This is a genomic window from Pseudomonas sp. CFBP13509 (genome assembly GCF_005233485.1).
GTDB classification, from domain to species: domain Bacteria; phylum Pseudomonadota; class Gammaproteobacteria; order Pseudomonadales; family Pseudomonadaceae; genus Aquipseudomonas; species Aquipseudomonas marginalis.
The window spans coordinates 1-57,671 of the sequence record NZ_QGAA01000029.1; the positions used below are offsets into that span (position 1 = coordinate 1).

At 56.4% G+C, this 57,671-nt stretch carries 52 protein-coding genes and 1 pseudogene (1 of these 53 running past the window's edge); 19 read left to right on the forward strand and 34 right to left on the reverse strand.

What is annotated here, in order from left to right; translation table 11 throughout:
• The 3 genes from PspCFBP13509_RS29365 to PspCFBP13509_RS29375 all read left to right on the forward strand — a co-directional run.
• On the forward strand, positions 1-1,688 hold a 1,688-nt coding region (locus PspCFBP13509_RS29365; RefSeq protein ID WP_178084564.1), incomplete at its 5' end, for an RHS repeat-associated core domain-containing protein.
• 3 nt (positions 1,689-1,691) lie between these two features.
• A complete protein-coding gene (locus PspCFBP13509_RS29370; protein WP_137213064.1) occupies positions 1,692-2,096 on the forward strand; it encodes an Imm50 family immunity protein in 405 nt (134 codons plus the stop codon).
• A 121-nt stretch (positions 2,097-2,217) separates the two neighbouring features.
• A complete protein-coding gene (locus tag PspCFBP13509_RS29375) occupies positions 2,218-2,580 on the forward strand; it encodes an Mpo1-like protein (protein WP_027604139.1) in 363 nt (120 codons plus the stop codon).
• Between the two features lie 3 nt (positions 2,581-2,583).
• Here the strand turns inward: PspCFBP13509_RS29375 and PspCFBP13509_RS29380 are convergent, their stop codons facing one another.
• The 3 genes from PspCFBP13509_RS29380 to PspCFBP13509_RS29390 all read right to left on the reverse strand — a co-directional run bounded on the left by PspCFBP13509_RS29380 (position 2,584) and on the right by PspCFBP13509_RS29390 (position 4,556).
• A complete protein-coding gene (locus PspCFBP13509_RS29380; RefSeq protein WP_137213065.1) occupies positions 2,584-3,381 on the reverse strand; it encodes an acyl-CoA thioesterase in 798 nt (265 codons plus the stop codon).
• Positions 3,382-3,471: 90 nt separating this feature from the next.
• Positions 3,472-4,233 carry a CHAD domain-containing protein gene (locus PspCFBP13509_RS29385; RefSeq protein ID WP_065947441.1) on the reverse strand — a complete coding sequence of 254 codons (762 nt, stop codon included), beginning with the start codon at positions 4,231-4,233 and terminating at the stop codon, positions 3,472-3,474.
• 44 nt (positions 4,234-4,277) lie between these two features.
• On the reverse strand, positions 4,278-4,556 hold the full coding sequence (locus tag PspCFBP13509_RS29390; protein ID WP_003172685.1) for a hypothetical protein: 279 nt from the start codon (positions 4,554-4,556) through the stop codon (positions 4,278-4,280).
• 216 nt (positions 4,557-4,772) lie between these two features.
• On the opposite strand from PspCFBP13509_RS29390, the gene PspCFBP13509_RS29395 reads away from it, so the two are divergent.
• A complete protein-coding gene (locus PspCFBP13509_RS29395) occupies positions 4,773-5,810 on the forward strand; it encodes a patatin-like phospholipase family protein (protein WP_065947440.1) in 1,038 nt (345 codons plus the stop codon).
• A 294-nt stretch (positions 5,811-6,104) separates the two neighbouring features.
• On the opposite strand, the gene PspCFBP13509_RS29400 is transcribed toward PspCFBP13509_RS29395, so the two are convergent.
• The 6 genes from PspCFBP13509_RS29400 to kdpF form a co-directional block, all read right to left on the reverse strand.
• Complete coding sequence (locus PspCFBP13509_RS29400) at positions 6,105-6,794, reverse strand: response regulator (protein WP_027604142.1); 690 nt, start codon at positions 6,792-6,794, stop codon at positions 6,105-6,107.
• A 37-nt stretch (positions 6,795-6,831) separates the two neighbouring features.
• Positions 6,832-9,483: a sensor histidine kinase gene (locus PspCFBP13509_RS29405; protein ID WP_137213066.1), complete on the reverse strand. Its 2,652-nt coding sequence runs from the start codon at positions 9,481-9,483 to the stop codon at positions 6,832-6,834.
• A gap of 30 nt (positions 9,484-9,513) precedes the next feature.
• Positions 9,514-10,059, reverse strand: a complete 546-nt coding sequence (gene kdpC, locus PspCFBP13509_RS29410; RefSeq protein ID WP_065928287.1) for a potassium-transporting ATPase subunit KdpC — start codon at positions 10,057-10,059, stop codon at positions 9,514-9,516.
• 64 nt (positions 10,060-10,123) lie between these two features.
• Positions 10,124-12,181 (reverse strand): potassium-transporting ATPase subunit KdpB, encoded by a 2,058-nt coding sequence (kdpB, locus tag PspCFBP13509_RS29415; RefSeq protein ID WP_371921653.1) that lies wholly within the window; start codon positions 12,179-12,181, stop codon positions 10,124-10,126.
• A 15-nt stretch (positions 12,182-12,196) separates the two neighbouring features.
• On the reverse strand, positions 12,197-13,891 hold the full coding sequence (gene kdpA, locus PspCFBP13509_RS29420; protein WP_065928096.1) for a potassium-transporting ATPase subunit KdpA: 1,695 nt from the start codon (positions 13,889-13,891) through the stop codon (positions 12,197-12,199).
• 9 nt (positions 13,892-13,900) lie between these two features.
• Positions 13,901-13,990: a K(+)-transporting ATPase subunit F gene (kdpF, locus tag PspCFBP13509_RS29425; protein ID WP_137213067.1), complete on the reverse strand. Its 90-nt coding sequence runs from the start codon at positions 13,988-13,990 to the stop codon at positions 13,901-13,903.
• A gap of 412 nt (positions 13,991-14,402) precedes the next feature.
• On the opposite strand from kdpF, the gene eat reads away from it, so the two are divergent.
• Together eat and PspCFBP13509_RS29435 are read left to right on the forward strand one after the other, a co-directional pair.
• Positions 14,403-15,767 (forward strand): ethanolamine permease, encoded by a 1,365-nt coding sequence (eat, locus tag PspCFBP13509_RS29430; protein WP_065928097.1) that lies wholly within the window; start codon positions 14,403-14,405, stop codon positions 15,765-15,767.
• 110 nt (positions 15,768-15,877) lie between these two features.
• Entirely contained in the window at positions 15,878-16,045 is a 168-nt protein-coding gene (locus PspCFBP13509_RS29435; RefSeq protein WP_003172675.1) for a DUF2897 family protein, read from the forward strand.
• A 6-nt stretch (positions 16,046-16,051) separates the two neighbouring features.
• Here the strand turns inward: PspCFBP13509_RS29435 and PspCFBP13509_RS29440 are convergent, their stop codons facing one another.
• Positions 16,052-16,900 carry an urea carboxylase-associated family protein gene (locus PspCFBP13509_RS29440; RefSeq protein ID WP_027604148.1) on the reverse strand — a complete coding sequence of 283 codons (849 nt, stop codon included), beginning with the start codon at positions 16,898-16,900 and terminating at the stop codon, positions 16,052-16,054.
• Between the two features lie 15 nt (positions 16,901-16,915).
• Positions 16,916-17,560, reverse strand: coding sequence for a GntR family transcriptional regulator (locus tag PspCFBP13509_RS29445; RefSeq protein ID WP_065947449.1), 645 nt, complete (start codon positions 17,558-17,560; stop codon positions 16,916-16,918).
• 132 nt (positions 17,561-17,692) lie between these two features.
• Here PspCFBP13509_RS29445 and PspCFBP13509_RS29450 point away from each other — a divergent pair, with 132 nt between their 5' ends.
• Positions 17,693-18,271: a TetR/AcrR family transcriptional regulator gene (locus PspCFBP13509_RS29450; RefSeq protein ID WP_137213068.1), complete on the forward strand. Its 579-nt coding sequence runs from the start codon at positions 17,693-17,695 to the stop codon at positions 18,269-18,271.
• Positions 18,272-18,288: 17 nt separating this feature from the next.
• Here the strand turns inward: PspCFBP13509_RS29450 and PspCFBP13509_RS29455 are convergent, their stop codons facing one another.
• Positions 18,289-18,621: a ComEA family DNA-binding protein gene (locus PspCFBP13509_RS29455; RefSeq protein WP_027604151.1), complete on the reverse strand. Its 333-nt coding sequence runs from the start codon at positions 18,619-18,621 to the stop codon at positions 18,289-18,291.
• Between the two features lie 311 nt (positions 18,622-18,932).
• Here PspCFBP13509_RS29455 and PspCFBP13509_RS29460 point away from each other — a divergent pair, with 311 nt between their 5' ends.
• From PspCFBP13509_RS29460 to PspCFBP13509_RS29495, 8 genes are all read left to right on the forward strand, one after another.
• Complete coding sequence (locus PspCFBP13509_RS29460) at positions 18,933-19,898, forward strand: NAD-dependent epimerase/dehydratase family protein (protein ID WP_065928099.1); 966 nt, start codon at positions 18,933-18,935, stop codon at positions 19,896-19,898.
• A gap of 564 nt (positions 19,899-20,462) precedes the next feature.
• Complete coding sequence (locus PspCFBP13509_RS29465) at positions 20,463-20,873, forward strand: sugar 3,4-ketoisomerase (protein ID WP_065928100.1); 411 nt, start codon at positions 20,463-20,465, stop codon at positions 20,871-20,873.
• The gene (locus tag PspCFBP13509_RS29470) at positions 20,866-21,330 is read left to right on the forward strand and encodes an acyltransferase (RefSeq protein WP_083244956.1); all 465 of its coding nucleotides are present in this window, start codon (positions 20,866-20,868) and stop codon (positions 21,328-21,330) included. The genes PspCFBP13509_RS29465 and PspCFBP13509_RS29470 overlap by 8 nt, the downstream gene beginning before the upstream one ends.
• A complete protein-coding gene (locus PspCFBP13509_RS29475; RefSeq protein ID WP_065928101.1) occupies positions 21,327-22,451 on the forward strand; it encodes a DegT/DnrJ/EryC1/StrS family aminotransferase in 1,125 nt (374 codons plus the stop codon). The genes PspCFBP13509_RS29470 and PspCFBP13509_RS29475 overlap by 4 nt, the downstream gene beginning before the upstream one ends.
• 4 nt (positions 22,452-22,455) lie before the next feature.
• The gene (locus PspCFBP13509_RS29480) at positions 22,456-24,216 is read left to right on the forward strand and encodes an ABC transporter ATP-binding protein (RefSeq protein ID WP_065928102.1); all 1,761 of its coding nucleotides are present in this window, start codon (positions 22,456-22,458) and stop codon (positions 24,214-24,216) included.
• A gap of 39 nt (positions 24,217-24,255) precedes the next feature.
• Entirely contained in the window at positions 24,256-25,134 is an 879-nt protein-coding gene (locus tag PspCFBP13509_RS29485; protein WP_065928103.1) for a hypothetical protein, read from the forward strand.
• Positions 25,127-26,170: a glycosyltransferase family A protein gene (locus PspCFBP13509_RS29490; protein ID WP_137213069.1), complete on the forward strand. Its 1,044-nt coding sequence runs from the start codon at positions 25,127-25,129 to the stop codon at positions 26,168-26,170. The genes PspCFBP13509_RS29485 and PspCFBP13509_RS29490 overlap by 8 nt, the downstream gene beginning before the upstream one ends.
• A 52-nt stretch (positions 26,171-26,222) precedes the next feature.
• On the forward strand, positions 26,223-27,572 hold the full coding sequence (locus PspCFBP13509_RS29495) for a hypothetical protein (protein ID WP_137213070.1): 1,350 nt from the start codon (positions 26,223-26,225) through the stop codon (positions 27,570-27,572).
• A gap of 188 nt (positions 27,573-27,760) precedes the next feature.
• Here the strand turns inward: PspCFBP13509_RS29495 and PspCFBP13509_RS29500 are convergent, their stop codons facing one another.
• The 19 genes and pseudogenes from PspCFBP13509_RS29500 to mtnA form a co-directional block, all read right to left on the reverse strand.
• On the reverse strand, positions 27,761-28,717 hold the full coding sequence (locus tag PspCFBP13509_RS29500) for a reverse transcriptase domain-containing protein (protein WP_275113177.1): 957 nt from the start codon (positions 28,715-28,717) through the stop codon (positions 27,761-27,763).
• Between the two features lie 110 nt (positions 28,718-28,827).
• Positions 28,828-28,965, reverse strand: a pseudogene (locus tag PspCFBP13509_RS29510) (IS66 family transposase); the annotation flags it as partial.
• A 129-nt stretch (positions 28,966-29,094) separates the two neighbouring features.
• Entirely contained in the window at positions 29,095-31,116 is a 2,022-nt protein-coding gene (locus PspCFBP13509_RS29515; protein ID WP_065928107.1) for a polysaccharide biosynthesis protein, read from the reverse strand.
• 85 nt (positions 31,117-31,201) lie between these two features.
• The gene (locus PspCFBP13509_RS29520; protein ID WP_065928108.1) at positions 31,202-32,218 is read right to left on the reverse strand and encodes an MraY family glycosyltransferase; all 1,017 of its coding nucleotides are present in this window, start codon (positions 32,216-32,218) and stop codon (positions 31,202-31,204) included.
• Positions 32,219-32,458: 240 nt separating this feature from the next.
• A complete protein-coding gene (locus PspCFBP13509_RS29525; protein ID WP_083244962.1) occupies positions 32,459-33,655 on the reverse strand; it encodes a glycosyltransferase family 4 protein in 1,197 nt (398 codons plus the stop codon).
• A gap of 69 nt (positions 33,656-33,724) precedes the next feature.
• Complete coding sequence (gene wecB / locus PspCFBP13509_RS29530) at positions 33,725-34,855, reverse strand: non-hydrolyzing UDP-N-acetylglucosamine 2-epimerase (RefSeq protein WP_065928110.1); 1,131 nt, start codon at positions 34,853-34,855, stop codon at positions 33,725-33,727.
• A 51-nt stretch (positions 34,856-34,906) separates the two neighbouring features.
• Complete coding sequence (gene wbjC / locus PspCFBP13509_RS29535) at positions 34,907-36,025, reverse strand: UDP-2-acetamido-2,6-beta-L-arabino-hexul-4-ose reductase (RefSeq protein ID WP_065928111.1); 1,119 nt, start codon at positions 36,023-36,025, stop codon at positions 34,907-34,909.
• A 3-nt stretch (positions 36,026-36,028) separates the two neighbouring features.
• A complete protein-coding gene (locus PspCFBP13509_RS29540; protein ID WP_065928112.1) occupies positions 36,029-37,063 on the reverse strand; it encodes a polysaccharide biosynthesis protein in 1,035 nt (344 codons plus the stop codon).
• Between the two features lie 336 nt (positions 37,064-37,399).
• Positions 37,400-37,630 (reverse strand): DUF1049 domain-containing protein, encoded by a 231-nt coding sequence (locus tag PspCFBP13509_RS29545; protein ID WP_137213071.1) that lies wholly within the window; start codon positions 37,628-37,630, stop codon positions 37,400-37,402.
• 26 nt (positions 37,631-37,656) lie between these two features.
• Entirely contained in the window at positions 37,657-37,953 is a 297-nt protein-coding gene (gene ihfB, locus PspCFBP13509_RS29550; protein WP_003218804.1) for an integration host factor subunit beta, read from the reverse strand.
• A gap of 130 nt (positions 37,954-38,083) precedes the next feature.
• Entirely contained in the window at positions 38,084-38,368 is a 285-nt protein-coding gene (locus PspCFBP13509_RS29555; protein ID WP_027604176.1) for a hypothetical protein, read from the reverse strand.
• 151 nt (positions 38,369-38,519) lie between these two features.
• Entirely contained in the window at positions 38,520-40,205 is a 1,686-nt protein-coding gene (gene rpsA / locus PspCFBP13509_RS29560; protein WP_027604177.1) for a 30S ribosomal protein S1, read from the reverse strand.
• Positions 40,206-40,325: 120 nt separating this feature from the next.
• Complete coding sequence (gene cmk, locus PspCFBP13509_RS29565) at positions 40,326-41,015, reverse strand: (d)CMP kinase (protein WP_003172653.1); 690 nt, start codon at positions 41,013-41,015, stop codon at positions 40,326-40,328.
• On the reverse strand, positions 41,012-43,222 hold the full coding sequence (locus tag PspCFBP13509_RS29570) for a bifunctional prephenate dehydrogenase/3-phosphoshikimate 1-carboxyvinyltransferase (protein WP_065947448.1): 2,211 nt from the start codon (positions 43,220-43,222) through the stop codon (positions 41,012-41,014). The genes cmk and PspCFBP13509_RS29570 overlap by 4 nt, the downstream gene beginning before the upstream one ends.
• Positions 43,223-43,250: 28 nt before the next feature.
• On the reverse strand, positions 43,251-44,363 hold the full coding sequence (hisC, locus tag PspCFBP13509_RS29575) for a histidinol-phosphate transaminase (protein WP_137213072.1): 1,113 nt from the start codon (positions 44,361-44,363) through the stop codon (positions 43,251-43,253).
• 9 nt (positions 44,364-44,372) lie between these two features.
• On the reverse strand, positions 44,373-45,467 hold the full coding sequence (gene pheA, locus PspCFBP13509_RS29580) for a prephenate dehydratase (protein ID WP_003172650.1): 1,095 nt from the start codon (positions 45,465-45,467) through the stop codon (positions 44,373-44,375).
• Positions 45,467-46,552, reverse strand: coding sequence for a 3-phosphoserine/phosphohydroxythreonine transaminase (gene serC / locus PspCFBP13509_RS29585; protein ID WP_065939348.1), 1,086 nt, complete (start codon positions 46,550-46,552; stop codon positions 45,467-45,469). The genes pheA and serC overlap by 1 nt, the downstream gene beginning before the upstream one ends.
• A gap of 212 nt (positions 46,553-46,764) precedes the next feature.
• Positions 46,765-49,419 (reverse strand): DNA gyrase subunit A, encoded by a 2,655-nt coding sequence (gene gyrA / locus PspCFBP13509_RS29590; protein WP_137213073.1) that lies wholly within the window; start codon positions 49,417-49,419, stop codon positions 46,765-46,767.
• Between the two features lie 422 nt (positions 49,420-49,841).
• Positions 49,842-50,912 (reverse strand): S-methyl-5-thioribose-1-phosphate isomerase, encoded by a 1,071-nt coding sequence (gene mtnA, locus PspCFBP13509_RS29595; protein ID WP_137213074.1) that lies wholly within the window; start codon positions 50,910-50,912, stop codon positions 49,842-49,844.
• A 109-nt stretch (positions 50,913-51,021) separates the two neighbouring features.
• On the opposite strand from mtnA, the gene PspCFBP13509_RS29600 reads away from it, so the two are divergent.
• The 4 genes from PspCFBP13509_RS29600 (at position 51,022) to PspCFBP13509_RS29615 (ending at position 54,637) form a co-directional block, all read left to right on the forward strand.
• On the forward strand, positions 51,022-52,353 hold the full coding sequence (locus PspCFBP13509_RS29600; RefSeq protein ID WP_137213075.1) for a TRZ/ATZ family hydrolase: 1,332 nt from the start codon (positions 51,022-51,024) through the stop codon (positions 52,351-52,353).
• A gap of 64 nt (positions 52,354-52,417) precedes the next feature.
• Positions 52,418-53,116 (forward strand): bifunctional 2-polyprenyl-6-hydroxyphenol methylase/3-demethylubiquinol 3-O-methyltransferase UbiG, encoded by a 699-nt coding sequence (gene ubiG / locus PspCFBP13509_RS29605; RefSeq protein WP_003172645.1) that lies wholly within the window; start codon positions 52,418-52,420, stop codon positions 53,114-53,116.
• 4 nt (positions 53,117-53,120) lie between these two features.
• The gene (gene mupP, locus PspCFBP13509_RS29610; protein WP_065928119.1) at positions 53,121-53,792 is read left to right on the forward strand and encodes an N-acetylmuramic acid 6-phosphate phosphatase MupP; all 672 of its coding nucleotides are present in this window, start codon (positions 53,121-53,123) and stop codon (positions 53,790-53,792) included.
• Between the two features lie 104 nt (positions 53,793-53,896).
• Positions 53,897-54,637, forward strand: a complete 741-nt coding sequence (locus PspCFBP13509_RS29615) for a YciK family oxidoreductase (RefSeq protein WP_074844546.1) — start codon at positions 53,897-53,899, stop codon at positions 54,635-54,637.
• A gap of 199 nt (positions 54,638-54,836) precedes the next feature.
• Here PspCFBP13509_RS29615 and PspCFBP13509_RS29620 read toward each other — a convergent pair whose 3' ends face one another.
• The 3 genes in view from PspCFBP13509_RS29620 to PspCFBP13509_RS29630 are tightly spaced (each overlapping or abutting the next) and all read right to left on the reverse strand, a layout consistent with a single transcriptional unit that may run on beyond the window.
• The gene (locus PspCFBP13509_RS29620; RefSeq protein WP_074844543.1) at positions 54,837-56,351 is read right to left on the reverse strand and encodes an ABC transporter substrate-binding protein; all 1,515 of its coding nucleotides are present in this window, start codon (positions 56,349-56,351) and stop codon (positions 54,837-54,839) included.
• Positions 56,333-57,352, reverse strand: a complete 1,020-nt coding sequence (locus PspCFBP13509_RS29625) for an ABC transporter ATP-binding protein (protein WP_065947417.1) — start codon at positions 57,350-57,352, stop codon at positions 56,333-56,335. The genes PspCFBP13509_RS29620 and PspCFBP13509_RS29625 overlap by 19 nt, the downstream gene beginning before the upstream one ends.
• Positions 57,349-57,671 carry the end of an ABC transporter ATP-binding protein gene (locus PspCFBP13509_RS29630; RefSeq protein WP_065947416.1) on the reverse strand. 634 nt of this gene lie beyond the right edge of the window, so the window shows 323 of its 957 coding nt (coding positions 635-957); the start codon falls outside the window, past its right edge; the stop codon is at positions 57,349-57,351. Before PspCFBP13509_RS29630 ends, PspCFBP13509_RS29625 begins: the two co-directional genes overlap by 4 nt.

The following is a 57,671-nucleotide window of genomic DNA, read 5'->3' on the forward strand; positions in this document are numbered from 1 at the left end:
TGCCCGACGGTAGCCTTGTTGAATATGCCTACGACCGCCAGGGCAACCTCCTCAGCGTCGATGACGGCCACTGGGCGCTGGCCTACGAATACGACCGCCAAAACCGCCTCACCGCCGAACACCAGGGCTGGGGCACCTTGCGCTACGGCTACGACGCCTGCGGCCAGCTTCAACACCTGCGCCTGCCGGACAACAACCGCTTGATGTTCAACCACGGCAAAGGCGGCCACCTCGCCACCGTCGAACTCAATGGCTCGACGCTCACGTCACACCTGTTTAAAGCCGGCCAGGAACACCAACGCCAACAAGGTCAACTCCTCAGCCACTACCACTACGACGACCAACACCGCCTGCACGCCCACGCAATCACCCAGCAACAGGACCACCTCTATCAACGTCAATACGACTACGACAAAACCGGCAACCTCACCCGCCTGCTCGACACGCGCAAAGGCGAACACCACTACCACTACGACCCACTAGGCCGCCTCACCCGCGCCGACCACTCCCAAGACCTGCAGGAACGCTTCGGCCACACACGCGCCGGCAACCTGCTGATGCAAGACCGCCCCGGCCCCGACATCGTCGCCGGCAACCGCCTGATGATCCAGGGCGACCGCCACTACGACTATGACGCCTTCGGCAACCTCATCCGCGAGCGACGCGGCAAAGGCCATCAACTCGTCACCGAATACCGCTACGACTGCCAGCATCGGCTGATAGGCCTCACCCAACCCAACGGCCAAACCGCCAGCTACCGCTACGACCCGTTTGGGCGACGCATCAGCAAAACCGTTGACGGCCTAACCACGGAGTTTTTCTGGCAAGGCGACAGACTGATTGCCGAACACCATGCGGATCGCCATCGCAGCTATCTCTATGAACCGGACAGCTTTCGCCCGCTGGCCCTACTGGATGGCTTTGGTCCACAAGACACCAAAGCCTTTCACTACCAACTCGACCACCTCGGCACACCGCAGGAACTCACCGACCCCGACGGCGAAATCGTCTGGTCCGCGCATTACCGCGCCTACGGCCAGATCAGCCGACTCGACAAAGGCACAATCGACAACCCGCTGCGTTTTCAGGGTCAGTACTTTGATCAGGAAAGCGGACTGCACTACAACCGTCATCGCTACTACAATCCGGATATTGGGTGTTACCTGACGCCAGATCCGGTGAAGCTAGCGGGTGGAATTAATGCCTACCAGTACGTGCCCAATCCGACAGGTTGGGTTGATCCATTAGGACTGAGCACTGACTGCCCTGGTTCAGGAAAGAAAAAACCAGCCTGCACCTCGCCCGCTGAACCGGATATACCTGATTTATCTCGTAAAGGGGCGTTTAGAGAAGCAAAAAGAGACGCAAATATACCGATGATGCAAAACCCAGATGTTATGACACACCCGAAGTCAGGAAGAACGACACAATACAAAACAGAAAAAATGACTGATTTGAATGATGACAATATTTTGGATGAGAATGGCAGGACCATAAATACGCGGGTTTATCAATTTACAAGAGCAGATGGTTCAAAGGTTCTTATCCAAGACCACTCTGCCGGGCATAAATTTGGCAGGGCAGACGGGATCGGTGATCAAAAAGCGCACTTCAATTTACGGCCAATAGAAAAGCCTAGGAACGGAAACGTATCTGGAGCCAAGGAACATTACAATTTTCAGGAGTAATCGATGAAGTACTGGAACGACTTGGATCAAAATATATTTTTTGAAAAAATCTTTAGCGAACCTGTAGAAATTGGGCGAATTGCTCTTTTTTCTTTGCAAATAGAAAATGATCGACCGTCTGTGGGACTGGGATTCGACATACCGGACTTTCCTGATCGATTGCCCGGAAAATGGGAAGACAAAGGCTACAACACTTGCAGAATGGGGATCGACTGTCATGGCATTCAAGACTTGAAAATACAAAACATTCCTGTTCGGGAGGTGTTTTTTGTCAAAATCTCCAAGAAAAATAACCAGTTCTATTTTCAGGCGACTAATAAGAACGCTTTAATTGAATTCAAAGCTAAATTCATTTCACTTGTGGACCCGAATGTTTACATAAATGGGCCAGATGACTACTTTTTCTAGACAGTAATAACTTTTGAATACGTGCCCCCTATGGCCCCCATAGCCAACCCCAATTCGCCCACCCGCCCACCCCCACCTAAACTCTCCCCATGTTATTTCAACGGACAGAGGGTTCACCATCATGGGCAAACGTCATCCCAATCTCCCCGCCTGGCAATGGCGTAACTACCCGCAAAACCATCAGCACCCGACCAACCTGGCGTTGCACCTGATTGCCGTGCCGCTGTTTATCATCGGGTTTCTGTTGATTGTGTCCGGAGTGTTCAGCCTGAGCCTGGCCAGTTTCGCCATTGGCGTAGTCGGCATCCTCGCTGGCCTGGCGTTGCAGCGTCATGGCCATAGCCTGGAAGCCGAGGCCGGTGAGCCGTTCAGTGATCGTAAAGACGCAGTACAGCGCCTGGTGGTCGAGCAGTTCCTGACGTTCCCGCGCTTTGTGTTGAGCGGTGGCTGGTGGCGTGCCTGGCGGCTGCGCCACCGCCACTGACGATCAGGCGAAGACCACCACGGTCTGGCGGCTAAGGGCGATCAACGCACCGGTTGGGCTCCACAGCGCGGCGGCGGCGTGACCGTAGCCGTCGCGCGCATGTTCGATGCTGACGTGGTACTGGCACCAGTCCAGGGTCGTCAACTCCTGCAACGGTTGGATGAATTCGATGGTCCAGGTCAGTGTGCTGCCCGGAGCGGGCTTTTTCAGGTGCGGCAGCAACGCCGGGGGCCAGGCGTCGACCAGGGCGAGGATATGCGCTTCGGTCAGCGGTTCCTCCTTCACATCCCCGCGCAAGCGAACCCAACCGCCCATCTCGCGGGATTTATTACCGGTAAACGGCAAACCGCCAACGCTCCAGCGCATCGCCAGGTGGCGCATGAATTCAGGCGTGACGCCTTTGATATAGGGCAGTTCCTGGCACTCATCCCAGTGCTTGAACGTCGGCGGCGGCTCGCTGGCCACATCGATTTCCGACTCGCGGGATGCGCCAAAACTGGCCTGTACCAGGGTCGCGACCTCACCGTTCTGCACGACACGGCCGAGCAACTGGCTGACCGCCTTGCCTTCACGCAACACTTCGACTTGATAGCTGGCGGGTACATCGGGCGCGACCGGGCCAACGAAGGTGATCGCGAGCGAGCGCAATGGGCGGTCCGTCGGCACCTGGGCGCGCAAGGCTTCGTATTGCAACGCAGCAACCAGGCCACCAAAGGACGCACGGCCCTGGGCCCACTCGGCGGGAATGGTGACATCCAGCGGGTTGCTTCGGGCGGCGTCGAGCAAATCACTAAAGCGCATGGCGACCTCACATCAAAAAAAACGGATGTGCGATCTTAACCAGCGCGCAGCCAAGGTACAGCGCTTATTCCGGCCAAAAGCCGGACCGATTTAGAAACAATCCGCGCTGAGTTTGTCCAGCACGCGATCCGCCTGCCCTTCGGCCTTGGCCATGGTGCGATGCCATATCGCAACACAGGGCTGCAGATCGGCTTGATGTTCGGCCTGGGCCAACCATTGCCAGCAGTCATGCCAATCACCCAGTGCCGCTTGGGCTTTCTTCAGGCGTGGCAGGGCATTGGCGGGCAACTTATCCAGCTGGGGGTAAGCCTCGGCGGCATAGCGCACACGCTTGATCAACAAGCGCAAACGGTGGCGATCATGGTCTGGATCTTTCAGCGCTTGATCGAGTTTCTGCCATTGCTTGGCCAGGCGCTTCTCAATGCGCGGTCGCAAACCCTTGAGCAATTTCTGGTGCTCCGAGGCGCGGATAAAGCGCGGGAATGCATCAAGGATCAGCAGCAGATGCGCAACTTCCGGGCCTTGCGCCACCTGGCGATAGGCGTCGGGTTGCAGGCGCAGGCGTCGATCTGCGGCCTCGTGATAACCATGCTGATGCAAATACGCCGCCAGCACCTCTCGGTCGCGCAGCGGCGTCGTCAACTGGCCGACCGTGCCGGCGGCCAATTCAAGCTGTTCCACACCCGGCAGCCCGCGCAAAGGACGCAACAGACTGCGCAGGCGGCGCACGGTGGTGCGCAGATCATGCAGGGCTTCATCATCGGTAACGGCAGCGAGGCGAGCCTGGCAGCTCAGTAACCCTACTTCCAGGCCAATGACCTGAGCGACTAACTGATCGACCAAAGCTGACATCCTGCCCTCACTCTCAGATGAAAAATCCCACTCTGCGCTGCACGTTAACGCCCGGCGCGCGACTCACGAATATAGAACCGAGCTTTTTCGGCCTTGTTGGAGCAGCCTTCAAACGCCTCGAATTGCTGCTGGGTCTTGGCGCCCGTCAGTAACGACAAAGCCTTGGAGTAGCTGACGGTGCCGGCAAAACCTTCGGCCTTGGCCAGGTCGAGTTCTTTCCAGGCGGCATCCAATTGCGAGCCACAGCTGTCGCGGTATGCGGTTTTCCCGGCACAACCCGCCAGGGCCAACATGATCACAGGCACACACATCCAGGCTTTCATCGATGACACCTCAAAATAAAGAAAAACAGTCGTACGCTGTAGACGTTGCCTACAAGAAAAAGTGCCTTGTCCTTAGCCTGAAATCGGTAGTACCTATTGCCAGAGCATACCCGAGCCTGGGCGCTATTCTTGAAAAATATTGCCAGGCGCAACGAAGATTGAAGCGGCCCCCAAAATAGGCGCATTGTGGGCCCCCGTTTATGAAGGACATCGACCATGAAGAAACGTGTTGCCTTGGTGTTGGGTTCCGGCGGGGCCCGGGGCTACGCCCATATCGGGGTGATCGAGGAAATCGAACGGCGCGGCTACGACATCGCCTGTATCGCCGGTTGCTCCATGGGTGCCGTGGTGGGCGGGATCTACGCCGCCGGCAAACTGGACGAGTATCGAAACTGGATTGAAAGCCTCGACTACCTCGACGTGCTGCGCCTGGTGGACGTGAGTTTCCGCCTTGGGGCGATTCGTGGCGAAAAGGTCTTCGGGCAGATCCGAAAGATCGTCGGCGAGATCAATATCGAAGAGCTGCGCATCCCCTACACCGCCGTTGCCACCGACCTGACCAACCAACAGGAAATCTGGTTCCAGGAAGGCTGCCTGCACCAGGCCATGCGCGCCTCGGCAGCGATTCCCAGCCTGTTCACCCCGGTGATGCAAGGCAACCGCATGCTGGTGGACGGCGGCCTGCTCAACCCGCTGCCGATCGTGCCGGTGGTGTCGAGCCATTGTGACTTGATCATCGCGGTCAACCTCAACGCCACCAACCAGAAACACTACCAGTTGCCTGTGATCCAGCGCCCGCCGGCGTTCAAGAGCCGCTTCAACAGCCTGGCGAAATCACTGGGTTCGCACCTGCCGTTTCGCCGCAAGCAGGCCGAGCAGTTGATGAAACTTGAGCAGGAAGCCTTGCAGGCCCAGGCGGCCGAGATCAATCCGTGGCTGGAGTCGGCCGAACCCGAATCCCAGCAACCTGCCGCCGCACCGGAAAAGCCGGGGGCGCCGAAGTCGGCCACCGGTTCATTCATCATCGATAACGTCGGGCCGGCGTCATTGCTGGATCTGATCAACCAGAGTTTCGAGGTGATGCAGACTTCGCTGGCGCAATACAAGATCGCCGGCTACCCGCCGGATGTACTGATCAACGTGCCGAAGCGGGTGTGCCGGTTTTTCGAGTTCTACAAGGCGCCGGAGTTGATCGCACTTGGGCGGGAAATTGCCAGTGATACCCTGGATCGCTATGAGAGTGAGCAGCGCTGAGACAGCCGTGTCGCTAGAGCCGTGGTGAGCGGGCTTGCCCCGCGTTGGGCTGCGCAGCGGCCCCACTCAATGAGGAACGCGCAGTGTCAGGTACTCCTTTGGGCCTGGTTTTGGGGCTGCTACGCAGCCCAGCGCGGGGCAAGCCCGCTCACCACAGAATCCACATAACCACAGAACCACAGAACCCACAGAACCACAGAACCCACAGAACCCACAGAACCCACAGAACCACAGAACCCACAGAACCCACAGAACCACAGAACCACAGAACCACAGAGAGGCTGACAGATCGCCTCAGGCGCTCAACAACCGATACCCCACTCCCGCCTCGGTCACGATAAACCTCGGCTGGGTCGGATCATCCGCCAGCTTCTGGCGCAGATGCCCCACCACAATCCGCAGGTAGTGACTGTCGTCGGTGTGGGTCGGCCCCCAGATGTCCTTCAGCAGTTGCTGTTGGGTAATCACCCGTCCCGGATGCCGCGCCAGTTGTGCCAGCACCGCGTATTCCTTGCGGGTCAGTGCCACCTCGGCGCCGTCCAGCAGCACGCGGCGATAGGCCAGGTCCACCGTCAACGGGCCAAACTGCAACGCCGCTTCCTGGGTCTCGCCCACCGGCGCCTGGCGCAACAAGGCGCGCACGCGGGCCAGGAACTCCTGGATGCCGAAGGGCTTGGTGACATAATCATTGGCGCCACCGTCAAGGGCTTCAACCTTCTGCCCTTCGCTGGCCCGCACCGACAGCACCAGTACCGGCACCGTCGACCACTCACGAAACTCGCGCAACACCTGCTGGCCGTCCATGTCCGGCAGGCCCAGGTCGAGCACCAGCAAGTCGGGTTTGCTCAACGCAGCCTGGGCCAGGCCTTCGTTGCCGGTACCGGCCTCGATCACTTTGTAGCCCTGGGAGGCCAGGCTGATGCGCAGGAATTTGCGGATCTGCGGTTCGTCATCAATGACTAAAATCGTCGCGGTCTGGCTCATGGCGTCCAATCAACATCCGTAGAGAAAACAGGGTAGCTCACGCCTCGCCTTCCAGGCCAGGCTGTGTCGGCAATGGCAGGAACAGCGTGATACAGGTACCGCGCCCCTCAATGCCATCGGCCACGCTGATATGCCCACCATGGGCGCCGACCATGCCCTGGCAGATCGCCAGGCCGAGGCCGGTGCCCTGCCCGCCTCGATCACCGCGTGCGGCGGTGTAGAACATGTCGAAGATCTTCGCCCGCTCATCCTCAGGAATACCGGGCCCCTCATCCGCCACGGCGAAAAACAATCGGTTATCCGAGACGCCGGCGCTCAGTTGCAATCGACCGTGGGGCGGTGAAAAGCGCGCGGCATTTTCCAGCACATTGACCAGTGCCTGTTCGATCAACGCAGCATGGACATAGAGCAACGGCAACTCCGCCGGCACATCGGTGCTCACCTGCAGCGGTGCCAACACCGCGCGCAAACGCCCGAGCGCACTGCCGACAATATCGCCGGGCGACACCCAGTCCCGCGCCAGCTTCAGCGCGCCATGGCCCAGTCGCGTCATGTCCAGCAGGTTCTGGATATAGCGGTCCAGGCGCTCGGCCTCATCGCGGGTGCCTTCGAGCAGCTCGCGACGATCCTCCAGGGGGATGGCTTCGCCGAGCGCCAGCAGGCTGTCGATACTGCCGCGCATGGAGGTCAACGGTGTGCGCAAATCGTGGGACACCGACGCCAGCAAGGCGCTGCGCAGTTGCTCGGTTTCGCCATGCAAACGGGCGGATTCCAGCTCCTGGGCCAACTGTGCCCGCGCCAGGGCCTGGGCCAGGGGCTGGCTCAAGGCGGTCAGCAAGCGACGGCGCTGGCCGCTCAATTCCAGGCCCGGCTTGGCACTGACGCCGAGCAACCCGAGCGGGCCTTCTTCGCCCGACAACGGCCACCACCACCAGCGCCCGAACGGCAAGGTGCCGGTGCCCATGCCTGCCGGCTGGTCATGCTGCCAGGCCCAATCGGCCGCAGCACGCTCGGCTTCGGTGAAGGTCAGCGGGCCGCCGGTCTCGACCTTCCAGCCACCCTGGCCGTCGCGATTGACCAGGCACAGATCCAGGTCGCTCCAACCTTCCAGATGGTGGGCGGCGGCACTGATCACCGCCTGGCGGTCGGTGGCGGCGGTGAGTTTGCGCGACAGGTCGAGCAGTTCGCCGGTTTCTTCCTGGGTGTCGCGCAATGCCTGCAACTGCCGGCGCTGGCGCGCAGCAAGGTTGCCGGTCAGCGCCGCCATCAGCAGGAAGAACAACAGCGTCAGCACGTCCTCCTCGCGCTGGATGGCGAAGGAAAAATTCGGCGGGATAAACAGGAAGTCATAGGTCAGGAACGACAACGCCGCACACACCAGGGACGGCCCCAGGCTGCTGCGCACCGCCACCAGCAACACGGCGGCAAGAAACACCAGCGAGATATTGGGCAACGGCAGCGCGCTTGCCACTGCCCAGGCCACAGCGGCGGCGACGATGGTCGCAACCACGGCCAAGGCGTAATCGAACCACACCAGGCCGCGCACATCCGGCAGGCGTGGGGCTGCGGGCACATCGTCACTGTCGAGGACGTTGATTTCCAAGCCCCGGGCATTACGCAACAGGCGCGCCGCCAAACCGCCACCGAACAGGCGACGCCGCCAACGCATTCGCGACTGCCCCACCAACAGCAGGCTGGCACGGCGTTCGGCGGCATGCTGGATCAAGGTCTTGGCCACCTCCCCCGCCCGCAGCAGCACCACTTCGCCGCCAAGGCGCTCGGCCAGTTGCTGGGCGTTTTGCAGGCGCAGGCGGGCCTGCTCATCCCGCGCACGGCCGTTGTCGATATGCACCAGGCTCCACGGCAAATGCCGACGCTGGGCGACGCGACTGGCATGGCGCACCAGGCGTTCGGCCTGCGCATCGCCATCCACGCCCACCAACAAACGCCCACGCACCGCCGGCGCCGCCTGGCCGAGCTGGCGATAACCCTGGGCCAAATCGTCGTCGACATGGGCGGCGGCGGTCTGCATCGCCAGCTCGCGCAGGGCCATCAGGTTGGTCTGGGTAAAGAACGCATCGATGGCGGCGCGGGCCTGCTCCGGCACATACACCTTGCCGTCGCGCAGACGCTCGAGCAGTTCGCGGGACGGCAGGTCGATCAACAGCAGTTCGTCGGCCTCCTGCAACACCCAATCCGGCAAGGTTTCGCGAACCTGCACACCGGTGATGCCGCGGACCTGGTCATTCAGGCTTTCCAGGTGCTGGACGTTGACCGTGGTAAACACGTCGATGCCGGCGGCGAGCAGTTCCTGAATGTCTTGCCAACGCTTTTCATGGCGGCTGCCGGGGGCGTTGCTGTGGGCCAGTTCGTCCACCAGCACCAGCTTGGGCTTGGCGGCGAGCAGGCCGTCGAGGTCCATTTCTTCGAGCATCACGCCACGGTATTCGCTGCGCAACAGCGGTTGTTGCGGCAGGCCGCTGAGCAAGGCTTCGGTCTCGGCTCGGCCGTGGGTTTCAACCACGCCGGCGATCAGTTTGACGCCCTGGCGCAGTTGGGTGTGGGCAGCCTGGAGCATGGCGTAGGTCTTGCCCACACCCGGCGCAGCGCCGAGGAAAACTTTGAGCCGGCCACGGCCGTCCCGGGGTAGATCGGCTAGCAGGGCATCGGCGCGGCCGGAGTCGCTCATGCGGGCAGTGTCCTTCAGGTATTGATCGGGTTACAGCTTTTCCAACGCCATGTTCAGCGCCAGCACATTCACCACTGGCGGCCCCACCAGCGGGCTTTCGATATGTTCATCCATCAACCGTTGCAGGGTCGATACCGGCACATTTCGCGCGGCAGCCACCCGTGCCAGTTGATAGGCAATCGCCTGGGGTGGCAAGTGTGGATCAAGACCGCTGCCGGAGGTAGTCAGCGACACCAAAGGCACCGGGCCCTGGCCGGGCACCAACTGTTTGTTCGCGTCATCGAACACGCGGGTGGCCAAGGCCGGGTTGCTGGGGCCGAGGTTACTGGCGCTGCTGGAAACCGTCGCAAAGGCACCCGCCGAAGGGCGCGGATGGAACCAGCTGTCACCGGTAAAGTCCTGGGCGATCAGGCTGGAGCCACGCACTTTGCCGCCGGCATCGCGCACCAGGCTGCCGTTGGCCTGGTCCGGGAAGGCGACTTGGGCGACACCGGTCACCACCAGTGGGTAGGCCACGCCGGTGATCAGGGTCATGAGCACCAGCAGGCTCAGGGCCGGGCGGATTATGTTGGACATTTCAAATTCCTCAATTCGGTCTTTGCAACCTGTGGGCACCGGGGTGGCGCCCACAGGCATCGGGTCACACCAGGTGCAGCGCGGTCAGCAGCATGTCGATCGCCTTGATGCCCACGAACGGCACCAGCAACCCGCCCAGGCCATAGATCAGCAGGTTGCGCCGCAGCAACGCCGCCGCACTCGCGGCCTGCACACGCACACCGCGCAGCGCCAGGGGAATCAGCACCACGATGATCAGCGCGTTGAACACGATGGCCGAGAGAATCGCGCTCTGGGGGCTCTGCAAGTGCATCACGTTGAGCACGCCCAGCTGCGGGTAGATCGAGGCGAACAACGCCGGCAGGATCGCGAAGTACTTGGCCACGTCGTTGGCGATGGAAAAGGTGGTCAACGCGCCACGGGTCACCAGCAACTCCTTGCCAATCTGCACCACGTCCAGCAGCTTGGTGGGGTCGCTGTCGAGGTCGACCATGTTGGCGGCCTCGCGGGCGGCCTGGGTGCCGTCGTTCATCGCCATGCCGACGTCCGCCTGGGCCAGTGCCGGGGCGTCGTTGGCACCGTCGCCGCACATCGCCACCAGGCGGCCGTCGTTTTGCTCGTGACGGATGCGCGCGAGTTTTTTCTCCGGGGTCGCTTCGGCCAGCACGTCATCCACACCGGCTTCGGCAGCAATCGCAGCGGCCGTCAGCGGGTTGTCACCGGTGACCATCACCGTGCGAATCCCCAGCTTGCGCAGCTCGGCGAAACGTTCGCGGATACCGGGCTTGACCACGTCCTTGAGGTGGATCGCACCGAGCAATTTGCCGTCGGCACACACCAGCAAGGGCGTGCCGCCGCTCTGGGCGATCTTGTCGATTTCCCGCGCCAATGCCGGTTGCAGGTCGCCGCGTGGCTGGCCGATAAACGCCAGCAACGAATCCACTGCGCCTTTGCGGAACACGCGGCCCTGGTAGTCGACACCGGACAAGCGGGTCTCGGCGCTGAACGGTACCGCGGTCAGTTCATCCAGGGATGGCTCGGCCTGCGGGTGCAGAGCCCGCAGGTATTCGACGATGGATTTGCCTTCTGCCGTGTCATCGGCCAAAGAAGCAAACAACGCACCTTCGGCCACTTCCTTGCCGCTGACGCCAGGCGCCGCAACCACCGCCGCACACCGACGGTTACCAAAAGTGATGGTGCCGGTCTTGTCCAGCAGCAACACATGCACGTCACCGGCCGCCTCCACGGCACGACCAGACTTCGCGATCACATTAAGGCGCACCAGACGGTCCATACCGGCAATACCGATGGCCGACAACAAGCCGCCGATGGTGGTAGGAATCAGCGTCACCAGCAGTGCGACCAAAAACACCAGCGGCAAGCTGCCGTTGGCGAAGTGGGCGAAGGGCTGCAAGGTCACGACCACCAGCAGGAAGATCAGGGTCAGGCCGATCAGCAGGATATCCAGCGCGACTTCGTTGGGAGTTTTCTGACGCTTGGCGCCTTCGACCAGGGCGATCATGCGGTCCAGGGTCGACTCGCCGGGGTTGGCGGTGATGCGGATCAGCAGCCAGTCCGACACCAGCCGCGTGTTGCCGGTGACGGCCGAGCGATCGCCGCCGGACTCGCGGATCACCGGCGCGGACTCACCGGTGATCGCCGCTTCGTTGACCGCTGCGATGCCTTCGACGACCTCGCCGTCGCCGGGAATCATTTCCCCGGCGGCCACACGCACCACATCACCTTTACGCAGACTGGTGGCCGGCACGACCTTGAAGCTGCCATCGGCTTCCTTACGCCGCGCGCTCAGGCCTTCGCTGCCGGCCTTGAGGCTGTCGGCACGGGCCTTGCCGCGTCCTTCGGCCAAGGCTTCGGCGAAGTTGGCGAACAGCACGGTGAACCACAGCCACACGGCGATTTGCACGGCCACATACGTCGGTACGGCGGTGTCGGGCACAAAGCACAGCACGGTGGTGAGGATGGCGGTCAGCTCGACCACCAGCATCACCGGCGAGCGTTGCAGCTGGCGCGGGTCCAGCTTGACGAACGCCTGGACCAGCGCCGGGCGCCACAGGGCAGAGACGGCGGTTTTGGCGGGTTCCTGGGTGTTGACCGGGGCCGCGTTTTTTGCAGGCATATTCATGTTCATATCCCCTTTTTAGAAGCCCATGCTCAAGTGTTCAGCGATGGGCCCCAGCGCCAGCGTCGGCAGGAAAGTCAGGCCGCCCACCAGCAAAATAGTCACGGTCAACAGGGTCACGAACAGCGGACCATGGGTCGGGAAGCTGTTCTGGCCAATCGGTGCGGTCTTCTTCATCGCCAGGCTGCCGGCCAGGGCCAGTACCGGGAGGATGTAGCCGAAGCGGCCGATCAACATGCCCAGGCCCAGCATCAGGTTGTGGAACGGCGTGTTGGCACTGAAACCGCCGAACGCCGAGCCGTTGTTGGCGCTGGCCGAGGTGTAGGCGTACAGCAACTGGCTGAAACCATGAGGGCCAGGGTTACTGATCGCGCCGGCTGGGCCGGGCAGGCTCGCGGCGATGGCACCCAGTACCAGCACGCCCACCGGCATCACCAACAGGGTCACGACCAGCAGCTGCACTTCCTTGGCCTGGAGTTTCTTGCCCAGGTATTCCGGGGTGCGCCCGATCATCAGGCCGGCCAGGAACACCGCGATCAACACGTTGAGCAACATGCCGTACATACCGGCGCCGACGCCGCCGAAGATCACTTCGCCGACCATCATGTTGACCAGCGCCACCATCCCACTGAGGGGGTTGAGGCTGTCTTGCATGCCGTTGACCGAACCGTTGGACGCCGCCGTGGTGGTCACCGACCACAACACCGTGCCGGTGGTGCCGAAGCGCGCTTCCTTGCCTTCCAGCGGTGCGGTCTGCTCGACGGCCGGGTTGTTCAAGGTCGGGTTGGGCTGGTATTCGGACCACAGGGAAGTGGCGCCGCCGATCAGGAACAGCGCCAGCATGCAGCCAAGGATCGCGCGGCTCTGGCGCAGGTCTTTCACGTAGTGGCCGAAGGTGAATACCAACGCCACCGGGATCAGGATGATCGAAGCCACTTCGAACAGGTTGGCCCAGGCGGTCGGGTCTTCAAACGGGTGCGCCGAGTTGACGCCGAAGAAGCCGCCGCCGTTGGTGCCCAGTTGCTTGATCGCAATCTGGCTGGCTGCCGGGCCCAAGGGGATCACTTGATCCACGCCTTGCAGGGTCACGGCATCCACATAGTGCGCGAAGGTTTGCGGTACGCCCTGCCACACCAGGAACAGCGCCAGCACCAGGCACAACGGCAGCAGGCCGTAGAGCGTGGCGCGGGTCATGTCGACCCAGAAGTTACCCAGGGTCCTGGCGGATTTGCGCCCGATCCCACGGCACAGCGCGACCAGGACGGCCAGGCCGGTGGCCGCACTGACGAAGTTCTGCACGGTCAGGCCAGCCATCTGGCTGAGGTAGCTCAGGGACGCCTCACCGCTGTAGGACTGCCAGTTGGTGTTGGTCATGAAACTGACCGCGGTATTGAAGGCCAGGGTCCATTCCTGGCCCGGCAATTTCTGCGGGTTCAGTGGGAGATAGTCCTGGAACAGCAGGATCGCGAACAACAGCAAAAAACCCGCGAGGTTGAACGCGAGCAAGGCCAGCATGTATTTCTGCCAGCTTTGTTCCTGATGTTCATCCACCCCCGACAGGCGATAACAGGCTTTTTCGACAGGCCCCAGCACCGGGCTGAGCCAGGTGCGCTGGCCTTCCATCACCTTGTAGTAGAACCGCCCCAGGAACGGCGCCGGCACCAGTACCACGGCAAAGAAGGCAATGATCAGCCAATAGTCATAACTGTGCATGGCCAGCTCCTAGTTCCGATCCGCGCGTAACAGCGCAACCAGCAGATAAATGAACAGCACCACGGCCAATAGCAGTGACACCCCGTCCAGAACGCTCATGGAAGTCTCTCCGTTTAGCGGCGAGTGCCGCGTGTGGGGCAATTGTCCGCAGGAGTGGCGTAAAGGAACGAGAGCGAGGGGGTGGACGGGGCGTAAAGATGGCGTAAAGAGTGGGTTTATGCGGGGTTTACACGGGGGTATTCGGCGTCTGGGCGGGCGCTATCGGGAGCAAGCCCCCTCCCACACTTGACCGCGTTGTCATGCCGAGCGCCAGTCAACCTGTGGGAGGGGGCTTGCTCCCGATAGCGCCGGCACCGTGACCGCCGCACCTATCTGGTGCGACACCGGCAAATTTCAAACGCCAAACCATCCCCCACACGACAGTTGCGCCGCTTTACGACAATGATTCTCAGGCTGGCATGGCCGCTGCAACACCTTGAATCATTCCAAACCGTTCAGGGAGCGCAGCACAATGAACACACAACTCAAACCCACCTTGGGCACCCTGCATTTATGGGGCATTGCCGTCGGGCTGGTGATTTCCGGGGAATACTTCGGCTGGAGCTACGGCTGGGGCGTGGCCGGGACCTTGGGCTTCCTGGTGACCTCGCTGATGGTCGCCGCGATGTACACCTGCTTTATCTTCAGTTTCACCGAGCTGACTACCGCCATTCCTCACGCAGGCGGGCCGTTTGCCTACAGTCGTCGCGCCTTTGGGGAGAAAGGCGGCTTGATCGCAGGCCTCGCCACCCTGATCGAATTTGTCTTCGCCCCGCCTGCCATCGCCCTGGCGATCGGCGCGTATCTGAATGTGCAGTTCCCGGCCCTGGACCCCAAGCATGCGGCCGTCGGTGCCTACATCGTATTCATGGGGCTGAATATTCTCGGCGTGAAACTGGCCGCGACCTTCGAGCTGGTGGTGTGCGTGCTCGCCGTCGCCGAGCTGCTGGTGTTCATGGGCGTGGTCGCGCCCGCGTTCAGCTTCAGCAACTTTGCCCTGAACGGTTGGGCCGGTTCCGATACCTTCGGCGCCCCGGCGGTTGCCGGGATGTTTGCGGCGATTCCGTTTGCCATCTGGTTTTTCCTGGCCATCGAAGGCGCAGCCATGGCGGCCGAGGAAGCAAAAGATCCGAAGCGCACCATTCCAAAGGCCTACATCAGCGGCATCCTGACCCTGGTGATCCTGGCCATGGGCGTGATGTTCTTCGCCGGCGGCGTGGGCGACTGGCGCACCCTGTCGAACATCAACGATCCACTGCCGCAGGCGATGAAAACCGTGGTGGGCGACAACTCCGGCTGGCTGCACATGCTGGTCTGGATCGGCCTGTTCGGCCTGGTGGCGAGCTTCCACGGCATTATCCTGGGCTACTCGCGCCAGTTCTTTGCCCTGGCCCGCGCCGGTTACCTGCCCTCCTTCCTCGCCAAATTATCGCGCTTTCAGACACCACACCGGGCAATCATCGCCGGTGGCGTGGTCGGCATCGCCGCCATCTACAGCGATGGCCTGATCAACCTGGGTGGCATGACATTGACCGCGGCGATGATCACCATGGCGGTGTTCGGTGCCATTGTGATGTACATCATGAGCATGCTCAGCCTGTTCAAACTGCGTAAGACCGAGCCGCTGCTGGAACGTACCTTCCGCGCGCCGGGTTATCCGATCGTGCCCGGCATTGCGCTGGCGCTGGCCGTGGTGTGCCTGGTGGCCATGGCGTGGTTCAACACGCTGATCGGGCTGATCTTCCTCGGCTTTATGGCCGTGGGTTTCATCTACTTCCAGATGACCGCACAGGACCGTGCCGATGCACCGGCAGATGCAATGTTGACCGGGCTCTAAGGTTTCGAGGCAGAACGGGCCTACACTGAACTACTCAGAAAGCCCGTCACTCAAAGTAGTTATTGCCGTGGGAAAATTCTCCGACGGTAATCTGCCTCAAGGAGAGCCTTATGCCGTGGTATGCGTGGTTGATTATGGTGGTTGCGATTGGGTCGATCGTCGGAGGGCTGATGATGCTGCGTGACAGCGCCAACAAGGTGGAACTCACCGACGAACAACGCAAGCGCGTGGCCGAGCGCAATGCCCAGGCGGACGCCAAGGACGCGCAGGACCGCTAGGACCGTTTACTCCCAATCCGCCTTGGCAATCTGCAACCCGTGCTGCCCTTTATAGGCAGCACGCTCCGGCTGGCTCCAGCCGTCCAGCAACTCGTCCTCCAGCCGATAGATCTCAACCCCCAACGGACGGCACACCGTCAGCGGATCCTGCGCATCCGGCCCCCACATCGGCAGCGACAAATCCCCGCCCGGGCACGTCGACAGCGCGCAGAGCAAATCAATCTCGGCAAAGAACTCCAGGTAATCGCCCTTCTGCGCCGGGCAGGCTTTCATGAAATACATGTCGTCGTGATTGAGGCCCGTGCACTGGAAAATATTCAGCACGTCATGCACGTCGAATTCCGTCAGACCGTGGGGTAATACCGCGCGGGTCAGGTTGGAGTGGCAATGGTGATGGAAGTCCTCGCCGGTGAGCATGCGGTTCACATAGGGATCGCACCGTGTCCCCAGCAAGTCATGCAGACGCCCGCCGTGCTCATCGATGCCGTAACTGGCCAGGCTGTCATCGGTGATGGTCACCAGTGGCCTTAGAAATGGCAGATTCGACCATAGCCGGTCATGAGTGCTCACATGCGCCCCCTGCAACTGACGGGTACGTGCTGCCCAAAGACGTTCGCGGGGGTCATTGGCGTTCCACACATTGAAGTCCCCCACCTGCGGGCCCACGGGCGTGGTAACACGAAACACATGCCCGGCGGGCACCTTCCACGCCCTGCCCGTGCGAATCGGTACCTCGAACTGCTCGATCAAGCTGCGCTGATCTTTTCGGTCACGAATGCGCTCGTAAAATGCCGCGTCGACCTGCAACGCCGAACCCTTGCTGACCTGATAAGCGGCCGGATAGTCTTTGTACATGATGCAGATCCTCGATCAGGGGTGGGTAAACAGGGCCAAGGACAGGCGTTCCGAATCATCCAGGTACAGGCTCATCGCCTCCCCTGCCGCCGGTTTGTCCTGCTCGACCAGCCATTGATAAATCTCACGGTCACGCTCCAGCCAGGGCGACTGGAAACGTTGCTCATCAGGCGCGGCGCAAAACACCAGGCGCAACTGGGCGATGACCTGGGCAAAAAACTCATCGAACAACGGGCTGCCCATCAACCCGACGATGTGCTGATGGAACAGCAAACTGTGGGTGGCCACCGCACGCCAATCCTCGCGCTCACGGGCCAGGGTGGTGGCGTCAATGGCGTTTTGCAGGCGTTCGGATTGCTCGTGCGTCAAGGCATCGCTTCCGGCGATGGCCTGCAACTCCAGGGTACGGCGGACGACAAACAGATCGCGGACTTCCTCCCGCTCCAACCGCCGCACCATGACGCCCTTGTTACGCACATAACGGGTCAACCCCTCCTGCCCCAGACGGTGCAAGGCTTCGCGAATCGTATTGCGCGACGCACTGTAGGCCTTGACCAGATCCACCTCGACCAATGCCATGCCTGGCAATAACCGCCCCGCAATGATGTCGGCACGCAGCTCCAGGGCAATCTGGTCGGCTAAAGACAAACTGAGCGTCATGACCACCTCACGATTGTTGAACAATCCTCCGTCTAGATGTAATCACATTTCATGCCAACGCCTTGCATGCCGACGAGTGTGTAAAAAAGGTCAAGTTGGTTAAAATGCCCGCCTGTAACCGAGGCATGCCCCATGCGTTATTCACAAAACCACAAAGCCCAGACCCACCAACGCATCATCACGGAAGCCTCTGCGCGCTTTCGCCGCGATGGCATCGACGCCACCGGCCTACAGCCACTGATGAAAGCGTTGAACCTGAACCATGGCGGCTTTTACGCGCATTTCAAATCCAAGGACGAACTGGTGGAGACAGCCCTGCAGGCGGCCGCCGCAGACCTGGACGCCCATTGCGACATGCTGTTCAGCCAGGAGCAGCCGCTGGGCGCGTTTATCGACAGTTACCTGTCGGAATGGCACCTGGCCTCCCCGGACCAAGGCTGCCCGCTGCCAACGATGTGTTCAGAACTGGGGCTCCGAGGCCAGCCCAGTGCGACTACAGACCAGGTACTCAACGCAAGGCTCAAGCAAATAGAAACGGCATTGGGAGATGAGCGTTGCGATGCAAAGAGCCTGGTGATGATGTCGACACTGGTGGGCGCATTGGTACTGGCCAGGAGTGTTGAAGCCCCTCAATTGGCAAGACAGATCATGGCCGTGGTGCGCGAACGCCTGAAAACGCAGAACCCGGAGGGCAAAAAGGCCGATCAATGACCGGCCTCCTGGATGAATCAGTTGATGGCCAGCCTATCGCGATTCTTCTCCAGCAGCGCCTTGCCAATCCCCTTCACTTCCAACAACTCATCCACCGCCGTGAACGGACCATTGCTTTCGCGATAGGCGATGATCGCCTGGGCTTTAGCGGCACCGATACCGAAGAGGTCACGACGCAGGGTTTCGGCGTCGGCGGTGTTCAGGTTGACCTTGGTGGACTGCTCGACCTTGGTCATCTGGGCGGTGATAGGGGTTGGAGCTTCGGGTTTGATGGACGGGGCTGCGGTGGTGGTGACTGAGAGGGTCGTGAGGAAGGCGAAGATTAGGGAGGTGAGGTAGGTGTTTTGCATTGGTGACGCTCCATGACAGTGTAAGAGAAAAGCAGCTTTTCCGAGGCTGCTTTTTCACGCTAGATGAAATTGGAACCACGTCAAAAAAAGCCACGTTACAAGGTATGAATTTCTCGAGCATTGCCGTCTCCGTGAGACCAGCGACTCGCCAAAATATGGCAGTATGTATCACATGGTGAAGTCACCTCAAAAACGTAAACAACTTACGAAATAAAGATCAATTAGCCAGAATAACGACGAGGCACGTTCCGGTAAGGGGCACAAACGCCTATATCCATAATGCTCGCGTCACAGGTAGAGACTCTTTACAGATGAAAAAAGTTTTACTCACCGGCGCTACGGGTTTTGTCGGTTCAGAACTCCTAGATCAGCTCGCCCAACGTGCAAATCATCGGATTGCCGTAGCGACTCGATCAGAAAATACGGCACTCGAAACCGCTTACCAAGTATTCAACCTTGGCGATTTCAACTCGCAAACAGTGTGGCATGAGGCGTTGCTTGATGTTGACTGCGTGGTTCACACGGCAGGCCGCGCCCACGTGTTAAAACAAGAGAGCAATGCACTTGAGCTATTCAGAGAGGCCAATACCCATGCGACACTGAACTTGGCTAGGCAGGCCGCAGCGCAGGGCGTAAAGCGCTTCGTCTTTATCAGCTCTATTGGGGTAAATGGCGCTTCTACTTCAACCTTCCCTTTTTCAGAATCGTCAGAGCCCGTCCCTCACGCGGATTACGCCACTTCAAAACTGGAGGCTGAGATCGGGCTCTTACAAATTGCCGAGCAATCTGAAATGAATGTTGTGATCATTAGACCTCCTTTGGTGTATGCCGCACATGCCCCCGGAAATTTCAGAAGGTTGCTCAAGCTCGTACAATCCGGTATTCCATTACCGTTCAAACGGATTAAAAATAGCAGAAGCATGGTCGCACTAGAAAACCTGGTTGATTTCATCTGTGTGTGCATAGACCACCCGGCGGCAGCTAATCAGATATTTCTCGTATCAGACGGTACGGATTTCTCTACAGGCCAATTGGTCAGTTACTTAGCCGAGGGCATGGGGCACAAAGCACTATTATTTCCCATACCTTCTATTTTTTTGAAAACCTTTGCACGCTTGATCGGCAAACAGAACACCTATACGCAACTATACGGTTCATTACAGATAGACTCATCGAAATCGAGGACACTGCTTGGGTGGGCTCCGCCGATTTCAGCTGACACCGCAATTATAAATTCTGGAAGAATATTCATGACTCTTCGTCAAACCGACAGCTGAATTAACCCCAACTATTAAAACAATTTTTAATTCAGCTCTTCACTAAAAAATTATGATCCATAACGAATGTAACTGTTCGCCATTTTTCGCCCCCTTAATACCCAACTCAGTCTTGATCACGATTAGTTGAGCATCTGCCCTTGGCTAACGAGACCGATGACCAGCTGGTAGCTATGCGAGCGTCGAACTCGACGGCCGGGCTTGATCCGAGAAATCGGCGGTGTGTTAGGGACGCATTTTCGCCGAGAGAAACACATGTCATCAGTTGGCTACGTACACTAGCTGCCAAGTCGTCGGGTAAGCGATTCGCAGTTTTGCAGGTAACCTCCGGACCGCCTGGCCTCCCTCCTTCGCTGTTCCAGACACTAGGCTGCTGACGACGCCTTTAAACACTTGATAGAGGGGGCACGATAAGATGCAGCTGTAGGCTGTGGCAGAAAAATCCCGTGAATATCAACGCTGTTTGGCGTATTCTAGGAGCTTTTCAGCTTAGCTAGAAAATAACCGAATAACCGTTAGATGCATCTTTAAGATTTTTTCAAAGAAATATGAGGTTGGAAAAAGATGAGCTTGATCAAGTGGATTGATTTTCCCGGCCTGGGTGACGAAAGGGGGGAATTGGTAGCTCTCGAAATCGGCATGGAAAAGGCAATCCCTTTTGACATCAAGCGCGTCTATTATATCTATAGAACTGCTGAAGGTGTCAGCCGAGGATTTCACGCGCATCGCAGCTTGAAGCAAGTTGCCATCTGCGTAAAGGGCCGATTGAGAATGACTCTCGACAATGGCTTGGTTCGCGAAGCATGCTGGATGGATAACGCTACAAAAGGGTTATTGATCGAAAGCATGGTATGGCGGGAAATGTCCGATTTCAGCGATGACTGCATACTGCTAGTGCTGGCTAGTGAGCATTACGATGAGTCGGACTACATCCGGGATTATAATGATTTCGCAGAGAGCATAAAATATGCCTGAAATTCATGCTTTGGCAGATGTTAAAAGCCTCAATATAGGAAGTGATACACGAATATGGCAGTACAGCGTTATTTTCGAAGGCGCGATTATAGGTAGCAACTGTAATATATGCGCACACACGCTGGTAGAAAATGACGTTATTATTGGGAATAATGTCACTGTAAAATCAGGTGTTTTCTTATGGGAGGGTACCCGGATAGAAGACAATGTATTCATTGGCCCCAATGCCACATTTACTAATGACCCTTTTCCTAGATCGAAGTCTTTTCCCCGTATTTTCACGGGGGTCACCATCAAAAAAGGCGCCAGCATTGGAGCTAATGCAACACTGCTTCCTGGTATTACAGTGGGGAGCCAAGCAATGGTCGGCGCGGGCGCTGTTGTAACAAAGGACGTCCCAGACAGGGCCGTTGTGATAGGTAACCCTGCTAAAATTGTCAGGCATATTGATATATGATTAGCTTTCTCGATTTAAAGAAAATAAACGCCACAATGCGCGATGAGTTAGTTGAGTCTTGCACTCGAGTGATAGATTCTGGCTGGTATATTGGCGGTAAGGAACTGTCTGACTTCGAAAATGCATTCTCGGCCTATACCGGTAGTCGCCACTGTATCGGCGTCGCAAATGGTCTGGATGCACTGAATCTTACACTTCGTGCTTGGAAGGAATTGGGCAAACTCAAAGATGGCGATGAAGTTATTGTCCCTGCTAATACCTACATTGCAAGCGTTCTTGCCATAACCGAAAACCGACTGATACCAATTTTGGTGGAGCCGGATGCAGCCACTTTTAATCTGAAGCCCGAGTATGCAGCGGCTGCTATCACAGCTAGAACCCGAGTCATCATGGCGGTCCACTTGTATGGACAGCTTTGTGATATGCCGGCGTTGATGGGGCTGGCACATCGAAATAACCTTCTTGTGCTGGAAGACTCCGCCCAAGCTCACGGTGCTAGCCATGATGGCCGACAGGCCGGGAGTTGGGGACATGCATCGGGATTCAGCTTTTATCCAGGAAAAAACCTTGGTGCCTTAGGCGACGCGGGGGCCATCACTACCGATGATGACGAACTGGCGGATACGCTCAGAGCGTTGCGTAATTATGGCTCCCATGAGAAATACAAAAATCTATACCAAGGGGTAAACAGCCGCTTAGACGAAATTCAAGCGGCCATGCTGAGTGTCAAAATCAAGTATCTGGACGAGCAAACACAACAGCGTAGAAATGTGGCGCAAACTTACATGGATGGAATAAAAAATCCAAACATAGTATTACCGCTGCCGCCAGGTACCCGCGTCCAATCGCTGAAAGATCACGTATGGCATGTCTTTGTCGTCCAGTGTGACCGCCGTGATGAACTACAACGTTATCTGGCGGAGAAAGGAATCCAGACCATAATCCACTATCCTGTACCTGCGCATCAACAGCACGCTTACAGGGATTGGAACAACAAGTGCTACCCCATTACTGAAGCGATACATGCGCGAGTATTGAGCTTGCCAATAAGCCCTGTCATGACTCTATCAGAGACTGAACTTGTCATTGCAGCGGTCAACAATTTTTTGTGTGAAGAGTGAGTTGATGACCGCATCATTAATCCGACTTTGGAAGTGCCTGACGTTCAAGAGAAAGGTGCAACTATGTATAATTCTTTCTCTTATGATAGTGGCATCATTTGCCGAAGTCCTGAGTATCGGAGCGATAGTTCCTTTTCTTGCAGTGTTGATCAATCCAGCAAAAATAATGGATCAGCCACTGGCAAATAGCATGTTTACCGCACTAGGGGTTACCTCAGCGGATGGACTGCTGCTCCCTCTCACTATCATTTTTGCACTGGCCGCAATTTTTTCAGGCGTGAGCCGTTTTATCCTTATGTGGGCGCAGAATAGATTTAGTTCCGCAGTGGGCAGCGACCTGTCGGACGGAATATACAAGGCCGTCATTTATCAGCCCTATAGCATGCACTTGGCGAGAAATAGCAGTGAAGTCATCACGGCCATCTTCAACAAAGTTGACATGGTTGTACGTGAATTTCTATTCCCGGTGTTGACGATCGCCAGCTCAATTTTCATGATGCTGGCGATACTCGTGATTGTATTAGCGATCCAACCGGTAGTGGCCTTTTTGGCATTTTCTAGCTTTGGTGGCGTTTATCTTTCTGTCATTTTTATTACAAAAAAACAGCTTGGAAAAGACAGCCTTGAAGTCAGCTTAAGCTCAGACAAACTGCTGAAATTATTGAGTGAAAGTCTTGAGGGCATTCGCGACGTAATCATTGATTCATCGCAACGCGGCTATCGTAAAGATTTCAATGCTGCCGATTACAAATTACGTCGAGCAAAAGCCAATATTCAAATCATCGCGAACGCTCCACGCTATACGATTGAATCCTTTGGCATGCTAATGGTTGCTGTATTTGCATATTGGCTCTCGCAACAGCCGGGTGGGCTGCTAGCATCCATTCCAATGCTGGGCGCTCTTGCACTTGCTGCACAGCGGTTACTTCCAGTCCTGCAACAATCCTACGCAGCTTGGGCATGCATCAAGGGAGCACATGATTCTTTGCAGGACGTACTGAATCTTCTCCCTGAAGTGGACAACCAAACAGATGTAGAGGTGCCGAGAACTCCGTTACCTTTCGAGCAGTCTATATCACTAGACGCGGTTTCATTTCGCTACGGCCCAGACGCCCCCTGGGTGTTGCAGAACGTAAGGCTGAACATCCTCAAAGGCAGCCGTATCGGCATCATGGGTGCAACGGGTAGTGGCAAAAGCACAATGCTCGATATTTTGATGGGGTTATTGACGCCGAATGAAGGCGCTTTTCTAGTCGATGGTGTGGAAGTGACGGCAGCCAATAGCCGCAACTGGCAGGCCAATATAGCCCATGTACCGCAGCTCATATTTCTATCAGACGCGTCCGTGGCTGAAAATATTGCATTCGGAGTACCTTATTCGGACATCGACTTCGATCGCGTGCGTCGAGCAGCGGAGAAAGCTCAAATGTCGAGTGTTATCGAGTCTTGGACAAATGGTTATAATACTCAGGTGGGAGAACGGGGCGTTTTTCTGTCCGGAGGACAACGTCAGCGTATTGCGATAGCTCGGGCATTTTACAAAGAAGCCAAGGTTATCATTCTAGATGAAGCCACCAGCGCTCTTGATGGAAAAACCGAGTTAGAGGTAATGAAAGCAGTCGAGGGGCTTGGAAAAGAAATAACGCTTATTGTAATTGCTCATCGACTGAACACGCTTAAAGGTTGCGATACCGTGATCGAAGTAGAAAACGGAGTGATCGCAAAATCCGGCTCTTACAATTCGATACGCAGTTCTACCCAATAGCATTACAAATAAATTGCGCATCTAACAGGATATAAGTTCATGATATATAGTGCTCAACCCATCAAAAAAACCGACTGCACTATTATTATAAACTCTTGCGACAACTATGAGGACGTCTGGCCGCCCTTTTTTTATGCATTCAAAGCGATGTGGCCCGATTGCGAATGTAAGATAATTTTAAACACTGAGCACAAGAGTTTCAGATTCGATGGATTACAGATAGTCACTCTGAATCTGAATGTCAAAGAAGGAAAAAAACCATGGGGATGGCGACTCCGCAAAGCATTATCCTTAGTAGATACAGAATTCGTAGTTACTTTATTTGACGATTTCATCCTTGAAGCTCCAGTCAGTAAAAAAAAGCTAGCTGAATGCATATTCGACATGAAAAAAAACCCTGACATTGCAGTATTTTATTTTAATACTATTCCAGGCCCGAATGAGTTCGATGGTCATCATGATGGCTTTGAATTGGTAGGCAAGAGAAATGACTATCGACTGAACTCGGCCCCCGCCATCTGGCGAACTAAACGCCTAATGGACTTTACAGGAGAGTTAGATTCACCCTGGGCTTGGGAGTTTTTTGGCAGCGCAAGGACCTTCAAGGATAGCTGTCGCTTTTACTGCGCTCAAGCGGGCAAGGAAGATACATTTATCTATAATTATACGTTAGGCGGGGCTATACGCAGAGGAAAGTGGGTTTTGAGTGTGATTGCTCCCATTATAGAAAAATACAAGCTTTCTATAGATCTTGATCAAAGAGGCATTGCCAGTGAGTCATTATCAGACGGCAAATACGGCCTCAAATGGAAAATAGATTTCTTTCTGCTCGGTTTCAAAATGATTGGGATGGATGCTTTTATTTTTATCTACAGAACTCTAAACAGAAAGTTTTTAAAAGGTATGTCACGTGATTAAGAGTAAATTTACTTTTGCCATCCTGACGTTCAATCATGAGGCCTACATTATTGAACACCTTGAAAGCATTAGATTTTTGATTGAAAATTTTGGTTCAGCGTATGAATTTAATTTAATTGTAGCTGACGATGGCTCACGGGATCAGACTGTTGCACTGGCCAGTCGTTGGCTTTCTATACACGACAAACTCTTCACAGATATCAAAATTTTGGCTGATGGCACGAACAAAGGCACTTGTCTGAACTACACTAGGATATGGCCACTGATTGAAGGCGAGCGATTTAAAATAACTGCCGGCGATGACGTTTATGCATGCACAAATATATTTGAAGAAGTCGAACAGTTGAAGCATCACGATTTTTTTTCTGGATTACCACTATTGCTGATCGACGGTAAAATCCTTGAATCAAAATCGACCATCTTTCATATTTTAGCAACAGAAGTAATTTACCAAGGAAAGAAGTTTTTCGAACGCCTGAAAGGTGTCAGCAGCATTAACACTCCAAGCTTATTTTACAATAAAAAATTCTTGAAAGATAAGGAGCTTTCCTCCTTTATAAACAGCCACAGTGTCACTGAAGACTTCCCAATGATGGTAAAAATTGCAAACTCTTATCAGGACATTAGCTTCACACAATCAAAAAAAGTATACATATACTATAGACGAACATCTGGCTCAACCTACCTCATTAGAGGCTCAGACTTTGACGTAGACAAACTAAAGGTTTTTAGCTATATGCTTTCTTGCGAAAAGACCTGGCTGGGTAAGTATTTGCTAAGAAACAGGATTTACTGTTACAAAATCGACAATAGTTCTCTTAAAAAATTGCTTAATATTAGCTATTACACCTACCTTTTCAAAATCGCTGCGAACCTGCTTCCTCTTCTTAAAACTTACTCAGCGTCAGTACCGGAGCCAGAACCACATCAGGAGCATTACAACCTGATAGTCAGGCGAGCAAAGATGTTTTATAAAGATTGTATATCTCATGACGGTCATATAGTGGACTCATGCTCACGCACCAAGAACAAATGAGGCTATACACGCCTACATCTTATGTCAACGCATCTTGCCAAGGATCTGGAAAGTGAACAAAATAAAAGTTTATGCGCCGCTTTTTTTAGTTGAAGTATATTTACTACTGGGATTATGGCTGCTTTTCTATGGCCCCATCATATGGCCACTGCAAAACACTAGCGAGTTTTTAGGATTTATTTTTCTATACCATATCTTTTTTATAGGGGGCTATATAGTACAGAGTTTTTATTTCGCCAAAAAAATAAAAGTTAACAAAACGCCCCTAAAAATCCAAACTAAAAAAAACAAATTCACACATTACTTCTGGTTAATATTGGTCTTGGCGCTTGCGGCAAATATAGTTCAGCATAGAAACCTTACCCTTTCGCACTCATATATACCGAACGATTTTTTTTCCAACTTACATAGAGGATTGGTTGCGCCCTGGCAAGCTCGTGCCTTCTATGCATCTGACGCAGCAATGGATGGTTTTATAAATAACCCGCTGATAACTGCCAGCTTATTTTTTACCAGCGCATTCAAGTACATCCTGCTACCGGGCCTAGTATTTTATTGGCACACCTTGAGTACATTCCGTAAAATTGCCGGCGTTTTAATAGCAACCATCCCACTTTTGTCCGGAATCATTGCCAGCCTAAGCGCTATAAATTTTTCCTATTTTTTTATAATATCCATCTGTCTCGGCATCTTAGTAGTCTCGAATAAATCTTCCGGTGTTTTTTCCACGATTAAGCAACGAAAGTTTTTTACAATTTCTCTGGTGGCTATATTTTTCTTTTCTTTCTGGCAATTTTATAGTGTCAAGTCCGGACATTCACCCTATCAGGTCGCATTTGAAAATAGCGTCCCCGAGCGATTTGAGTATCTAAAAGACAAAGGAATTAGATTTAAGAGTGATGAGACAAATACAGAGAGGACTCACGCGACGGATCTTTACGAAAAGCTGACCATTTACATGGTACAGGGTTATTACGGAATGTCGATTGCACTGGATGAGGATTTCACCACATCCTTCGGTATCGGCCACTCTGTTTTCCTACAAAAAGCGTTTGCCGAGTATCTAGGTTTTGACATAAGAGACAGAACATTTCAACATAAAATAAGCGAACAATGGGATGAATTTGTTTACTGGCATTCTTTTTATAGCTACATAGCCAACGACGTGGGTTTTTTTGGCGTTGCCATAATAATGTTAATTCTTGGCGCCTATTTCTCATGGATTTATTTGTCAGCTATCATGTACGAAGATTTTTTCGCCCGTATGCTACTGCCTTTATTTGGCATACTATTTCTCTATATACCAGCAAACAACCAAGTATTTGGTTTCCTAGAAACTATGACTTCTTTTTGGGTCTTAACAGTATTATTTATTTTCTCAAGGCCGCGAGTAAGCCTCTAAGTAACCGTACGGTCAAGTCATCTCCCCAACCCCGCAAAGCCAAGAAATGGTGTGCACTTAAATTTAAGTGGGCACCAGTTCCAGCCTTTTAAACGGGTATTTCATACAGCCAACACGCCGTTCCTATTCCGGTCGCGGTAGGAATGGCAGTCACCTGCCACCCCCCGCACAGATCCGTACGTGCGGAATTACCGCATACGGCTCCTGCCTTGGGTTTTGACGCCGAAGCGGGTTATGGGATGCGGATGCATTGGTAGCTCTCTTGGATAGGGTATGAATAGCCGGGCCAATGTAGCCATGCGCTCCCAGTTCAGACGGTGCCGCTGACTTCGCCGTTTAAGAGCATGCCTCCACGCACCGATCACTTCACGGCGAAAGGCATCCAGTCGCCGTGTGTTACCGGGTACGTGATAGTAGTTGCAGTAACCTTTAAACAGACGGCTCAACCATTGTCCGATTACCGGGACAGGCTCATGCCTGCGCTTGTGTAACTGCGCCCGTATCTCCCTGATTGTCGTTCTCATGCGCTTGGCGATGGTCACGCGTCTAACCACAAACATCCCGTTCTTGGTTTTGTCACAGATATGCGTGAACCCGAGAAAATCGAAAGTTTCCGGTTTTCCTTCCCTGCGCTTCTTGTGATCTTCGATCGCGAACCAGCCAAACCGTAGCAAACGTGTTTTCTCTGGATGCAGTGTCAGGTTGAACTGGGCTAGTCGAGCCTCCAACGCCTGGCGAAAACTCCATGCATCTTCATGCTTTTCAAATCCAAGCACACTGTCGTCTGCGTATCGCACAGCAATCATCTGACCTCGTGCAGTACGCTCGCGCCATTGCCTGATCCACAAGTCCATCACGTAGTGCAGGTAGATGTTGGCAAGCAACGGTGAAATGGGCGCGCCTTGCGGCGTACCCTGCTTCGCAGGAATGCGCTTTCCATTTTCGAGAACACCTGTGCGCAGCCATCGAACTATCAGCGCTAACATTCGCCTATCCGCAATTCGGTGTTGCAGAAAGCACATCATCCATTCGTGATCGATGGTGTCAAAGAACGCTCGAATATCCACGTCCAATATCCAACGAACACGCGAATTCTGTATTCCTACCGATAACGCATCCAATGGAACGCCTGCCAACGGCGACATCGGTTGAAGATTACGAAGCCTTGCTGCCGTGGAACTGCGAACCTCGACTTCACGGCTGAACGCTCTGCCCATCTTTAGCCAGGTGGGGTTTATGGAGCGCTTACGCCGGTTTTTACCCACATCCAGGACTGACTGGTCGGCTCTCGATCAGGCTCTTTCATCACCTGGACGCGCGTTTCGTCGCAGTGGATTACGCGCCTTTCCAGCAGCCAGTCACGCATCGAGTTGAGCAGCGGTTGCAGGTGTTCGCCGGACGTTTACGCCTCTAATTGGGTATTGGTAGGCTTGGAAATGAGGGCGGCGTTCCGACTGGCTCTCAATCCCTGGTAACCTAGGGCACGCCTCCCGATGAGCTGAAGCGATTTGCTTGCTGTTACTCAGTTTTTATCACAGCGTGCCGATATTTTTTTTGAGGATTGTCGCTGAACATACATCCAGTCAACAATTTCGTCCTCAGGGCTGTATCCACTTACGATAGACTTCAGAATTTGTCTGATCAGAACATAATCATGAGCTTCGACGGCAATCAGCAAAACTGACAATTTTTCCTTCAATGCGTCCCATGTCAGAAACTCCTCGCTGGCTCGCATGATCATTGGATGACTGGTAGCGGCGACGTTATCGCCAATCAATAACTCCTCATATAGCTTTTCACCTGGACGCAGTCCGCTGAAATTGATCTTGATATCCCCACGCGGGTTTTTATCCGAGCGAACACTCAACCCCGAGAGGTGAATCATCTTTTCAGCTAGCTCAATAATCTTCACTGGCTCCCCCATGTCGAGGACGAATACATCACCGCCCTGCCCTAAAGAACCCGCTTGGATAACCAACTGTGCGGCCTCAGGAATAGTCATGAAATAACGGGTGATTTTCGGATGTGTAACAGTCAATGGACCACCAGCCTGGATCTGTTTATGAAACAACGGAATAACAGATCCTGAAGAACCCAGCACATTACCAAAACGCACCATCGTGAAGCGAGTTTTGTTTACACTGGATACATTCGAAGCATCTCCAAATAAAACAGGTGCCAGTTCCTTGCTCAATGCCTGCAACACCAACTCAGCCAAGCGCTTGGTACTCCCCATTACGTTAGTCGGTCGTACCGCTTTGTCGGTTGAAATTAGCACAAAGTTCTCAACACCAGCCTGCAATGCCGCCTGGGCTGTGTTGAGGGTGCCCATCAAATTATTGAGGATACCTTCTGCGATATTGTGTTCCACCATGGGAACATGTTTGTAAGCCGCAGCGTGGTAGACAGTATCAACCGACCAGAACTTCATGACGTCTAATAACCTGTTCTGGTTACGCACAGAGCCGAGAATAAACATAAGCCTGACGTTCAACGCCTCCGACTGGACACGCTGTTCGAGCTCTGACTGGATAGAGTAGAGATTGTATTCACTATGATCAAACAGCAGCAGATCGGTAGGGCCCAGCGTCAATATTTGCCGGCAAAGCTCCGATCCAATCGATCCCCCTGCACCGGTAACCATTACTACACGGTTCTTTATACATCTTTCCAATAGATCCTCTTGCGCAGGCACTGAGTCTCGACCTAGTAGATCGGCAATATCGACTTCCTGAATATCATCTACTTTGACACGACCGCTGGCTAAATCCATGAATCCAGGCACACTGCGCACATGCAGCGGATAGCCTTCCAGGTAACCAAGTATTTCTCTGCGTCGTGCCCGCGTAGATGAGGGGATGGCCAAGAGCAGCTCTTCTGCTCCAGTCTCGTCAATCATCCGTTGAATATGTCTGGGCTTGTATACCTGCAGTCCAGAGATGACGCGATCAGCTATGCTACTGTCATCATCAATAAAAGCTACGGGCCGCATCAACTTGCCCATACGCAGTGCTGCTACCAGTTGATTACCAGCAGCACCAGCACCATAGATGACCACCTTTGGCAAACCATCATCGCGGTTTGTAAAAGGTACATGTTGGACGGTAGTAAACCAGTCGCCAAGAAAGTATTGGCGCATTCCCAGACGTAGGCCACCAATGATTACCATGCTCAACCACCAATAGTTGAATACGATCGACCGTGGAACCAATGTCTGATGATTGCTGTACAGGTAAACCACCAGAGACAGTAACAATGATGATAGGCTCACTGCTTTGATAATGGCGATTAACGCATCATTGCCAAAATACCGCATCACGGCACGGTACATGCCAAAGTGAATAAAAAGTGGAATTGCTATAACTGGTGCACTGAGAAAAAGCCACAAATGAACAACGAAAGGGTTATTGAGATCCTCAAAACCCAGGCGTACGACAAACGCCAGCCAGAGCGCAACCCAGACCAGCACAATATCGGTGGCGACTTGCAAAAAGCGTTTTTGCCTACGCGGCAAACCCAATAAACGGGTGCGTAAATTATCCATATACCCTTTTTATACCTCGATCCCTATGACTGCCAGAAAAAACGGTGACGTCTACGTCCCGCGAGCTCCTTGAGCAAAGCAAAAATTATCCAGTTTTTTCCAACTCACCAGCATGAAACTTAATAGCCAGCAATATCAACGGGGCGTAGGCCAACAGAAAGCCCCAAAAGCCATCGAACCCTAATCCGACGCAAACGCCTATCGGTAGCAGCCAGAGTAGGTTAATGGCGGTCACCGCCAAAGTTACTGGCAAATGGCGTCCAGCTAGACGTGATGCATACTGATAGGCATGACTGCGATGCGCTTCGTATATCTTGTCTCCGCGCCACAACCGTCGCCAGAGGGTAAAGGTGGCATCAACAATAAATACCCCCAACAAAATCAGCCACACCCACAAAAACTCACTATCTACCCGAGCGGCTTGCAATGAAAGAGCACCAATCACAATACCTAGAAAGCCACTTCCCGCATCACCCATGAAAATACGCGCGGGAGGGAAATTCCAATACAGGAAACCAAGTACGGACAATGCCAGTAAAATAGGCGGCATGATGAGGTCTTCATGCCCCGTCAACCAGTACACCAAACATGCCCCCAAGCAGACACAAACGGCCTCTGCGCTGGCGATACCATCGATCCCATCCATAAAATTATACAGATTAAGCATCCAAACCAGATATACAGCCGCAAGTAAATGACCAAGCCAGCCAAGATCTACAGTGATACTCATCAGGGTGACAGGAGGCAACCCCCCCATCCAGAAAAGTGACCAAGCTGCCGCAAAAAAATGAGCTAAAAGGCGCCAACGCGCAGCTATATGCCCGTGATCATCGAGAAATCCAACCAACGCAATCAACGCACCGCTACCGAGCAAAGTTACAGTTACAGTCCAATTGACTGACCCGACGAACGCCATCAACACCAATGCCGTCAAATAGGTCAGAACAATCGCGACCCCGCCACCACGCGGTGTCGGCACAGAGTGCGAACTACGCCCGTTAGGTATGTCCATAAGGCTACGCGACAAGGCATAGCGTCGTAGCCCCCCCGTAGATAGAAGAGACCCTATCAGTACCACCGCGAATACTAACCAGATAACCATGTAAAAATAAGTTCCTGAAGCAGAATACGGACAAGTAAGGTCAAGCCCTATGGCTGTGCCTATTCAAGTTTGTAAGGTTATTCGAAGATTGCCTGACTATTTCCACCACTTGTTATTTTTTGGGCATGCCAAGTGTGTATGTAGCAAACTCCAGCAAAACTGGTCATCTCTTCGAAACACCAAAATTCAGCTATACCCCCGTCAAAAAAAACATACATACTGCGGGGCAGCGCTTTTCCATCATTTATCATCTCGTCTTAAAGTGGCAGTTCTGAAAAGAGCCTCAAGACGCTCGAACAACATCGTCTTTGAAAAATGTTCAAGGTAGTAACGCCGACCGGACTGGCCCATCCCCTCAAGCTCTCGCACAGGCAAAGCGCTCATCTTCCGTACGATTTCAGCCAACCCTTGGGCATTTCCGGAGCTACAAGCCATTCCAGCTGCAGACTCGACGACAACTCTGGCAGCCTCACCATCGATCATTGCGATGATGGGCTTACCCGATGCAAGATAGGCCTGAACTTTGCCCGGAATCGTTTTTTCAAAAACCTCATTGGTCTTCAAAGACACCAGCAGCGCGTCTGCTGCGGCAAAAAGCGCGGGCATTTTCTCCAGTGGATGTCTTCCCAGCAGCAGAACATTATCCATCTTGTGTTCTGCTACCTGTTCGATCAGCCACTCGCTGGCGCGGCCGCTCCCCACAATCACCCAGCGCACAGGCAATTCCGCGCGGGTCGCTTTGACCGCTTCTAGAATGGTTGGAAAGTCCTGTGCCTCACCAAGATTGCCAGCGAACAGGATGGTGAAGACTGAGTCATCGCGGGGCAATAGATCAGAAGTGGCTTGAAGATCACCTGAAAAATCATCCTCGGCCCAACTAGGGAAGTACACAAGCCGGTCGATTGAAATTGAACGAGTGCAATAACTTCTGACATTGTCGTCAAATGAGCGCGACTGCAGCAATAGATAATCGGCACGATTATAGATCCAAGACACCATCTTGCCCACCAAACGGAGCAACGTAGGGTTCTTGGTAAACCCCACAGCACTTAAGGACTCAGGCCACAAATCAAGAATCCATACAAACACCGGTGCCTTCTTCAGTCGTCCAAGTAGCAAAGCTGGAATAGTGACCATGATAGGAGAGACCGCAAACACAAAAATTGAGTCGAATGACTGCCCTCTTAGCTTATAGCTTCCGATAGTCGAGGCACTTATAAAAAACGAGAGATAGTTTAGGGCCAGCGTAACACTTCGCTTTCCCCTGGATATTATCGGCACCCGAATAATTCGTGCACCGTTATACGTGGAGAACTGCGCAGGCTCACTCAGAAAATCCGCATAAATTTTTCCTTCCGGATAGTTAGGTAAGCCCGTGAGCACCGTAACCTCATGCCCCTTGGATACAAAACCTTGGACCATATTATTGATGCGCATGTTTTCAGGCCAAAAATACTGGGTAACCACCAATATTTTTAGCGGCTTTTCCTGCCCGAGCCTTTCCAATCAATATTGCTTCCATACAGTACGCATTACATAGTCACGATAGCTATGGATGATCCTAACCACCTTCTCGGCAACATTTGGCATGCTATAGTCCGCCACAAGTCGCAGCGTTCGTTGCTGCCTCGTTGCCTGGCTTTCCAATAACTGCAGACCTTGCATGACACGCTCAACTTCCAGACCAACCATCATGACGGCAGCCTCCTCCATTCCCTCAGGACGCTCATGTGCCTCACGGATATTAAGCGCCGGAAAATCAAGAATAGATGACTCTTCATTAATCGTGCCGCTATCCGACAAAACCGACTTGGAAGTCAGCTGCAACTTGTTGTAATCCTTGAAACCTAATGGTTTGAGAAGCTGTACATTCTTGTGAAATTTTACCCCCATGACATCTACGCGTTTTTGCGTGCGAGGGTGAGTACTCACAATAACCGGAAAGTCATAATGTGCGGCGACGGTATTGAGTACGTCGACCAACTTCAGAAAGTTTTTGTCTGAGTCAATATTCTCTTCGCGATGAGCGCTCACGACAAAAAACTTTCCAGCCTCCAATCCGAGCCTCTTCAGCACATCAGACGCTTCGATACCGTCCCGATAATAATTGAGCACTTCAAACATTGGACTACCGGTCTTGATAACCATGTCTGGCGGCAGGCCTTCACGCAGCAAGTAATCGCGTGCGATGCTGCTGTAGGTAAGATTTATGTCTGCAGTATGATCGACAATGCGACGATTGATCTCTTCCGGAACGCGCATATCGAAACAGCGATTACCAGCCTCCATGTGAAAAGTCGGAATTCTTCGACGTTTTGCCGGAATGACTGCCATACAACTATTGGTATCACCGAGCACTAACAATGCTTCTGGCTTAACGTCCTCCAGCACTCGATCTACTGCAATGATAACGTTACCTATGGTTTGGGCGCCACTGACGCCTGCTGCGTTTAAAAAGTAGTCGGGTGTACGAATACCAAGATCTCGGAAAAAAATCTCGTTCAATTCGTAATCATAATTCTGTCCGGTGTGCACCAGAATGTGATCACAATGCTTGTCCAACTCGGCCATCACGCGCGATAAACGGATGATTTCCGGACGGGTGCCTACAACTGTGACTACTTTCAGTTTTTTCATCTCAACACTCTTTCCAGAATCATTAACATCGGGTTTGTGCCTCTTGGACGCTCAGGCATGAGTTCCTACGGGCCTTGCAAAAGTATCCGGCCGCTCCCGGTCGAAAATCTCATTCGCCCACAACATTACGATCATTTCTTCCTCACCAACATTGGTAATATCGTGAGTCCAACCTGGTACCGTTTCCACGACCTGCGGGCGATCACCATGGGTAACCAATTCGTAAAACTCACCAGAAACTATATGACGAAAGCGGAAGCAGGCATTCCCTTTGATTACCAGAAACTTTTCTGTCTTGCTGTGATGATAATGCCCGCCGCGCGTGATACCAGGATGAGCGGTGAAATAAGAAAATTGACCACTGTCTTTGGTCTTGAGCATTTCTACAAAAACACCACGTGGGTCGCCATGCTTATGCAACTCATAAGTAAACTGCTCAACGGGCAGGTAACTGACATAAGTCGAATAAAGTGCACGTGTTAGTCCCGCACCAACAGCTTCACTGATCAGTGAGTCACGACTTTCGCGAAAGGCGAGCAATTGGTCAGCCAAATCACCCACAGTGATGCTATATATGGGATGTACTTGGGCAACATACTCGACAGATGATCCTGCGTTCATAGCTCTAATGAAGCAATCGACAACATCGTCAATATAAACCAAGTTGACCAGTGCATTCCTGTCATTGACCTGGATTGGCAAGCCTCGAGTGATGTTGTGACAGAACGTTGCGACAGCCGAGTTATAATTCGGGCGTGCCCACTTACCAAATACATTAGGCAAGCGCAAGATCTCAACCTTAGAACCAAGGCTCGCCTGCAACTCTAGCAATGCCTGCTCGGCGGCCAACTTGCTTGCGCCGTAGGGGTTAGCCTGGTCGGCTTGGGTAGACGAGGCATAGAGTACTGGGATGGACCTGCCGCTCGACTTAATTGCTTCGCAAAGCGAAACAGTCAAGTCGGTATTGCCCACCTTAAACTCGTCAGATGACTGCGGTCGATTGACCCCAGCCAAATGGAAAATAAAATCACAATCAGCCACCAAAGCGGGCAACTCAGTGATACTGTTTTCGCGAGAGAAGGAGAGAACTTGAACATCCTTGCGCTCCTCCAAGTGCGAGATAAGGTTCTTACCGACAAAACCGTTGGCGCCAGTGATAAGGACCTTCATCGCTCACTCCTCCGGCGTGGCTTGCTCGCCACGCTGGATTGCCTGCATGAACTCAAGCTTAAGCAAAAGACGCTGCATACCAGCCACATCCAGTCTTTCTGTATTGTGAGAGTTGTAATCTTCTGTACGGGAGATTTTCTCTTCACCAAGCTCCACGAACTTGGAGTAGTTCAGATCCCGCAAGTCTGGCGGCACGCGATAATAGTTACCCTTATCTTCGGCACACGCCATCTCTTCCCGACTCAGCAAAGCCTCAAAAAGCTTCTCGCCATGACGAGTACCAATTATCTGAATAGGGTGCTCAGGTTTACCCATCATTGAGGTCAAAGCCCGAGCCAAGGTTTCAACCGTTGCTGCAGGCGCTTTCTGTACGAAAAGATCACCATTACGACCATGCTCGAAAGCGTACAACACCAGGTCGACGGCATCTGCGAGCGTCATCATAAACCGACTCATATTCGGATCCGTCAACGTCAAGGATTGCCCTGCACGAATTTGTTCGATGAACAGCGGGATCACTGAGCCGCGGGATGCCATGACATTACCGTAGCGGGTGCCGCAGATAACGGTTTTTTCGTCGTCTACATTGCGAGACTTGGCCACCATCACTTTTTCCATCATCGCCTTGGAAATACCCATGGCGTTGATAGGATAGACAGCTTTGTCAGTACTCAAGCAGACCAAGCGCTTGACTGCATTTTGGATTGCGGCCTCAAGCACGTTCTCGGTGCCGATGACGTTTGTCTTGACGGCTTCCATCGGATGAAATTCACAGGAGGGAACCTGCTTCAGCGCTGCGGCGTGAAATATATAGTCGACGCCACGGGTAGCGTTAAGCACGCTCTGATAATCGCGGACGTCGCCGATGTAGAATTTCAGCTTGGCGTTCGTGTAGCGCTTGCGCATATCATCCTGCTTCTTCTCATCACGACTGAAGATGCGAATTTCAGCGATATCAGTATGGAGGAAGCGTTTAAGCACTGCATTCCCGAATGAACCGGTACCACCAGTGATAAGAAGCGTTTTTCCGCTGAACATAATGTGTCCTATGCAACGCGCACCACACGACAAGCTTCTAGCAACCTCAATACGTGCAGTCCATAAGCTTACAAGCCCATAGAAAATGCCTAACGGTGAAAGGCTCAAGGAACACGTCGAAGTTTGCTAGCCTACAGCCTGAAAAATCAGCTATGTGCAGTGCAGTGCAGTTGAAGATGAGGTTATTGAAATTGGGGGCTATTCTAAGCGCTGCACTCCCAAAGTCAAAAGCGAACGCAAATATGAGGGCAAACAGCATGGATCAACTGTTAAAACGGAGCAAACGCCGTCGATTACATAGACTGTAAATCTCCCCCCTACTACGTGAAAGCCAGATTAGGCTTTTCGGCCAAGGCGTCTTGAGCCTATTAACAACCCTAGCGCAGGCCCAACCATCATCCCCACGATTAATGACAGGGTCACAAAAACTGAAATCGGAAGCTCGACTGTAGACCAACCAAAAAACAACAGCGACGCAGCTTGCTGATTTTCCAGCACAAAGGCCAACACAAAAAATACGAAAAATAAGACAACCACAGCCAAAATAATTCGCTTGAATCTGTGCATACTCCGCCCCTCCAAGCTAAATCAATTTAAACCCCTTCTTCCTCATCCTCATTCACCCGATCCCGCAATTCCTTCCCCGGCTTGAAATGAGGCACAAATTTCCCATCCAGGCTCACCGACTGCCCAGTCTTAGGATTCCGCCCTACCCTTGGCGCGCGGTAGTGCAGCGAAAAACTGCCAAACCCACGGATCTCAATTCGATCCCCGGTCGCGAGGCACTGGGACATTTGCTCAAGCATGGTCTTGATAGCCAGCTCCACATCCTTGGATGAAAGCAGCCCTTGATGGGTGACAATTCGTTCGATCAACTCCGACTTCGTCATATTTTTCCCTTCTTTTTCAAGCAGCTAGGAAAAGCGCTTCGAAGGTTTTAGCATGACTTGATGAATTTGAACAGCCCATCTACCAACTTATCTGCCGTTTGAATAACGCCGCCATGAGCGACCCACACTCTCAATTGCAGATCACGAGCATGGTACGAGTGACCGCTCCTGCAGGGTTCCAACCGAACAAGTAATCACCCTCTTCGTCCTTGGCGTCGCTGGACCTGGTGATGACCTTATAGCCCTGCATCCTGCATTCGCGGGCGGCGCGTTTTTCGCACTTATCCCAGTTGTTGCCCAACCCCGAGCAATCGACCTCAATGCCGCTGACACCGCGCCTCGCGTGAGTTTTGGCGCTGGTAACGGAACAGCCTGCAAGCATTACTACTGCGAACACCACGATAAGCCTGTTCATCGAAATTCTTAAAAACACGGGAGCGCCTTTATCAATACTCTATTCAGCTCTGACACCAAGGCGTCTGCCTTGGTTCTTGCGTGTTGATTCAGCGAATTTCAGGCACAAAAAAGGGCGACCGAAGTCGCCCTTTTTTACAGCCTTACAGAACTTAGTTCTGTTTAGCCATTGCTTCGCGCAGCAGGGAGGCCATGGTGGTCTCGCCTGTTGCAGCTTCCGGAGCCGATTTCAGGCTCTGGATGGCTTCTTTCTCTTCCACTTCGTCTTTCGACTTGATGGACAGCTGGATCACGCGGCTCTTGCGATCGACGCTGATGATCTTGGCTTCTACTTCCTGGCCTTCTTTCAGAACGTTGCGCGCGTCTTCAACGCGGTCACGGCTGATTTCGGAGGCTTTCAGAGTCGCTTCGATATCGTCGGCCAGAACGATGATGGCGCCTTTGGCGTCAACTTCTTTCACAGTGCCTTTAACGATTGCGCCTTTGTCGTTCTCTTGAACGTACTCGGAGAACGGATCGCTTTCCAGTTGCTTGATACCCAGGGAGATGCGCTCGCGCTCTGGGTCAACCGACAGGATAACGGTGTCCAGCTCGTCGCCCTTCTTGAAACGACGAACAGCTTCTTCGCCAACTTCGTTCCAGGAGATGTCGGACAGGTGAACCAGGCCGTCGATGCCGCCGTCCAGACCAATGAAGATACCGAAATCGGTGATCGACTTGATGGTGCCGGAGATTTTATCGCCCTTGTTGAACTGGCCAGAGAAATCTTCCCATGGGTTAGATTTGCACTGCTTGATGCCCAGGGAGATACGACGACGCTCTTCGTCGATGTCCAGAACCATGACTTCCACTTCGTCGCCGACTTGTACGACTTTCGAAGGGTGGATGTTCTTGTTGGTCCAGTCCATTTCGGAAACGTGTACCAGGCCTTCAACGCCTTCTTCCAGCTCAGCGAAGCAGCCGTAGTCGGTCAGGTTGGTAACACGCGCGGTGACGCGAGTGCTTTCTGGGTAACGGGCTTTGATAGCAACCCATGGATCTTCACCCAGTTGCTTCAGGCCCAGGGAAACACGGTTGCGCTCGCGATCGTATTTCAGAACCTTGACATCGATCTCGTCGCCAACATTGACGATTTCGGAAGGATGCTTGATACGCTTCCAAGCCATGTCGGTAATGTGCAGCAGGCCATCGACGCCACCCAGATCGACGAATGCGCCGTAATCGGTGAGGTTCTTGACGATACCTTTGACTTGTTGGCCTTCCTGCAGGGATTCCAGCAGAGCTTCACGCTCGGCGGAGTTCTCTGCTTCCAGGACGCTGCGACGGGAAACGACAACGTTGTTGCGCTTCTGGTCGAGCTTGATGACCTTGAATTCGAGTTCCTTGCCTTCCAGGTGCGTGGTGTCGCGCACAGGACGAACGTCGACCAAAGAACCTGGCAGGAACGCACGGATGCCGTTAACGTCGACAGTGAAGCCGCCTTTAACCTTACCGTTGATAACGCCCTTGACCACTTCTTCAGCTGCGAAGGCTGCTTCGAGAACAATCCAGCATTCAGCGCGCTTGGCTTTTTCACGGGACAGCTTGGTTTCACCGAAACCGTCTTCAACCGAGTCCAGAGCAACGTGAACTTCGTCACCGACATTGATTGTCAGATCACCAGCATCGTTGTAGAACTGTTCCAGCGGGATCAGAGCTTCAGACTTCAGACCAGCGTGAACGGTTACCCAGCGAGCTTGGTAATCGATATCAACGATAACACCGGTGATGATGGAGCCTGCCTGAAGGTTCAGGGTTTTTAGGCTTTCTTCAAAGAGTTCCGCAAAGCTTTCGCTCATTTTAATTCCTGTTGATAAGGGCGAAGAATACGCCCATCTCCACACCCCAGACGGTGTGGGTCAGTTTCAGTTAAAAGAAGCCACCGCAGGACTATGACTGGTCCCCTGCGGCCTTCTTGATCACCCGGCGATATCGCGAATGGCGATTTCACTCAAGATGCGTTCCAGCACCTGCTCGATGGACAACTCCGTGGAATCCAGCTGTATGGCATCAGCCGCCGGCTTGAGCGGGGCTACTGCGCGCTGGGTATCACGCTCATCGCGTGCACGGATCTCATCTAGCAGACTCGACAGACTAACACCATCGACTTTGCCCTTCAACTGCAAGTAGCGGCGGCGAGCCCGCTCCTCGGCGCTGGCGGTCAGGAAAATCTTCAGCGGCGCCTCGGGAAACACCACCGTGCCCATGTCGCGGCCATCGGCCACCAGCCCCGGCGGCTCCTGGAAAGCCCGCTGACGCTGCAACAGCGCATCACGCACCGCAGGCAGCGCGGCAACCTGGGAGGCCCAGGAGCCGACCTGCTCGTTACGCAGGTCATCGGTCACATCGTCCCCTTCCAGGATGATGCGCTGGGGATGACCTTCCGTCGCGCCGACGAACTGCACATCGAGGTGCGCGGCCAGCAGCTTCAGGGATTCTTCGTTGGTCAGGTCGACGCCATGGTTGCGTGCGGCAAACGCCAGCAGGCGGTACAACGCGCCGGAATCCAGCAGGCACCAGCCCAGGCGCTTGGCCAGGATGCCGGCGATCGTGCCTTTGCCCGAGCCGCTTGGCCCGTCGATGGTAATCACCGGTGCTTTGATATTCACAATTGAGCCTCTTGGGCAACACGGATGCCGACTTGGGCACACAGTGTAAGAAAGTTCGGAAAAGACGTAGCAACATTGGCGCAGTCATGGATACGAATCGGCGCAGCCGCCCGCAGGGAAGCCACGCTGAAGGCCATGGCAATCCGGTGATCGCCATGGGCATGGACTTCACCACCGCCCATCAGGCCACCGTCAATGATAATCCCATCGGCGGTCGGTTCACACTTCACTCCCAACACCTGCAGACCGTCGGCCATGACCTGGATACGGTCGGACTCCTTAACACGCAACTCTTCGGCGCCCCGCAAAATGGTCCGGCCTTCAGCGCAGGCGGCCGCGACGAACAACACCGGGAATTCATCAATAGCCAGGGGCACCAGCGCTTCTGGAATCTCGATACCCTTCAATACAGCTGCCCGCACCCGCAGGTCAGCGACAGGCTCGCCACCCACTTCGCGCGGGTTTTCCAAGGTGATATCGGCCCCCATCAACCGCAGGATATCGATCACCCCGGTGCGGGTCGGGTTGATGCCGACATGCTCCAGCAACAACTCGGAGCCCGCGGCAATCGAAGCCGCCACCAGGAAGAATGCCGAAGAGGAGATGTCCCCCGGCACTTCAATATGGGCAGCCGTCAGTACATGACCCGATTCCACCGATGCGGTAGCGCCTTCCACCGCAACCGGGTAACCAAAACCGCGCAACATACGCTCGGTATGGTCACGGGTCGGCGCAGGCTCGGTCACTGCGGTTTGACCTTCGGCATACAGCCCCGCCAGCAACAGACAGGATTTGACCTGGGCACTGGCCATCGGCATTGCATAGCTCATGCCTTTGAGCGCCTGGCCGCCACGAATGGTCAGCGGCGGACGCCCTTCCGGCCCGGTCTCGATCACCGCACCCATGTCCCGCAATGGCTTGGCCACGCGGTTCATCGGGCGCTTGGACAGGGAAGCATCGCCGGTCAACACGCTGTCAAAGCGTTGTGCCGCCAACAAACCGGACAGCAGGCGCATGGACGTACCGGAATTACCCAGGTAGATCGGCCCAGGCGCCGGCTTCAAGCCGTGCAAGCCCACACCATGAATGGTCACGCGCCCATGGTGCGGCCCCTCAATCACCACGCCCATGTCGCGAAACGCCTGCAGGGTCGCCAGGGCGTCTTCACCCTCAAGGAACCCTTCCACCTCCGTCACGCCCTCGGCCAACGAGCCGAGCATGATCGAGCGATGGGAGATCGACTTGTCACCCGGCACCCGGAGACGCCCGCTCAAGCGGCCGCCCGGGTTGGCGAGGAAGGTCAGGTCATCGGCGTTCACAGCGGTTTCCATATAGGCCCGGCGAGCCAGGATCTTGCTGAAATGCTCACGCGCCACACGCGCACGGGTGAACACGCCCAATAATTGATGGCCATCCCCGGCATCGACCGCGTCGCGCAAGGCGTCGAGGTCACTGCGGAAGGTGTCCAGGGTGCGCAACACCGCTTCGCGATTGGCGAGAAAGATGTCGTGCCACATCACCGGATCGCTGCCGGCAATCCGCGTGAAATCGCGGAAGCCACCGGCGGCGTAACGGAAAATCTCGAGGTTTTCGTTGCGCTTGGCCAGGGAGTCCACCAGGCCGAATGCCAACAGATGGGGCAAATGGCTGGTCGCCGCCAGCACTTCGTCGTGGCGCTCGACCTGCATATGTTCCACATCCGCCCCCAGCTCACGCCAGAGACGATCCACCACGGCCAGCGCGGCCGGATCGGTTTGCTCCAGCGGCGTCAGGATCACTTTATGGCGGCGGAACAGCTGCGCATTGGACGCTTCCACCCCGCTCTGCTCGGAACCGGCAATCGGATGGCCCGGCACAAAACGCGACGGCATGCCGCCAAAAGCCTGTTGCGCGGCCCGCACCACATTGCCCTTGGCACTGCCGACGTCGGTCAGGATCGCCTGGCCCAGGTCCATGCCGGCCAATACCGCCAGCAGTTTCTCCATGGCCAGGATCGGCACAGCGAGCTGGATGACGTCAGCCCCCTGGCACGCCAGCGCCAAGTCCGCCTCGCAGCGATCCACCACACCCAACTCCACCGCCAGCTTGCGCGATTGCGGGTCCAGGTCCACACCGACTACTTCGCCGCACAGCCCGCTTTCGCGCAGGCCTTTGGCGAAGGAGCCACCGATCAAGCCCAGGCCGACCACCACCAGGCGACCGATCATAGGCACGGCAGGTTGCAATGCAGTGACATCAACCACGAGCCAGGACCTTGGCCAGCGCCTCCAGGAAGCGGCTGTTTTCAGCCGGCAAGCCGATGGTGATCCGCAGGTGGTTCGGCATGCCGTAGTTGGCCACCGGCCGCACGATCACACCTTCGCGCAGCAGCCCCTGGAATACCGGGGCGGCCACTTGACCAAGGTCGACACAGATGAAGTTGCCCTTGGAGGGAATCCAGCCCAGGCCCAACGCACGGAAGCCATCCTGCAACTGCAGCATGCCGCTTGCGTTGATGCGGCGACCTTCTTCCAGGTACTCGGCATCCTTCACCGCCGCACAGGCTGCCGCCAGGGCGAGGCTGTTGACGTTGAACGGTTGGCGCACGCGGTTCAGCACATCGGCCACCACCGCTGTCGACAAGCCATAGCCAACCCGCAGCGAGGCCAGGCCATAGGCCTTGGAGAAGGTGCGCGACACCAGCAGGTTCGGGTAGGCCGCCAGGAAATCCAGGCCGTTCGGCAGGTCGCTGCCTTCGGCGTACTCGATGTAGGCCTCGTCCAACACCACCAGTACATGCTCAGGCACGTCCTGCAGGAAGTCGTTCAGCGCCTGCGCATCGAACCAGGTGCCGGTCGGGTTGTTCGGGTTGGCGATAAACACGACGCGGGTCTGGGCGTCGATGGCGGCCAGCATGGCCGGCAGGTCATGGCCCCAGTCCTTGGCAGGAATCACACGGGCGTCGGCACCGACCGCCTGGGTGACGATCGGGTAGACCGCAAACGCGTGCTCGCTGAACACGGCGTTCAGGCCCGGCGCCAGGTAGGCACGCCCGACTAGCTCGAGTATGTCATTGGAACCGTTGCCCAGGGTGACCTGGTTCAGCTCGACCCGGCATGTTTCTGCCAACAGGGACTTGAGGGCGAAGCCATTGCCGTCCGGATAACGGGTCAGCTCGGCCAACTCTTCGCGAATCGCCGCCAATACCCTGGGGCTTGGGCCCAGTGGATTCTCGTTACTCGCCAGCTTGACGATCTTGGAGGGGTCCAGGTTCAACTCACGCGCCAGCTCGTCCACAGGCTTGCCCGGAACGTAAGGCGACAGTTGTTGCACGCCCGGCTGGGCCAGGGCGAGGAAGTTGCCACTCATGTTAAAGCCTCACAAAACTGCTTTCGGGTAAGAGCCCAGCACCTTGAGTGCCACGGCTTCCTGACTGATCTTCTCCAGCACGCCCTTGACCAGCGGATCGCGGTGGTGGCCGATAAAGTCGATAAAGAACACGTAAGTCCATTTACCGCTGCGCGAAGGACGCGTCTCGATGCGCGTCAGGTCAATCCCGTTGTCGTGGAACGGCACCAGCAGCTCATGCAGCGCGCCGGGCTTGTTGCTCATGGAGACGATGATCGAAGTCTTGTCGTCGCCGGTCGGCGGCACTTCCTGGCTGCCGATCATCAGGAAGCGCGTGGAATTGTCCGGGCGATCCTCGATTTTCTCGGCCAGGCGCGTCAGGCCATACAGGCCTGCCGCCATATCACCGGCGATCGCCGCCGAATTCCATTCACCCTTGACCCGCTTGGCCGCTTCGGCGTTGCTGGACACCGCCACGCGCTCGACATTCGGGTAATGCGCATCCAGCCACTTGCGGCACTGGGCAAGGGACTGCGCGTGGGAATAGATGCGGCTGATGCTGTCGGTCTTGGTGTTTTCACCCACCAACAGGTGATGGTGGATGCGCAGCTCGACTTCGCCGCAGATCACCATGTCGTGCTCAAGGAAGCTGTCCAGCGTGTGGTTGACCGCGCCTTCGGTGGAGTTTTCCACCGGTACCACGCCAAAGTTCACCGCGCCGGCCGCCACTTCACGGAACACCTCGTCGATGGCCGCCATCGGTTTGCTGATCACCGCATGGCCGAAGTGCTTCATGGCCGCCGCCTGGGTGAAGGTGCCTTCCGGGCCGAGGTAGGCCACTTTCAGCGGCTGCTCGAGCGCCAGGCACGACGACATGATTTCACGGAACAACCGCGCCATCTCTTCGTTGCCCAGCGGGCCCTTGTTACGCTCCATGACGCGCTTGAGCACCTGGGCTTCACGCTCCGGCCGGTAGAACACCGGCACTTCGCCCTCCGCCAGGGACGCCATCTTCACCCGTGCCACTTCCTGGGCGCAGCGCGCACGCTCACTGATCAGCTCCAGGACTTTCTCGTCCAGGCTGTCAATGCGTACACGCAGGGCCTTGAGTTCTTGTTCAGACATTAGCCGTGTTCCTTTTCGAACTCTGCCATGTAGGCAACCAGCGCATTGATCGCGTGAATGTCCACAGCGTTATAGATGGAGGCGCGCATGCCACCTACCGAACGGTGACCCTTGAGGTTCAGCAGGCCACGGGCGTCGGCACCGGCCAGGAATGGCTTGTCCAGGCGGTCATCGGCCAGGCGGAACGGCACGTTCATCCACGAGCGGTCGGTGAGGTTGATCGGGTTGCTGTACAGGCCGCTGGCGTCGATGAAGTCGTACAGGGTGCGCTTCTTCTCTTCGTTGAGCTTGCCCATGGCCGCCACGCCGCCCTGCTCCTTCAGCCACTCGAACACCAGGCCCGACAGGTACCAGGCGAAGGCCGGCGGGGTGTTGTACATCGAGCCGTTGTCGGCCGCGACCTTGTAGTTGAGCATGGTCGGGCACAGTGAACGGGCGCGACCCAGCAGGTCCTCACGCACGATATTGACCAGGATGCCGCTCGGGCCGATGTTCTTCTGCGCACCGGCGTAGATCATGCCGTAGCGCGACACATCGATAGGCCGCGAGAGGATGTCCGAAGACATGTCGCACACCAGCGGAACGTCGCCGACTTCCGGCACCCAGTCGAACTCCAGGCCGCCAATGGTTTCGTTCGCGACGTAGTGCACGTAGGCCGCGTCCTTGGACAGCTTCCATTCGTTCTGACCGGGAATGGCGAAGTAGTCGTAGGGCTTGGCGGTGCCGGCCACATTGACATGACCGTAGCGCGAAGCCTCTTCAATAGCCTTCTGCCCCCAGATACCGGTGTCGATGTAGTCGGCAGTGCCGTCTTCCGGCAGCAGGTTCAGCGGGATCTGGGCGAACTGCTGGCTCGCACCGCCTTGCAGGAACAGCACTTTGTAGTTGGATGGGATGTCGAGCAAGTCGCGCAGATCCTGCTCGGCCTTGGTGGCAATGGACACGAACTCATCGCTGCGATGGCTCATTTCCATCACGGAGAGGCCTTTTCCATGCCAGTCGAGGAGTTCACCCTGCGCACGCTGCAGGACTGCTTCAGGAAGCGCCGCGGGACCGGCACAGAAGTTATAGGCTCTCTTGCTCACATCCAATCTCTCTGATCTGGTGGGACTGAAATCAAACACGGTAGGAGCGAGCTTGCTCGCGAAAAACCCGAGAGCGCAAGGGCGCATCAGGCAGCTCGCGTTATCGTTGACGATTTTCGCGAGCAAGCTCGCTCCTACAGGGGGCGGCGTTGTTCTTTCAAAGGGGACAAACAACAAGGGGGCGAATCTTCATCCGCCCCCTGTGTGTCCGCTTATTCCTGCGGTTCTTCTTCGTCTGCGGCAGCATCGAGGGTTGGCTCGTCGACGTTGTCATCGCCGGTTGCGATCACCTCGCCTTCGAACGCCTCACCTTCCAGCTCTTCGCCTTCGACTTCCGATGGTTCCTGGACACGCTCCAGGCCGACCAGTTTTTCGTCCTTGGCCAGCTTGATCAAGGTCACACCCTGGGTGTTACGGCCCAGGCTCGACACTTCGGCCACACGGGTACGCACCAGGGTGCCCTGGTCGGAAATCAGCATGATTTCCTCGCCATCGAGCACCTGGACCGCGCCGACCAGACGGCCGTTGCGGTCGTTGCTGACCATGGCGATAACGCCCTGGCCGCCACGCTTGTACTCCGGGAACTCGCTGATGGCGGTGCGCTTGCCATAACCACGCTCGGAAGCGGTGAGGATCTGGCTGCCTTCTTCCGGGATCAGCATCGAAATCAGCTTCTGCCCTTCCGGCAGGCGCATGCCGCGCACACCGCGGGCGGTACGGCCCATGGCGCGAACGTCGGATTCCTTGAAGCGAGTGACCTTGCCGCCGTCGGAGAACAGCATGACTTCACGCTCGCCATCGGTAATGGCCGCGCTGATCAGCACGTCGCCTTCGTCCAGCTCCAGGGCGATCAGGCCCACGCTGCGCTGGCGGCTGAAGGATTCCAGCGGGGTCTTCTTCACGGTGCCTTTGGCGGTGGCCATGAAGATGAAGTGACCTTCGGTGTATTCCTCGACCGGCAGCATGGTGGTGATGTATTCATCACTGTCCAGCGGCAGCAGGTTGACCAACGGACGACCACGGGCAGCGCGGGAGGCTTCCGGGATTTCGTAGGTCTTGAGCCAGTACACCTTGCCCTTGCTGGAGAACAGCAGCAGCGTGGTGTGGCTGTTGGCGACCAGCAGGTGGGCGATGTAGTCCTCATCCTTCACGCCGGTAGCCGATTTACCTTTACCGCCACGACGCTGGGCCTGGTACGCAGCCAATGGCTGGGTCTTGGCATAGCCACCATGGGAAATGGTCACCACGCGCTCTTCTTCCGGGATCATGTCACCCAGGGTCAGGTCGAGGCGCGCATCGAGGATTTCGGTGCGGCGCACGTCGCCGTATTCGGCGCGGATCACTTCCAGTTCTTCGCGGATCACTTCCATCAGGCGCACGGCGCTGTTGAGGATGCGGATCAGCTCGCCGATCTGGTTGAGGATCTCCTGGTACTCGGCCAGCAGCTTCTCGTGCTCCAGGCCGGTCAGGCGGTGCAGGCGCAGTTCCAGGATGGCCTGAGCCTGTTCCGGCGACAGGAAGTACTTGCCGTCACGCAGGCCGTATTGCGGGTCCAGGGTCTCCGGGCGGCACGAGTCGGCACCGGCACGTTCAACCATCGCCACCACGGCGCTGGATTCCCATGGCATCTTGATCAGGGCTTCCTTGGCTTCCGACGGCGTCGGCGAGGCCTTGATCAGGGCGATGACCGGGTCGATGTTCGACAGCGCTACAGCCTGGCCTTCCAGGATGTGACCGCGTTCACGAGCCTTGCGCAATTCGAACACGGTACGGCGGGTCACCACTTCGCGACGGTGACGTACGAAGGCTTCCAGCAGGTCCTTGAGGTTCAGGATGCGTGGGCGGCCGTCGATCAGTGCGACCACGTTGATACCAAACACGCTTTGCAGCTGGGTCTGGGCGTAGAGGTTGTTGAGGATCACCTCAGGCACTTCGCCACGACGCAGCTCGATCACCACGCGCATACCGTCTTTGTCGGATTCGTCGCGCAGTTCGGTGATGCCTTCGAGTTTCTTCTCTTTAACCAGCTCGGCGATCTTCTCGATCAGACGCGCCTTGTTCAACTGGTACGGGAGTTCGGTGATGACGATCTGCTGGCGGCCACCGACCTTGTCGATGTCCTCGATGATCGAGCGGGCGCGCATGTAAATACGGCCGCGACCGGTGCGGTAGGCTTCGATGATGCCGGCGCGACCGTTGATGATCGCAGCGGTCGGGAAGTCCGGGCCCGGGATGTATTGCATCAGCTCATCGACGGTCAGCTCAGGGTTGTCGATAAGGGCCAGGCAACCGTCGATGACTTCACCGAGGTTGTGCGGCGGGATGTTGGTGGCCATGCCCACGGCGATACCGCTGGAACCGTTGACCAGCAGGTTGGGGATCCGGGTCGGCATGACCGCCGGGATCATTTCGGTACCGTCGTAGTTCGGCACCCAGTCCACGGTTTCTTTATGCAGGTCGGCCAGCAGCTCGTGCGCCAGCTTGGTCATGCGCACTTCGGTGTATCGCATGGCCGCGGCGTTGTCGCCGTCGACCGAACCGAAGTTGCCCTGGCCGTCTACCAGCAGGTAGCGCAGGGAAAACGGCTGGGCCATCCGAACGATGGTGTCGTACACCGCAGTGTCGCCGTGAGGGTGATACTTACCGATCACGTCACCGACAACACGGGCAGATTTCTTGTACGGCTTGTTCCAGTCGTTACCCAGCTCGCTCATTGCGAACAGCACACGCCGGTGCACGGGCTTCAAGCCATCGCGCGCATCAGGCAGTGCCCGACCGACAATTACGCTCATCGCGTAGTCGAGGTAGGACTGTTTCAGCTCGTCTTCGATATTGACCGGGAGGATTTCTTTGGCCAGTTCGCCCATGAGAAGCCTGATTCCTTTTTCGGGTGAAACCTCGTCGCATCCATATGGGACGAACGAAGCTCGCCGTCGCCGGCACACTGCCTGACAACGACTTACGACAAATCAACGAGTTATGACACGGATCTGCACGTTATGGACAACCCCTGGGGGCGGCCCTGGAAACCGCCGGATGTTATCACAATCGCCGCCACGCACCTATCCCCCTGATGCGCATGGAGACTAGTAATTTGACGGATGACAGGCTTGAAGGGGACGAGAGGGGCTCAGAGATGGGGTGGTGCTTTTTTTTGAGGGCGGATCCGAGGGTTTTATTGACTTTCCGGGCCAATCGGGGGCAAGCCCCCTCCCACACTTTAATTGTGAACAGTCAAAATGTGGGAGGGGGCTTGCCCACGATAGCCATTTCACAGACACCACAGCCCTCAATGCAGCCGCTTACGGCACATCAGCTTGGCCAATTTCGCCGTATCCGGCCGCTCAACCACGCCCTTCTCAGTCACGATCACATCGATCAGGTCGGCCGGGGTCACATCAAATACCGGATTAAACGCATTGACCTCCAAGCGCTGCCCCATGACCTCCAGCAGTTCACCGGGATCGCGCTCCTCCAAGGCCACATCGTCACCCGTGGCCATCATCAGGTCCAGGCTCGAACTCGGCGCCACCACCATGAAACGCACGCCGTGGTGCATGGCGCACACCGCCAATTGATAGGTGCCGATCTTGCTGATCACATCGCCATTGGCGGCAATGCAATCGGCGCCGACGATCACCCAGGTGATGCCCTTGGTCTTGAGGAGATGCGCGCCGGCGGAGTCGGCATTCACGGTGACCGGGATCCCCTCGCCCGCCAGTTCCCAGGCGGTCAGCCGCGAGCCTTGCAGCCATGGGCGGGTTTCATTGGCGTAGACGTGCTCGACCAAGCCTTCCAGGAACGCCGCGCGAATCACCCCGAGGGCCGTGCCGACACCGCCGGTTGCCAAGGCGCCGGAGTTGCCATGGGTCAAGATCGCCTGGGCATTGCCCTGATGCTTGCGAATCCGCTCAACGCCCAACTGGGCCATGACGAGGTTGGCTTCCCGGTCGCTTTCATGGATAGCGATCGCTTCGGCCTCCAGCACCGCCAGCGGATCGGCGTGCTTCTTGACGCGATCCAGGCGATCGCGCATGCGCTTGAGCGCCCAGAACAGGTTCGAGGCGGTCGGACGGGTATCGGCCAGTAGTGCGTAGTCCTCTTCCCAGGCGGCCTGCCAGTCACCGCCCTCGGCGATGCGCTCGCGAGCGGCGAGCACCAGGCCATAGGCCGCGCTGATGCCGATCGCCGATGCGCCACGCACCACCATGGCGCGAATGGCCGCAGCCACTGCATCGACCGTGGAGCAGGCCACCCAGTGTTCCTGGGACGGCAGGGCGCGTTGATCGAGCAGGTGCAGCGTGCCATCACGCCAATCGATGGCCTTCACTTTCTCCGCTGCCAACAGTCGATCGCGCATCCGTCACCCCGTACTCATCAACAAAAGCCGCCGATTATAGCGATCCGCCAGCCAGGACGCTCGGGTATACTTCGCGCTTCTTTTATAGCTGCCCGGGAAGAAGCCTGCGATGACCTCCACTGCCGCCCCGCTCGACTTATTGCTACTGCCAACCTGGCTGGTACCTGTCGAACCCGCCGGCGTGGTGCTCAAGGACCATGGCGTGGGCATCCGCAATGGGCGTATCGCCTTTATCGGTCCACGGGCTGCGGCGTTGAAGCTGTCGGCCGCTGAAGTGCGCGAACTGCCGGGCATGCTGCTCAGTCCCGGCCTGATCAACGCCCACGGGCATGCGGCGATGAGCCTCTTTCGCGGCCTGGCCGATGACCTGCCCTTGATGACCTGGCTGGAAAAACACATCTGGCCCGCCGAAGCCAAGTGGGTCGACGAGGCCTTCGTGCGTGACGGCACCGACCTGGCCATTGCCGAACAGCTCAAGGGCGGCATCACCTGCTTCTCGGACATGTACTTCTACCCCAAGGTCGCCAGCGATTGCGTGCACAACAGCGGCATGCGTGCACAGATCGCGATTCCGATCCTCGACTTCCCGATTCCCGGCGCCAGCACCGCCGATGAGGCGATCCGACAGGGCATCGAGCTGTTCGGCGACCTCAAGCACCATCCGCGCATCAAGATCACCTTCGGCCCCCACGCGCCCTACACGGTGTGCGATGCCAACCTGGAAAAGATCCGGGTCATCGCCGAAGAGCTGGACGCCGCGATCCATATGCATGTGCATGAAACCGCTTTCGAGGTACAACAGGCCGTCGAACAGACCGGCGAGCGGCCGTTGGCGCGCCTGGGACGCCTCGGCTTGCTGGGCCCGCGCTTCCAGGCCGTTCATATGACCCAAATCAGCGAGGACGACCTGGCTTTGCTGGTAGAAAGCAACACCAGCGTGATCCATTGCCCGGAATCGAACCTGAAACTGGCCAGTGGCTTCTGCCCGGTGGAGCGTCTATGGCAGGCGGGCGTCAATGTGGCCATCGGCACCGATGGCGCCGCCAGTAACAACGACCTGGACCTGCTGGGTGAAACCCGTACCGCCGCGATGCTGGCCAAGGCCGTCGCGGGTTCGGCCACCGCCCTGGACGCCCACCGTGCGCTGCGCATGGCTACGCTCAACGGTGCGCGTGCCATGGGCCTGGAAAGTGAAATCGGCTCCCTGGAAGTGGGCAAGGCGGCGGATATGGTCGCCTTCGATCTGACCGGGCTGGCGCAACAACCGATCTACGATCCGGTCTCACAGCTTATATATGCCACCGGACGCGATTGCGTGAAACACCTTTGGGTCGCCGGCAAGCAGTTGCTCGACGACCGGCAACTCACCCGCATGGATGAACAACAGTTGACCGCCACGGCCATTGCCTGGGGAAAACGCATCGGCGGGCACACCGAATAACGCTGGCTCTGAACCTGCGTGTTCAGGACCGACAAACCGATTTATCAGATTTAGAGGATTCACCATGAGCAACGTCGACCACGCCGAAATCGCCAAGTTTGAAGCCCTGGCCCACCGCTGGTGGGACCGCGAAAGCGAGTTCAAACCCCTGCACGACATCAACCCGCTGCGGGTCAACTGGATTGACGAACGCGTCAACCTGGCCGGCAAGAAGGTGCTGGACGTCGGTTGCGGCGGCGGCATCCTCAGCGAAGCCATGGCCCAGCGCGGCGCCACCGTGATGGGGATCGACATGGGCGAAGCGCCGCTGGCCGTGGCCCAGTTGCACCAGCTGGAATCCGGCGTGAGCGTGGAATATCGCCAGATCACCGCCGAAGCCCTGGCCGAGGAAATGCCTGAGCAGTTCGACGTGGTCACCTGCCTGGAAATGCTGGAGCACGTGCCAGACCCATCGTCGGTGATCCGCGCCTGCTTCCGCATGGTCAAGCCGGGCGGCCAGGTGTTCTTCTCCACCATCAACCGCAACCCCAAGGCCTACCTGTTCGCGATCATCGGCGCCGAATACATCATGAAGCTGCTGCCGCGCGGCACCCACGATTTCAAGAAATTCATCCGCCCGTCCGAACTGGGTGCGTGGAGCCGCCAGGCCGGGCTGACCGTCAAGGACATCATCGGCCTGACCTACAACCCGCTGACCAAGCACTACAAACTGGCCAGCGACGTTGACGTCAACTACATGATCCAGACCCTGCGCGAGGAGTAAGCCTGTGAAGTTGCGAGCGGTTCTCTTCGACATGGACGGTACCCTGCTGGACACTGCGCCGGACTTTATCGCCATCTGCCAGGCGATGCGCGCCGACCGCGACCTGCCACCGATCAACCCACAGCATATCCGCGATGAAATCTCCGGCGGTGCGCGGGCGATGGTGGCCGTGACCTTCTCGATGGACCCGGAATCCCCCGGCTTTGAAGAGTTGCGCCTGGAATTCCTCGAGCGTTACCTGAAGGGTTGTGCGGTCCACAGCACACTGTTCGACGGCATGGCCGAGCTTCTGGAGGACATCGAGAAATCCAAGCTGATCTGGGGCGTGGTCACCAACAAGCCACTGCGCTTTGCCGAGCCGATCATGCAGCAACTGGGCCTGGCCGAGCGTTCGGCGCTGCTGATCTGCCCGGACCACGTGAAAAACAGCAAGCCGGACCCGGAGCCGATGATCCTGGCGTGCAAGATGCTCGGCCTGGACCCGGCCAGCGTGCTGTTCGTGGGCGATGACCTGCGCGACATCGAGTCCGGCCGCGACGCCGGCACCCGCACGGCGGCGGTCACCTATGGCTATATCCACCCGGATGACAACCCACGCCACTGGGGCGCGGATGTGGTGGTGGATCATCCACTGGAACTGCGCAAGGTGCTGGATAACGCGCTGTGCAGTTGCTGATGGCTCACCAACCCATCTGACCTATGAAGATCCCCCTCCCACAGGGGATCTCCACCGGTCTCAAGTTTTGTGCTGAAACATGTTGAATTCTGTCGAGGCTTTTTATGTTTGATTACTCTGCACGTCCAGAACTGCTCAAAGGCCGGGTGATCCTGGTGACCGGCGCCGGTCGCGGCATTGGCGCGGCGGCGGCGAAAACCTACGCCGCCCATGGCGCGACCGTGCTGTTGCTGGGCAAGACCGAAGCCAACCTGGCCCAGGTGTATGACGAGATCGAAGCGGCCGGCCACCCGCAGCCGGTGGTGATCCCCTTCAACCTGGAGACCGCCCTGCCCCATCAATACGATGAGCTGGCAGCGATGATCGAAAAAGAATTCGGCCACCTCGATGGCCTGCTGCACAACGCCTCGATCATCGGCCCACGTACGCCGATCGAGCAGTTGTCCGGCGAGAACTTCATGCGGGTGATGCACATCAACGTCAATGCGATGTTCATGCTCACCAGCACGTTGTTGCCACTGCTCAAGCTGTCCCAGGATGCGTCGGTGGTGTTCACCTCCAGCAGCGTCGGGCGCAAGGGCCGGGCATATTGGGGCGCTTATGGGGTGTCGAAATTCGCCACTGAAGGCTTGATGCAGACCCTGGCGGATGAGCTCGAAGACGTGGCTGCAGTAAGAGCCAACAGCATCAACCCGGGCGGCACGCGCACCAGCATGCGGGCCCAGGCATATCCAGGGGAGAACCCGATGGAAAGGCCGGCACCGGAAGAGATCATGCCGGTGTACCTGTACCTGATGGGCCCGGACAGTACCGGCATCAATGGGCAGGCGTTTGACGCGCAGTAATCCCTGACACCCTACCCGCTGTGGGAGTTGGCTTTTGTGGTGAGCGGGCTTGCCCCGCGCCGGGCTGCGAAGCGGCCCCAAAACCTGCCAACGTAATCTCTCTGTCAGATCGCGCTGGCTGAACTGTGGGGCTGCTTCGCAGCCCAGCGCGGGGCAAGCCCGCTCACCACAGGTCTCTTCCCACATTGGGTTTACTTATTTAGTTCTTCACCACTTCCTCAAGGGTGAAGCGCCCCAACGGATTTTGCAGGAAGTTGCTCACATTCTTGCGTGAGATGTTGATGTACGGGCTGTAGTACAGGTCGATCCAGTTCACATCCTGTTTCGCCAGTTTCTGCAACTCGACATACATCTGCTCACGCTTGACCGGGTCGGCTTCGATGCGCGCCGCCGCGACCAAGTCCTTGACCTTGTCGTTCTTGTAGCGGGTCATGTAGTTCTGGTTGGTGTCGTGGCCGAGCACGAAGGTGGTCTTCTGGTCCGGGTCGAGGATGTCGTTGGTCCAGTACATCACCGAAATATCGTACTCACCGTCCACCAGCATCTGCCAGCTTTGGGTCGGGTCGACCTTCTGCAGGTTGGCGGTCACGCCGACCTTGGCCAACTGGTCCTTGATGATCACCGCGATCTGCTCGTCGGCTTCGTTGCCGGCGTTGACCACATAGTTGAGCTTCAAGTCCTTCGCGCCAGCCTTTTCCAACAGTTTCTTGGCGGCGGTCGGGTCATACGGGCGTTGCAGGTTGTTGGCGTAATGGAACAACGAGCCTTTCGGGATATAGGAATAGGCCACCGTGCCCTGACCGTAGGTCGCGGTTTTCACCAGCGACTGTTTGTCGATGGCCATGTCCAGCGCCTCGCGTACTTCCTGCTTGGCCAGCAGACCGTGGGCGTGGTTGATCAGCAGGTGATCTTCACGGGTGGACGGGTCGGAGTGGATCACCACGTTCTTGTCTTTCTTCAGCTCTTCAACCCGGGAAAACGGTACGAAGATCGCCGTGTCCAGCTCGTTGTTCTGCACCATGCGCATCCGCGTATTGTCGTCGGTCACGGAGACCCACTCCACGCCATCCAGGCTGACCTTCTTGGCCTGCCAGAAGTTCGGGTTCTTCTTCAGGATGACCCGGTCGCCCTTGCGCCATTCGTCCACGGTAAACGCGCCGGAGGTCACCGGATTTTCCGAGTAGGCGTCTTCACCCATTTTGGTCATGGCTTTTTCCGACAGGATCGACACCGTCGGCGAAGCCAGTTGCGACAGGAAGGCGACCGCCGGAGTCTTCAGTGTGACAACCAGGGTTTTCGAGTCCGTCGCCTTGGCGGTGTCGATCAGGTTGAAGGGATCAGCCCACAACGAAGCCTTGTTATCGCGGATGCGCAACAGGCTGAACGCTGCATCCTCGGCGGTGATCGCCGAGCCATCGGAGAACTTCGCATCGCGCAGCTTGAAGGTGTAGGTCAGGCCGTCCTTGGAAATATCCCAGCTTTCAGCCAGGCCCGGCTCCATCTTGGTCCCCAGGTTGTCCACGCGTACCAGGGTGTCGTAGACGTTGGCAAATACCCAGGTATCGCGGTTTTGCGCGCTTTTGATCGGGTCGAACGTGGTGCTGTCTTCACGGCAGCCGATGGTCAGGACGCCGGCGGCTTGCGCCAATCCGGCAGTGAGGGACCACGCGGTCAACGTAGCAGCGGCGAGCAACTTCAAGTGGCGCGATTGCATGTCATAACTCCTTGTTCATGATGGGCAGGTAGGGTCAACGGTTCTTCAAGCACGCAACTGTATCGATGCTCGTGCAGGGAATGGGTAGGCGGCAATACCACGGAACACATCGTCCGGGCGTACCGGCAACGCGGGTGGAAGGCACAGCCCGTAGGCAAATTCAGCGGGCTCGGCGGCTCGCCAGGCAACGGCTGCGTCGGCAAGGGCCGGTGCGGATCGATCTCCGGAATCGCCTCGATCAACGCCGCCGTATACGGATGGCGCGGCGAGGTGAAGACCGCTTCCACCGGCCCTTCCTCGACGATCTTGCCCAGGTACATCACCGCCACGCGGTCGCACAGGCGCCGCACGATGGCCAAATCGTGGGCGATAAACAGGATCGCCAGGTTCATGCGCTGTTGCAGTTCCAACAGCAGGTTGATGATCTGGCCCTGGATCGATACATCCAGGGCCGCCACGCATTCATCGGCGATGATCAAGCGCGGCTCCACCGCCAGCGCCCGGGCAATACCGACACGCTGGCATTGGCCACCACTGAGGGCGCCGGGTTTGCGACTGGCCAGTTCGGGGCGCAGGCCGACCAGGTCAAGCAGTTCGTTGACGCGAGCCGGGATACGCTCTGCCGGGACTTTGCGCTGCACCCGCAACACCTCGGCGATGGTTTCGCCGATGGTGTGGCGCGGGTTCAACGCGGCGTAGGGATCCTGGAAGATCATCGCCGTTTCCTGGCGCAGGCGCGCGATGTCGATCGCGCTGCCATGGGCCATGTCGATGCCATCGAACAGCACCTGCCCGGCACTGATCGGGTTGAGGTGCAGGATCGCGCGGCCCAGGGTGCTTTTGCCGCTGCCGGACTCCCCCACCAACCCCAGGGTTTCACCGGCTGCAAGGTTCAGCGACACACCGTTCACCGCCTTCACCCACTGCTTGTTCAGGCCGAACACCCCCGTGCCGGACGCGGCGAACCGCACCTCGAGGTTCTTGATCTGCAACAGGCTCATGGGCGTGCTCCCAACGGGTAGTGACAGGCCACGCGCGCGCCTTCGGGCAACCGTTCGGTGCACAACGCGCCGACCTGCGGGCAACGCGGGTTGAAGCGGCAGCCGTCGGGTAACGCATCGAGCAAGGGCGGCTGGCCGGGGATGGTACGCAGCAACCCAGGACCACTGCCGTGGGTCGGTTGGCAATCAATCAGGCCGGCTGTGTAGGGGTGTTGCGGATGGGCGAGCACGTCGTACTTGCTGCCGTGCTCGCACAGGCGCCCGGCGTACATCACGGCGATGGAATCACAGGTTTGCGCAACCACGCCGAGGTCGTGGG

What these genes read in the sequence shown, in the direction of transcription:
- PspCFBP13509_RS29370 (WP_137213064.1), top strand. Translation starts at nt 1,692, where the DNA reads ATGAAGTACTGGAACGACTTGGATCAAAATATATTTTTTGAAAAAATC.
- PspCFBP13509_RS29375 (WP_027604139.1), top strand. Translation starts at nt 2,218, where the DNA reads ATGGGCAAACGTCATCCCAATCTCCCCGCCTGGCAATGGCGTAACTAC.
- PspCFBP13509_RS29380 (WP_137213065.1), bottom strand. Translation starts at nt 3,381, where the DNA reads ATGCGCTTTAGTGATTTGCTCGACGCCGCCCGAAGCAACCCGCTGGAT.
- PspCFBP13509_RS29385 (WP_065947441.1), bottom strand. Translation starts at nt 4,233, where the DNA reads ATGTCAGCTTTGGTCGATCAGTTAGTCGCTCAGGTCATTGGCCTGGAA.
- PspCFBP13509_RS29390 (WP_003172685.1), bottom strand. Translation starts at nt 4,556, where the DNA reads ATGAAAGCCTGGATGTGTGTGCCTGTGATCATGTTGGCCCTGGCGGGT.
- PspCFBP13509_RS29395 (WP_065947440.1), top strand. Translation starts at nt 4,773, where the DNA reads ATGAAGAAACGTGTTGCCTTGGTGTTGGGTTCCGGCGGGGCCCGGGGC.
- PspCFBP13509_RS29400 (WP_027604142.1), bottom strand. Translation starts at nt 6,794, where the DNA reads ATGAGCCAGACCGCGACGATTTTAGTCATTGATGACGAACCGCAGATC.
- PspCFBP13509_RS29405 (WP_137213066.1), bottom strand. Translation starts at nt 9,483, where the DNA reads ATGAGCGACTCCGGCCGCGCCGATGCCCTGCTAGCCGATCTACCCCGG.
- kdpC (WP_065928287.1), bottom strand. Translation starts at nt 10,059, where the DNA reads ATGTCCAACATAATCCGCCCGGCCCTGAGCCTGCTGGTGCTCATGACC.
- kdpB (WP_371921653.1), bottom strand. Translation starts at nt 12,181, where the DNA reads ATGAATATGCCTGCAAAAAACGCGGCCCCGGTCAACACCCAGGAACCC.
- kdpA (WP_065928096.1), bottom strand. Translation starts at nt 13,891, where the DNA reads ATGCACAGTTATGACTATTGGCTGATCATTGCCTTCTTTGCCGTGGTA.
- kdpF (WP_137213067.1), bottom strand. Translation starts at nt 13,990, where the DNA reads ATGAGCGTTCTGGACGGGGTGTCACTGCTATTGGCCGTGGTGCTGTTC.
- eat (WP_065928097.1), top strand. Translation starts at nt 14,403, where the DNA reads ATGAACACACAACTCAAACCCACCTTGGGCACCCTGCATTTATGGGGC.
- PspCFBP13509_RS29435 (WP_003172675.1), top strand. Translation starts at nt 15,878, where the DNA reads ATGCCGTGGTATGCGTGGTTGATTATGGTGGTTGCGATTGGGTCGATC.
- PspCFBP13509_RS29440 (WP_027604148.1), bottom strand. Translation starts at nt 16,900, where the DNA reads ATGTACAAAGACTATCCGGCCGCTTATCAGGTCAGCAAGGGTTCGGCG.
- PspCFBP13509_RS29445 (WP_065947449.1), bottom strand. Translation starts at nt 17,560, where the DNA reads ATGACGCTCAGTTTGTCTTTAGCCGACCAGATTGCCCTGGAGCTGCGT.
- PspCFBP13509_RS29450 (WP_137213068.1), top strand. Translation starts at nt 17,693, where the DNA reads ATGCGTTATTCACAAAACCACAAAGCCCAGACCCACCAACGCATCATC.
- PspCFBP13509_RS29455 (WP_027604151.1), bottom strand. Translation starts at nt 18,621, where the DNA reads ATGCAAAACACCTACCTCACCTCCCTAATCTTCGCCTTCCTCACGACC.
- PspCFBP13509_RS29460 (WP_065928099.1), top strand. Translation starts at nt 18,933, where the DNA reads ATGAAAAAAGTTTTACTCACCGGCGCTACGGGTTTTGTCGGTTCAGAA.
- PspCFBP13509_RS29465 (WP_065928100.1), top strand. Translation starts at nt 20,463, where the DNA reads ATGAGCTTGATCAAGTGGATTGATTTTCCCGGCCTGGGTGACGAAAGG.
- PspCFBP13509_RS29470 (WP_083244956.1), top strand. Translation starts at nt 20,866, where the DNA reads ATGCCTGAAATTCATGCTTTGGCAGATGTTAAAAGCCTCAATATAGGA.
- PspCFBP13509_RS29475 (WP_065928101.1), top strand. Translation starts at nt 21,327, where the DNA reads ATGATTAGCTTTCTCGATTTAAAGAAAATAAACGCCACAATGCGCGAT.
- PspCFBP13509_RS29480 (WP_065928102.1), top strand. Translation starts at nt 22,456, where the DNA reads ATGACCGCATCATTAATCCGACTTTGGAAGTGCCTGACGTTCAAGAGA.
- PspCFBP13509_RS29485 (WP_065928103.1), top strand. Translation starts at nt 24,256, where the DNA reads ATGATATATAGTGCTCAACCCATCAAAAAAACCGACTGCACTATTATT.
- PspCFBP13509_RS29500 (WP_275113177.1), bottom strand. Translation starts at nt 28,717, where the DNA reads ATGTCGCCGTTGGCAGGCGTTCCATTGGATGCGTTATCGGTAGGAATA.
- PspCFBP13509_RS29515 (WP_065928107.1), bottom strand. Translation starts at nt 31,116, where the DNA reads ATGGATAATTTACGCACCCGTTTATTGGGTTTGCCGCGTAGGCAAAAA.
- PspCFBP13509_RS29520 (WP_065928108.1), bottom strand. Translation starts at nt 32,218, where the DNA reads ATGGTTATCTGGTTAGTATTCGCGGTGGTACTGATAGGGTCTCTTCTA.
- PspCFBP13509_RS29525 (WP_083244962.1), bottom strand. Translation starts at nt 33,655, where the DNA reads ATGCGCATCAATAATATGGTCCAAGGTTTTGTATCCAAGGGGCATGAG.
- wecB (WP_065928110.1), bottom strand. Translation starts at nt 34,855, where the DNA reads ATGAAAAAACTGAAAGTAGTCACAGTTGTAGGCACCCGTCCGGAAATC.
- wbjC (WP_065928111.1), bottom strand. Translation starts at nt 36,025, where the DNA reads ATGAAGGTCCTTATCACTGGCGCCAACGGTTTTGTCGGTAAGAACCTT.
- PspCFBP13509_RS29540 (WP_065928112.1), bottom strand. Translation starts at nt 37,063, where the DNA reads ATGTTCAGCGGAAAAACGCTTCTTATCACTGGTGGTACCGGTTCATTC.
- PspCFBP13509_RS29545 (WP_137213071.1), bottom strand. Translation starts at nt 37,630, where the DNA reads ATGCACAGATTCAAGCGAATTATTTTGGCTGTGGTTGTCTTATTTTTC.
- ihfB (WP_003218804.1), bottom strand. Translation starts at nt 37,953, where the DNA reads ATGACGAAGTCGGAGTTGATCGAACGAATTGTCACCCATCAAGGGCTG.
- PspCFBP13509_RS29555 (WP_027604176.1), bottom strand. Translation starts at nt 38,368, where the DNA reads ATGAACAGGCTTATCGTGGTGTTCGCAGTAGTAATGCTTGCAGGCTGT.
- rpsA (WP_027604177.1), bottom strand. Translation starts at nt 40,205, where the DNA reads ATGAGCGAAAGCTTTGCGGAACTCTTTGAAGAAAGCCTAAAAACCCTG.
- PspCFBP13509_RS29570 (WP_065947448.1), bottom strand. Translation starts at nt 43,222, where the DNA reads ATGATCGGTCGCCTGGTGGTGGTCGGCCTGGGCTTGATCGGTGGCTCC.
- hisC (WP_137213072.1), bottom strand. Translation starts at nt 44,363, where the DNA reads ATGAGTGGCAACTTCCTCGCCCTGGCCCAGCCGGGCGTGCAACAACTG.
- pheA (WP_003172650.1), bottom strand. Translation starts at nt 45,467, where the DNA reads ATGTCTGAACAAGAACTCAAGGCCCTGCGTGTACGCATTGACAGCCTG.
- gyrA (WP_137213073.1), bottom strand. Translation starts at nt 49,419, where the DNA reads ATGGGCGAACTGGCCAAAGAAATCCTCCCGGTCAATATCGAAGACGAG.
- mtnA (WP_137213074.1), bottom strand. Translation starts at nt 50,912, where the DNA reads ATGCGCGATCGACTGTTGGCAGCGGAGAAAGTGAAGGCCATCGATTGG.
- PspCFBP13509_RS29600 (WP_137213075.1), top strand. Translation starts at nt 51,022, where the DNA reads ATGACCTCCACTGCCGCCCCGCTCGACTTATTGCTACTGCCAACCTGG.
- ubiG (WP_003172645.1), top strand. Translation starts at nt 52,418, where the DNA reads ATGAGCAACGTCGACCACGCCGAAATCGCCAAGTTTGAAGCCCTGGCC.
- PspCFBP13509_RS29615 (WP_074844546.1), top strand. Translation starts at nt 53,897, where the DNA reads ATGTTTGATTACTCTGCACGTCCAGAACTGCTCAAAGGCCGGGTGATC.
- PspCFBP13509_RS29620 (WP_074844543.1), bottom strand. Translation starts at nt 56,351, where the DNA reads ATGCAATCGCGCCACTTGAAGTTGCTCGCCGCTGCTACGTTGACCGCG.
- PspCFBP13509_RS29625 (WP_065947417.1), bottom strand. Translation starts at nt 57,352, where the DNA reads ATGAGCCTGTTGCAGATCAAGAACCTCGAGGTGCGGTTCGCCGCGTCC.